General features: G+C 71.4%; 58 protein-coding genes and 1 pseudogene (2 of these 59 running past the window's edge). 22 read left to right on the top strand and 37 right to left on the bottom strand.

All coding sequences use genetic code 11. The features are described 5' to 3' along the window. The 3 genes in view from AWC30_RS06665 to AWC30_RS06655 are tightly spaced (at most 59 nt apart) and all read left to right on the top strand, a layout consistent with a single transcriptional unit that may run on beyond the window. Positions 1–1,440 carry the 3' portion of a flavin-containing monooxygenase gene (locus tag AWC30_RS06665; RefSeq protein WP_085109410.1) on the top strand. It extends 72 nt beyond the left edge of the window, so the window shows 1,440 of its 1,512 coding nt (coding positions 73–1,512); its start codon lies off the left edge, out of view; its stop codon occupies positions 1,438–1,440. A 4-nt stretch (positions 1,441–1,444) separates the two neighbouring features. After that, complete coding sequence (locus AWC30_RS06660) at positions 1,445–2,977, top strand: acyl-CoA carboxylase subunit beta (RefSeq protein WP_109561953.1); 1,533 nt, start codon at positions 1,445–1,447, stop codon at positions 2,975–2,977. A 59-nt stretch (positions 2,978–3,036) separates the two neighbouring features. Then, positions 3,037–4,062, top strand: a complete 1,026-nt coding sequence (locus AWC30_RS06655; protein ID WP_085109409.1) for an NAD(P)H-dependent glycerol-3-phosphate dehydrogenase — start codon at positions 3,037–3,039, stop codon at positions 4,060–4,062. Positions 4,063–4,064: 2 nt separating this feature from the next. Here AWC30_RS06655 and AWC30_RS06650 read toward each other — a convergent pair whose 3' ends face one another. Beyond that, complete coding sequence (locus AWC30_RS06650) at positions 4,065–5,510, bottom strand: sensor histidine kinase (protein WP_085109408.1); 1,446 nt, start codon at positions 5,508–5,510, stop codon at positions 4,065–4,067. Next, the gene (locus AWC30_RS06645) at positions 5,507–6,277 is read right to left on the bottom strand and encodes a response regulator transcription factor (RefSeq protein WP_085109407.1); all 771 of its coding nucleotides are present in this window, start codon (positions 6,275–6,277) and stop codon (positions 5,507–5,509) included. Before AWC30_RS06645 ends, AWC30_RS06650 begins: the two co-directional genes overlap by 4 nt. 221 nt (positions 6,278–6,498) lie before the next feature. Here AWC30_RS06645 and AWC30_RS06640 point away from each other — a divergent pair, with 221 nt between their 5' ends. Beyond that, the gene (locus tag AWC30_RS06640) at positions 6,499–8,010 is read left to right on the top strand and encodes a SulP family inorganic anion transporter (RefSeq protein WP_372507121.1); all 1,512 of its coding nucleotides are present in this window, start codon (positions 6,499–6,501) and stop codon (positions 8,008–8,010) included. On the opposite strand, the gene AWC30_RS06635 is transcribed toward AWC30_RS06640, so the two are convergent. The 3 genes from AWC30_RS06635 to grcC1 form a co-directional block, all read right to left on the bottom strand. Continuing rightward, positions 7,991–8,245: a type II toxin-antitoxin system RelB family anti-toxin gene (locus tag AWC30_RS06635; protein ID WP_085109405.1), complete on the bottom strand. Its 255-nt coding sequence runs from the start codon at positions 8,243–8,245 to the stop codon at positions 7,991–7,993. The two genes, AWC30_RS06640 and AWC30_RS06635, sit on opposite strands and share 20 nt — an antisense overlap. Before the next feature lie 346 nt (positions 8,246–8,591). Further along, complete coding sequence (gene htpX, locus AWC30_RS06630; RefSeq protein ID WP_085109404.1) at positions 8,592–9,452, bottom strand: zinc metalloprotease HtpX; 861 nt, start codon at positions 9,450–9,452, stop codon at positions 8,592–8,594. A gap of 63 nt (positions 9,453–9,515) precedes the next feature. Further along, positions 9,516–10,526 carry a nonaprenyl/(2E,6E)-farnesyl/geranylgeranyl diphosphat synthase gene (gene grcC1 / locus AWC30_RS06625; RefSeq protein ID WP_085109403.1) on the bottom strand — a complete coding sequence of 337 codons (1,011 nt, stop codon included), beginning with the start codon at positions 10,524–10,526 and terminating at the stop codon, positions 9,516–9,518. 21 nt (positions 10,527–10,547) lie between these two features. Between grcC1 and menJ the strand changes: the two genes are divergently transcribed. Continuing rightward, the gene (gene menJ / locus AWC30_RS06620; RefSeq protein ID WP_085109402.1) at positions 10,548–11,786 is read left to right on the top strand and encodes a menaquinone reductase MenJ; all 1,239 of its coding nucleotides are present in this window, start codon (positions 10,548–10,550) and stop codon (positions 11,784–11,786) included. Here the strand turns inward: menJ and AWC30_RS06615 are convergent. Both AWC30_RS06615 and AWC30_RS06610 read right to left on the bottom strand, forming a co-directional pair. Continuing rightward, positions 11,779–12,483: a demethylmenaquinone methyltransferase gene (locus tag AWC30_RS06615; protein WP_085109401.1), complete on the bottom strand. Its 705-nt coding sequence runs from the start codon at positions 12,481–12,483 to the stop codon at positions 11,779–11,781. The genes menJ and AWC30_RS06615 overlap by 8 nt on opposite strands. Before the next feature lie 107 nt (positions 12,484–12,590). Next, positions 12,591–13,082 (bottom strand): annotated as a pseudogene (locus AWC30_RS06610) (glycosyltransferase); the annotation flags it as partial. A gap of 136 nt (positions 13,083–13,218) precedes the next feature. On the opposite strand from AWC30_RS06610, the gene AWC30_RS06605 reads away from it, so the two are divergent. Then, positions 13,219–13,863 (top strand): thioredoxin domain-containing protein, encoded by a 645-nt coding sequence (locus AWC30_RS06605; protein WP_085109399.1) that lies wholly within the window; start codon positions 13,219–13,221, stop codon positions 13,861–13,863. On the opposite strand, the gene AWC30_RS06600 is transcribed toward AWC30_RS06605, so the two are convergent. From AWC30_RS06600 to AWC30_RS06585, 4 genes are all read right to left on the bottom strand, one after another. After that, on the bottom strand, positions 13,824–14,330 hold the full coding sequence (locus tag AWC30_RS06600; RefSeq protein WP_085109398.1) for a DUF3592 domain-containing protein: 507 nt from the start codon (positions 14,328–14,330) through the stop codon (positions 13,824–13,826). The two genes, AWC30_RS06605 and AWC30_RS06600, sit on opposite strands and share 40 nt — an antisense overlap. Positions 14,331–14,374: 44 nt before the next feature. Then, on the bottom strand, positions 14,375–16,009 hold the full coding sequence (menD, locus tag AWC30_RS06595) for a 2-succinyl-5-enolpyruvyl-6-hydroxy-3-cyclohexene-1-carboxylic-acid synthase (RefSeq protein ID WP_085109397.1): 1,635 nt from the start codon (positions 16,007–16,009) through the stop codon (positions 14,375–14,377). A gap of 93 nt (positions 16,010–16,102) precedes the next feature. Beyond that, positions 16,103–16,885, bottom strand: a complete 783-nt coding sequence (locus AWC30_RS06590) for an alpha/beta fold hydrolase (RefSeq protein WP_085109491.1) — start codon at positions 16,883–16,885, stop codon at positions 16,103–16,105. A gap of 142 nt (positions 16,886–17,027) precedes the next feature. After that, positions 17,028–17,993 (bottom strand): o-succinylbenzoate synthase, encoded by a 966-nt coding sequence (locus AWC30_RS06585; RefSeq protein WP_085109396.1) that lies wholly within the window; start codon positions 17,991–17,993, stop codon positions 17,028–17,030. Positions 17,994–18,069: 76 nt separating this feature from the next. On the opposite strand from AWC30_RS06585, the gene fadD8 reads away from it, so the two are divergent. Continuing rightward, positions 18,070–19,671, top strand: a complete 1,602-nt coding sequence (gene fadD8, locus AWC30_RS06580) for a fatty-acid--CoA ligase FadD8 (protein ID WP_085109395.1) — start codon at positions 18,070–18,072, stop codon at positions 19,669–19,671. A gap of 136 nt (positions 19,672–19,807) precedes the next feature. Here fadD8 and AWC30_RS06575 read toward each other — a convergent pair whose 3' ends face one another. The 3 genes from AWC30_RS06575 to AWC30_RS17760 are packed head-to-tail and all read right to left on the bottom strand — an operon-like array spanning position 19,808 to position 21,375. Then, on the bottom strand, positions 19,808–20,011 hold the full coding sequence (locus AWC30_RS06575) for a hypothetical protein (protein WP_133053665.1): 204 nt from the start codon (positions 20,009–20,011) through the stop codon (positions 19,808–19,810). After that, complete coding sequence (locus AWC30_RS06570) at positions 20,001–20,435, bottom strand: hypothetical protein (RefSeq protein ID WP_109561952.1); 435 nt, start codon at positions 20,433–20,435, stop codon at positions 20,001–20,003. The genes AWC30_RS06575 and AWC30_RS06570 overlap by 11 nt, the downstream gene beginning before the upstream one ends. 7 nt (positions 20,436–20,442) lie before the next feature. After that, entirely contained in the window at positions 20,443–21,375 is a 933-nt protein-coding gene (locus AWC30_RS17760) for a hypothetical protein (RefSeq protein ID WP_165756451.1), read from the bottom strand. Positions 21,376–21,557: 182 nt separating this feature from the next. On the opposite strand from AWC30_RS17760, the gene AWC30_RS06560 reads away from it, so the two are divergent. Then, positions 21,558–22,472 carry a 1,4-dihydroxy-2-naphthoyl-CoA synthase gene (locus AWC30_RS06560; RefSeq protein ID WP_085109391.1) on the top strand — a complete coding sequence of 305 codons (915 nt, stop codon included), beginning with the start codon at positions 21,558–21,560 and terminating at the stop codon, positions 22,470–22,472. Here AWC30_RS06560 and AWC30_RS06555 read toward each other — a convergent pair. After that, the gene (locus AWC30_RS06555; RefSeq protein ID WP_085109390.1) at positions 22,463–23,017 is read right to left on the bottom strand and encodes a coiled-coil domain-containing protein; all 555 of its coding nucleotides are present in this window, start codon (positions 23,015–23,017) and stop codon (positions 22,463–22,465) included. The genes AWC30_RS06560 and AWC30_RS06555 overlap by 10 nt on opposite strands. Next, on the bottom strand, positions 23,014–23,670 hold the full coding sequence (locus AWC30_RS06550; protein ID WP_085109389.1) for a sensor domain-containing protein: 657 nt from the start codon (positions 23,668–23,670) through the stop codon (positions 23,014–23,016). The genes AWC30_RS06555 and AWC30_RS06550 overlap by 4 nt, the downstream gene beginning before the upstream one ends. A gap of 67 nt (positions 23,671–23,737) precedes the next feature. Here AWC30_RS06550 and AWC30_RS06545 point away from each other — a divergent pair, with 67 nt between their 5' ends. From AWC30_RS06545 to menE, 8 genes are all read left to right on the top strand, one after another. After that, entirely contained in the window at positions 23,738–24,304 is a 567-nt protein-coding gene (locus tag AWC30_RS06545; protein ID WP_085109388.1) for a TetR/AcrR family transcriptional regulator, read from the top strand. An 88-nt stretch (positions 24,305–24,392) separates the two neighbouring features. Further along, complete coding sequence (locus tag AWC30_RS06540) at positions 24,393–25,049, top strand: biliverdin-producing heme oxygenase (RefSeq protein WP_085109387.1); 657 nt, start codon at positions 24,393–24,395, stop codon at positions 25,047–25,049. 43 nt (positions 25,050–25,092) lie between these two features. Further along, a complete protein-coding gene (locus AWC30_RS06535) occupies positions 25,093–25,983 on the top strand; it encodes an SDR family oxidoreductase (RefSeq protein WP_085109386.1) in 891 nt (296 codons plus the stop codon). 13 nt (positions 25,984–25,996) lie between these two features. Continuing rightward, on the top strand, positions 25,997–26,392 hold the full coding sequence (locus tag AWC30_RS06530; protein ID WP_085109385.1) for a VOC family protein: 396 nt from the start codon (positions 25,997–25,999) through the stop codon (positions 26,390–26,392). Positions 26,393–26,474: 82 nt separating this feature from the next. Continuing rightward, positions 26,475–27,713, top strand: a complete 1,239-nt coding sequence (locus tag AWC30_RS06525) for an inorganic phosphate transporter (protein ID WP_085109384.1) — start codon at positions 26,475–26,477, stop codon at positions 27,711–27,713. Further along, positions 27,710–28,006, top strand: coding sequence for a hypothetical protein (locus AWC30_RS06520; RefSeq protein WP_085109383.1), 297 nt, complete (start codon positions 27,710–27,712; stop codon positions 28,004–28,006). The genes AWC30_RS06525 and AWC30_RS06520 overlap by 4 nt, the downstream gene beginning before the upstream one ends. Positions 28,007–28,062: 56 nt before the next feature. Further along, positions 28,063–28,392 carry a DUF3349 domain-containing protein gene (locus tag AWC30_RS06515; protein ID WP_085109490.1) on the top strand — a complete coding sequence of 110 codons (330 nt, stop codon included), beginning with the start codon at positions 28,063–28,065 and terminating at the stop codon, positions 28,390–28,392. A gap of 14 nt (positions 28,393–28,406) precedes the next feature. Beyond that, entirely contained in the window at positions 28,407–29,528 is a 1,122-nt protein-coding gene (gene menE, locus AWC30_RS06510) for an o-succinylbenzoate--CoA ligase (RefSeq protein ID WP_272937746.1), read from the top strand. Between the two features lie 6 nt (positions 29,529–29,534). On the opposite strand, the gene AWC30_RS06505 is transcribed toward menE, so the two are convergent. Together AWC30_RS06505 and AWC30_RS06500 are read right to left on the bottom strand one after the other, a co-directional pair. Beyond that, the gene (locus AWC30_RS06505; RefSeq protein WP_109561961.1) at positions 29,535–30,311 is read right to left on the bottom strand and encodes an S-methyl-5'-thioadenosine phosphorylase; all 777 of its coding nucleotides are present in this window, start codon (positions 30,309–30,311) and stop codon (positions 29,535–29,537) included. A 26-nt stretch (positions 30,312–30,337) separates the two neighbouring features. Continuing rightward, positions 30,338–33,385 carry an MMPL family transporter gene (locus tag AWC30_RS06500; protein WP_085109382.1) on the bottom strand — a complete coding sequence of 1,016 codons (3,048 nt, stop codon included), beginning with the start codon at positions 33,383–33,385 and terminating at the stop codon, positions 30,338–30,340. A gap of 125 nt (positions 33,386–33,510) precedes the next feature. On the opposite strand from AWC30_RS06500, the gene AWC30_RS06495 reads away from it, so the two are divergent. Together AWC30_RS06495 and AWC30_RS06490 are read left to right on the top strand one after the other, a co-directional pair. Further along, positions 33,511–34,062: a TetR/AcrR family transcriptional regulator gene (locus AWC30_RS06495; RefSeq protein ID WP_165756450.1), complete on the top strand. Its 552-nt coding sequence runs from the start codon at positions 33,511–33,513 to the stop codon at positions 34,060–34,062. Between the two features lie 25 nt (positions 34,063–34,087). Continuing rightward, complete coding sequence (locus AWC30_RS06490; protein WP_085109380.1) at positions 34,088–34,960, top strand: 1,4-dihydroxy-2-naphthoate polyprenyltransferase; 873 nt, start codon at positions 34,088–34,090, stop codon at positions 34,958–34,960. 9 nt (positions 34,961–34,969) lie between these two features. Here AWC30_RS06490 and AWC30_RS06485 read toward each other — a convergent pair whose 3' ends face one another. Continuing rightward, entirely contained in the window at positions 34,970–35,290 is a 321-nt protein-coding gene (locus tag AWC30_RS06485; RefSeq protein WP_085109379.1) for a DUF4229 domain-containing protein, read from the bottom strand. 46 nt (positions 35,291–35,336) lie between these two features. On the opposite strand from AWC30_RS06485, the gene AWC30_RS17355 reads away from it, so the two are divergent. Next, a complete protein-coding gene (locus tag AWC30_RS17355; protein WP_109561951.1) occupies positions 35,337–35,495 on the top strand; it encodes a hypothetical protein in 159 nt (52 codons plus the stop codon). Between the two features lie 27 nt (positions 35,496–35,522). Here AWC30_RS17355 and AWC30_RS06480 read toward each other — a convergent pair whose 3' ends face one another. From AWC30_RS06480 to hemL, 7 genes are all read right to left on the bottom strand, one after another. After that, the gene (locus AWC30_RS06480; RefSeq protein WP_372507103.1) at positions 35,523–36,746 is read right to left on the bottom strand and encodes a MinD/ParA family ATP-binding protein; all 1,224 of its coding nucleotides are present in this window, start codon (positions 36,744–36,746) and stop codon (positions 35,523–35,525) included. A gap of 163 nt (positions 36,747–36,909) precedes the next feature. Next, on the bottom strand, positions 36,910–37,887 hold the full coding sequence (gene ccsB, locus AWC30_RS06475) for a c-type cytochrome biogenesis protein CcsB (RefSeq protein WP_085109377.1): 978 nt from the start codon (positions 37,885–37,887) through the stop codon (positions 36,910–36,912). Then, a complete protein-coding gene (gene resB, locus AWC30_RS06470; RefSeq protein WP_085109376.1) occupies positions 37,887–39,494 on the bottom strand; it encodes a cytochrome c biogenesis protein ResB in 1,608 nt (535 codons plus the stop codon). Before resB ends, ccsB begins: the two co-directional genes overlap by 1 nt. Further along, on the bottom strand, positions 39,494–40,294 hold the full coding sequence (locus AWC30_RS06465) for a cytochrome c biogenesis CcdA family protein (protein WP_085109375.1): 801 nt from the start codon (positions 40,292–40,294) through the stop codon (positions 39,494–39,496). The genes resB and AWC30_RS06465 overlap by 1 nt, the downstream gene beginning before the upstream one ends. Beyond that, positions 40,291–40,908 (bottom strand): TlpA disulfide reductase family protein, encoded by a 618-nt coding sequence (locus AWC30_RS06460; RefSeq protein WP_085109374.1) that lies wholly within the window; start codon positions 40,906–40,908, stop codon positions 40,291–40,293. The genes AWC30_RS06465 and AWC30_RS06460 overlap by 4 nt, the downstream gene beginning before the upstream one ends. Before the next feature lie 2 nt (positions 40,909–40,910). After that, on the bottom strand, positions 40,911–41,519 hold the full coding sequence (locus tag AWC30_RS06455) for a histidine phosphatase family protein (protein ID WP_085109373.1): 609 nt from the start codon (positions 41,517–41,519) through the stop codon (positions 40,911–40,913). After that, positions 41,519–42,829: a glutamate-1-semialdehyde 2,1-aminomutase gene (gene hemL, locus AWC30_RS06450; protein ID WP_085109487.1), complete on the bottom strand. Its 1,311-nt coding sequence runs from the start codon at positions 42,827–42,829 to the stop codon at positions 41,519–41,521. The genes AWC30_RS06455 and hemL overlap by 1 nt, the downstream gene beginning before the upstream one ends. Before the next feature lie 108 nt (positions 42,830–42,937). Between hemL and AWC30_RS06445 the strand changes: the two genes are divergently transcribed. After that, complete coding sequence (locus AWC30_RS06445; RefSeq protein WP_085109372.1) at positions 42,938–43,321, top strand: nitroreductase family deazaflavin-dependent oxidoreductase; 384 nt, start codon at positions 42,938–42,940, stop codon at positions 43,319–43,321. A 4-nt stretch (positions 43,322–43,325) separates the two neighbouring features. Next, complete coding sequence (locus AWC30_RS06440) at positions 43,326–43,709, top strand: nitroreductase family deazaflavin-dependent oxidoreductase (RefSeq protein WP_085109371.1); 384 nt, start codon at positions 43,326–43,328, stop codon at positions 43,707–43,709. A 6-nt stretch (positions 43,710–43,715) separates the two neighbouring features. On the opposite strand, the gene AWC30_RS18185 is transcribed toward AWC30_RS06440, so the two are convergent. The 3 genes from AWC30_RS18185 to AWC30_RS06425 form a co-directional block, all read right to left on the bottom strand. Beyond that, the gene (locus tag AWC30_RS18185) at positions 43,716–45,107 is read right to left on the bottom strand and encodes a PPE family protein, SVP subgroup (protein WP_085109370.1); all 1,392 of its coding nucleotides are present in this window, start codon (positions 45,105–45,107) and stop codon (positions 43,716–43,718) included. Between the two features lie 142 nt (positions 45,108–45,249). Continuing rightward, positions 45,250–45,852, bottom strand: coding sequence for a TetR/AcrR family transcriptional regulator (locus AWC30_RS06430; protein WP_085109369.1), 603 nt, complete (start codon positions 45,850–45,852; stop codon positions 45,250–45,252). Next, a complete protein-coding gene (locus AWC30_RS06425) occupies positions 45,830–46,708 on the bottom strand; it encodes an oxygenase MpaB family protein (RefSeq protein WP_085109368.1) in 879 nt (292 codons plus the stop codon). Before AWC30_RS06425 ends, AWC30_RS06430 begins: the two co-directional genes overlap by 23 nt. 94 nt (positions 46,709–46,802) lie before the next feature. On the opposite strand from AWC30_RS06425, the gene AWC30_RS06420 reads away from it, so the two are divergent. Further along, a complete protein-coding gene (locus tag AWC30_RS06420; RefSeq protein WP_234807965.1) occupies positions 46,803–47,645 on the top strand; it encodes an alpha/beta hydrolase in 843 nt (280 codons plus the stop codon). 16 nt (positions 47,646–47,661) lie between these two features. Here AWC30_RS06420 and AWC30_RS18025 read toward each other — a convergent pair whose 3' ends face one another. From AWC30_RS18025 to AWC30_RS06380, 8 genes are all read right to left on the bottom strand, one after another. Then, the gene (locus AWC30_RS18025) at positions 47,662–48,015 is read right to left on the bottom strand and encodes a hypothetical protein (protein WP_133053664.1); all 354 of its coding nucleotides are present in this window, start codon (positions 48,013–48,015) and stop codon (positions 47,662–47,664) included. 80 nt (positions 48,016–48,095) lie between these two features. Next, complete coding sequence (locus tag AWC30_RS06410; protein WP_109561959.1) at positions 48,096–50,222, bottom strand: heavy metal translocating P-type ATPase; 2,127 nt, start codon at positions 50,220–50,222, stop codon at positions 48,096–48,098. 24 nt (positions 50,223–50,246) lie between these two features. Then, positions 50,247–50,507: a hypothetical protein gene (locus AWC30_RS06405; protein ID WP_085109364.1), complete on the bottom strand. Its 261-nt coding sequence runs from the start codon at positions 50,505–50,507 to the stop codon at positions 50,247–50,249. Continuing rightward, positions 50,504–51,070: a transport-regulating membrane protein Mce1N gene (locus tag AWC30_RS06400; RefSeq protein WP_085109363.1), complete on the bottom strand. Its 567-nt coding sequence runs from the start codon at positions 51,068–51,070 to the stop codon at positions 50,504–50,506. The genes AWC30_RS06405 and AWC30_RS06400 overlap by 4 nt, the downstream gene beginning before the upstream one ends. Positions 51,071–51,076: 6 nt before the next feature. Then, positions 51,077–52,057, bottom strand: coding sequence for a porphobilinogen synthase (gene hemB / locus AWC30_RS06395; protein WP_085109362.1), 981 nt, complete (start codon positions 52,055–52,057; stop codon positions 51,077–51,079). Positions 52,058–52,166: 109 nt separating this feature from the next. Further along, positions 52,167–53,801: a bifunctional uroporphyrinogen-III C-methyltransferase/uroporphyrinogen-III synthase gene (locus AWC30_RS06390; protein ID WP_085109361.1), complete on the bottom strand. Its 1,635-nt coding sequence runs from the start codon at positions 53,799–53,801 to the stop codon at positions 52,167–52,169. Between the two features lie 46 nt (positions 53,802–53,847). Next, entirely contained in the window at positions 53,848–54,774 is a 927-nt protein-coding gene (gene hemC, locus AWC30_RS06385) for a hydroxymethylbilane synthase (RefSeq protein ID WP_085109360.1), read from the bottom strand. A gap of 14 nt (positions 54,775–54,788) precedes the next feature. Next, a protein-coding gene (locus tag AWC30_RS06380) for a glutamyl-tRNA reductase (RefSeq protein WP_085109359.1) crosses the window boundary here: on the bottom strand, positions 54,789–55,394 show its end. Its footprint extends 759 nt past the window's final position; only the last 606 of its 1,365 coding nucleotides appear in the window; its start codon lies off the right edge, out of view; it ends in the stop codon at positions 54,789–54,791.

Genomic DNA, 55,394 nt, shown 5'->3' with positions numbered 1-55,394 from the left:
ATCGGTGCCGGCATCTCCGGCATCGGCGCGGCCTACCGGCTGACCGAACGCAACCCCGACCTGCGCTACGTCATCCTGGAGCGCCGCGAGCAGCTCGGCGGCACCTGGGACCTGTTCCGCTACCCGGGGGTTCGCTCCGACAGCAGCATCTTCACGCTGTGCTTCCCGTACGAGCCGTGGACACGCAAGGAGGGCGTCGCCGACGGCGACAAGATCCGCGAATACCTCGGCGACACCGCCCGCAAATACGGCATCGACCGGCACATCCGCTACAACAGCCACGTCCGCGCCGCGGACTGGGACTCCGACACCGACACCTGGACCGTCACCGTCGAGCGTGACGGCACGCCGGTCAGCTACCAGGCGCGGTTCGTGTTCTTCGGGTCCGGCTACTACAACTACGACGAGGGCTACACCCCCGAGTTCCCCGGCATCGAAAGCTTCCGCGGCTCCGTGATCCACCCCCAGCACTGGCCGGAGGACCTCGACTACACCGGCCGCTCGGTGGTGGTGATCGGCAGCGGCGCGACCGCGATCTCGCTGATCCCGGCGATGGCGGAGAAGGCCGCGTCGGTGACCATGCTGCAGCGCTCCCCCACCTATCTGATCTCCGCGTCGAAGTTCAGTGCGTTCGCCGACTGGCTGCGGAAGTTGTTGCCGCGCAAGTTCGCCCACCTGATCATCCGGCTGCGCAATGCCGTGTTCGAGGGCATCATCTGGCTGTTGGCTCGCAAGACGCCCGCGCTGATGAAATGGATCCTGCGCCGCCAGGCGGTGACCAGCCTGCCCGAGGGCTATCCGGTCGACGTGCACTTCAAGCCGCGCTACAACCCCTGGGACCAGCGGCTGTGCCTGATCCCCGACGGGGACCTCTACGAGGCGATCAGCACCGGACGGGCCGAGGTGGTCACCGACCGCATCGACCACTTCGACGCCGACGGGATCGTGTTGCAGTCCGGCCGGCGCCTCGACGCCGACGTCGTCGTCACCGCCACCGGCCTGCAGTTGCAGGCCCTCGGCGGGGTGACGCTGAGCCTGGACGGCACCGAGATCAAGCCGCAGGACCGGTTCGTCTACAAGGCACACATGCTCGAAGACGTCCCCAACCTGTTCTGGTGCGTCGGCTACACCAACGCGTCCTGGACGCTGCGCGCCGACATGACCGCCCGGGCCACCGCGAAGCTGATCGACTACATGACCTCCCGCGGCTACACCCACGCCTACCCGCACCTCGGTGACGAGCCGATGCCGGAGAAACCGGCGTGGGACATCCAGGCCGGCTATGTGCTGCGCGCCCTGCACGCACTGCCCAAATCCGGCACCAAACGCCCGTGGAACGTCCGGCAGAACTACTTCGCCGACGCCGTCGACTACCGGTTCGACACGCTGGGCGAATCGATGGTGTTCGGCCGCCGCGCCGAACCGGCCCTCACCGGCTGACCCGATGGACAACGATGCGCTGGCGGAGCTGCGGCGCCGTCGCGGGCTGACCGAGGACGGCGCACGCGCCGACAAGGTCGCCCGCCGCCACGCCGCCGGCGGTAACACCGCCCGGGAGAACATCGCCGCCCTGGTCGACCCCGGCTCGTTCGTCGAATACGGCCGGCTGGCCACCGCCGCCCAGGAGAAGCGGCTCTCCGCCGAGGACCTCATGGCCCAGACCCCTGCCGACGGGCTGATCGGCGGGCTGGCCCGCGTCGGGGGCCGGCCCTGCGCGGTGCTGACCTACGACTACCTGGTGATGGCCGGCACCCAGGGACTGCGCGGGCACCACAAGTCCGACCGGCTGCTGGCCACCATCGCGCGGCTGGGCTGTCCGGCGGTGTTCTTCACCGAAGGTGGCGGCGGACGACCGAACGACACCGACTATCCGGCGGTGTCCTCGCTGGACGTGCGCACGTTCGCGCTGTGGGCGCAGCTGTCCGGGGTGGCGCCACGGATCGCGGTCGTGGCCGGGCACTGCTTCGCGGGCAACGCGGTGCTGGCCGGCTCGGCCGACCTGCTGATCGCCACCGAGAACGCCACCCTCGGGGTCGCCGGGCCGGTGATGCTGGCCGCCGGCGGCCTCGGCGAACACCGTCCCGACGAGCTCGGCCCGGTCTCGGTGATGGCCGCCAACGGCGTCATCGACGCCGTCGTGCCCGACGAGCCGGCCGCGGTGGCGCTGGCCCGCACCCTGCTGGGCTACTTCGGCGGGGATGTCGCCCCGGGAGTCGCCCCCGATCAGGACGCGTTGCGGTCGGTGATCCCGCAACGCGAACGCACCCCGTTCGATGTGCGCCCGGTGATCACCACGCTGTGCGACGAGGGCACCGTCACCGTGCTGCGCGAGCGGTTCGCCCCCGAACTGGTCACCGCGTTCGGCCGGATCGAGGGCCGCGCGGTGGGGTTTATGGCCAACCAGACGCTGCACATGGCCGGGGCGCTGACCTCAGACGCCTCGGACAAGGCGGCCCGGTTCCTGCAGCTGTGCGACGCTTTCGGCGTCCCGGTGGTCTCGCTGGTCGACACCCCCGGGATCATGGGCGGCCCGGACGCGGAGCGCTCCGCGGTGCTGCGCCACGCCTCCCGGGTGCTGGTGGCCGCCGCCCGGCTGCAGGTACCGCTGATCGGGGTGGTGCTGCGGCGCGGCTACGGGTTGGGCGCGCAGGCGATGCTGGGCGGCTCCACCCATGAGCCGCTGCTCACCGTGGCGTGGCCGGGCGCGCACATGGGTCCGATGGGCCTGGAGGGCGCGGTGCGGCTGTCCCTGCGCAAACAGCTCGCCACCCTGGAGGACCCGGCCGAACGCGACCGGGTGGTGGGCGAGGCCACCGCCGCCTACCGCGAGCACGTCACCGCGTTCAACGTCGCGCGCGCCTTCGAGATCGACGACGTGATCGATCCTGCCGAGACCCGCGCGGTGCTCGCCGCGACGCTGGCCGCGGCCGGACCGGACGGCTTCCGCGGCAGCGGGCGCGTCGTCGACACCTGGTAGCGCGCAACCTGATCGCGCAACCGCCGGTAAACGCGCGGCGGCGGCAATACGCTAGCGGCATGTCAGCCGCTCTGCGTAGTCCGAAGGTCGTCGTCCTCGGCGGTGGATCCTGGGGCACCACCGTCGCCTCCATCTGCGCGCGGCGCGGGCCAACCCTGCAGTGGGTCCGGTCGGCCGAGACCGCCGCGGACATCAACACCAACCACCGCAACTCCCGCTACCTGGGTGACGACGTGGTGCTGTCGGAGTCGCTGCGCGCCACCACCGACTTCTCCGAGGCCGCCCAGTGCGCCGACGTGATCGTGATGGGGGTGCCCTCGCACGGCTTCCGCGGCGTGCTCACCGAACTCGCCGCCGAGTTGCGCCCGTGGGTGCCGGTGGTGTCGCTGGTCAAAGGCCTCGAGCAGGGCACCAACCTGCGGATGTCGCAGATCGTCGAGGAGGTGCTGCCCGGGCACCCGGCCGGCATCCTGGCCGGGCCCAACATCGCCCGCGAGGTGGCCGAGGGGTTCGCCGCGGCTGCCGTGCTGGCGATGCCCGACCAACACCTGGCCGCCAACCTGGCGAACCTGTTCCGCACCAAGCGGTTCCGCACCTACACCACCGATGACGTGATCGGGGTGGAGATGGCCGGTGCACTCAAGAACGTCTACGCGATCGCGGTGGGGATGGGCTATTCGCTGGGGATCGGAGAGAACACCCGGGCGATGGTGATGGCGCGCGCGGTGCGGGAGATGTCCAAGCTCGGCGAGGCGATGGGTGGGCAGCGCGACTCCTTCGCCGGGCTGGCCGGGATGGGCGATCTCATCGTCACCTGCACCAGCAAGCGCAGCCGCAACCGGCACGTCGGTGAGCAGCTCGGCTCCGGTAAGACCGTCGAGGAGATCATCGCCGCGATGAACCAGGTCGCCGAGGGGGTGAAGGCGGCCAGCGTGATCATGGAGTTCGCCAACGAGTACGGGCTGAACATGCCGATCGCCCGCGAGGTCGACGGCGTGGTCAACCACGGATCGACGGTCGAGCAGGCCTACCGCGGCCTGATCGCCGAAACCCCCGGCCATGAGGTGCACGGCAGCGGGTTCTGACCTCACCCGCCCCGCATCGGAAGCCGCACCCGGAACACGGTGCGCCCGCCGCCGGATTCGGCGGTCACCGCACCGTGATGCGCCTCGACGATGGCGGCCACGATCGGCAACCCCAGCCCGCTGCCCTTGGCGACCCGGGAGCGGGACACGTCGGCCTGGACGAATCGGTCGAACAGGTGCGGCAGCAACGCGGGGTCGATGTCGGGCCCGTCGTCGGTGACGGTGAGTTCGGCCCACGGGCCGTCGACGACGACGGCGGTGTGGACCCGCACTCCGGCGGGGGTGTGCACCCGGGCGTTGGACAGCAGGTTGGAGACCGACTGGTGGATCCGGTGGCGGTCACCGCGGATCCACACCGGCTCGTCCGGCAGGCCGGTGGTCCAGGTGTGCTCGGGGCCGGTCACGCCGGCATCGTGGACTGCGTCGATCACCAGGTCGCCCAGGTCGATGTCCTCGGTGCGCAGGTCCTGCTTCTCGTCGAGCCGGGACAGCAGCAGCAGGTCCTCCACCAGCATCACCATCCGGTGGGCTTCGGCCTCGATGCGCGCCAACGCGTATTCGCTGTTGGGTGGCAGCTCTGCGCTGTCCTGGCGGGTCAGTTCGGCATACCCCTGGATCACCGCCAACGGGGTGCGCAGTTCGTGGCTGACATCGGCCAGGAAGCGACGCATCCGCCGGTCGGCGGCGGCCAGGTCGGTCAATGCCGCGTCGACGTTGTCCAGCAGCCGGTTCAGCGTGTAGCCGACGATGGCGACCTCCTCGGGGTCGGCGTTCTCCGTCGGCACCCGGGCGGTGATCGGCTGGACCGGGTCGGCCAGCGGGAGCGCGGCGACCTCGGCGGCGGTGGCCGCGACCCGGCGCAACGGCCGCAGCGCGACGCCGACGACCAGGACCGCGCCCAACGCAGTGGCGGCCAGCGCCGTCAGGAAGGTCACGACGGTGACCACGATTTTCACGGCGAGGAGTTGGTTGGAGGCCGTCAGCGCCACCGCCGAGACCAGGCGATGGTCGTCGACGGTGCGGCTCTGCGCCCGGTAGGGGGTGCCCGAGTCCAGGTGCACGGTGCGTGGCGGCCCGTCCACCCAGTGCTGGCCCTCCAGCGCGGCGACGAGTTCCGCTCCGGCCGGTTGGGCCTCCCCGTCGGAGAAGACGGCCGACCCGACCACCTCACCGCCGTCGAGCACCGCGATCAGGTTGCCCGGCGCCTGTCCGAGGAAATGGGTCAGCTGCTCGGGTGTGGTCTGCTCGCGGCTCTGCGTGTAGGCATGGCTGAAGGCGGCCGACGATCGGGCGAGCTCCGCGTCGATGATCGCGGTGACACCGCTGCGCAGGCTCAGCACCGAGAACAGGCCCACCGCAGCCAGCGCGGCGCTGACCACCGCGCACACCCCGATGACCAGTTGCGCGCGCAGGGAGCGGGGCCGCCACCGGAGCGCGGCGCCGGTCATCGCGGCGGCCGCAGCAGATAGCCGACTCCGCGGACGGTGTGGATCATCGGCTCGTGGTCAGCGTCGATCTTCTTGCGCAGGTAGGAGATGTATAGGTCAACGATGCCGGTCCGGCCGTTGAAACCGTAATTCCACACCTGGTCGAGGATCTCGGCACGGCTCAATGCTCGGTTCGGGTTGCGCATCAAGAACCGCAGGAGGTCGAACTCTGTTGCGGTAAGGGATATCTCGTCCCCGTTTCGGCTCACCTCGCGGCTGGATCCGTCGAGTACCAGCTCGCCGACCGCGAGCACCTCCCCGGCCGGCGCCGTCATCCGGTCCGACCGGCGAAGCAGCCCGCGCAGCCGGGCCACCAACTCTTCGAGGCTGAACGGCTTGGTCATGTAGTCGTCGGCGCCCGCGGTCAGGCCCGCAACCCGGTCCATCACCGAATCGCGTGCCGTGAGAAACAGGATCGGCGTGTAGGTTTCAGCTTCCCTGACCCGCTCCAATACCTTGAGCCCGTCGATGTCGGGCAGCATGATGTCGAGGACCAGCACGTCCGGGCCGAAGTCGGCGATCTTGCGGATGGCCTCCTGCCCGTCGTGGGCGACCTCGATCTGCCACCCCTCGTAGCGCAGCGCGCGTTCGACCAGATTGGTCAACTCCGCTTCGTCATCGACGAGCAAGACCCGGATCGGCGAGCCGTCCGCACGCCGCATCGGAGGCAACTTACCCAGGATCGCCTGCCGCGGGCTTTGAAGCTGCCCGCCCGGTGTCGTCGCCATGACCACATTCTGCGGTGACGAAACCGGCAACTCCTATTCCGTTCACGAAGAATTCACGTTGGAGCCACGAAATGTGGTCACCGTCACCGCATTGATGTGAATTTTCTATGCATCCCGTTTCCGCGTTTGCGACCGCCGATTTGCGCTGTCTAACGTCGCATACGGCGGTCAGGCTAAACGTTTGGCTTGCAATCGAATTCATAACTTCTCGGGAGAATCTCATTCAGACCGTCAACGCACCGGCGACGCCCGTCGGCCGACTCAACGCACCGTCGCCGCCCGAGCGGCTCCGTGCGATCCTGCGCTACGACCTGCCCGCCTCCCTGGTCGTCTTCCTGGTGGCTTTGCCCCTGTCGCTGGGAATCGCCATCGCCTCCGACGCCCCGGTGCTCGCGGGCCTGATCTCCGCCATCATCGGCGGCGTGGTGGCCGGCGCCCTGGGCGGATCTGTCGTGCAGGTCAGCGGCCCGGCCGCCGGCCTGACCGTGATCGTCGCCGGGTTGGTGGCCGAGTTCGGCTGGGCGGTCACCTGCGCGATCACCGCCGCAGCCGGCGTGGTCCAGGTCCTGTTCGGGTTGAGCCGGATCGCGCGGTTCGCGCTGGCCATCTCCCCCGTCGTGGTGCAGGCGATGCTCGCCGGCATCGGGATCACGATCGCCCTGCAGCAGTCCCACGTCCTGCTGGGCGGGCAGTCCCGCAGCTCGGCGTGGGAGAACCTCACCGCGCTGCCCGACCGACTCGCCTCGGTCAGCGTCGCCAGCCTGGTACTGGGCGCACTGGTGATCGCCGCCATGCTGGGGTGGCGCTGGGTTCCCGGGCGAATCGGGCAGCTGCCCAGCCCGCTGGTCGCCGTCGTCGGCGTGACCGTGCTGTCGGTGCTGGCGCCCTTCGACGTCGCGCGTATCCGCCTGGACGGCTCCCTGCTGGACGCCGTACAGCTGCCCAGCCTGCCCGACGGGCAGTGGGGGGCGGTCGCGGTCGGGGTGATGACGGTGGCCCTGATCGCCAGCGTCGAGAGCCTGCTGTCGGCGGTCGCCGTCGACCGGATGCACACCGGCCCGCGCACTGACGTCAATCGTGAGCTGGTGGGTCAGGGCTCGGCGAACATCGCGGCCGGGATGCTCGGTGGGCTGCCGATCACCGGCGTGATCGTGCGCAGCGCGACCAACGTGAGCGCCGGCGCCCGGTCGCGCGCCTCGACGATCCTGCACGGCTGCTGGGTCCTGCTGTTCGCGCTTCCGTTCTGTGCACTGATCGAGCAGGTCCCGACCGCGGCGCTGGCGGGACTGCTGATCGTCATCGGGTTGCGGCTGGTCAAGCCCGCCGACATCCGCTCGGCGGAGCGGACCGGCAACCTCTGGGTCTATCTGGTCACCGTGTTCGGCGTGGTGTTCGTCAACCTGCTCGCGGGTGTGGTGATCGGCCTGGCGCTGGCGATAGCGCTGACCGGGTGGCGGGTGGTCCGCGCCCGAGTCACCGCCGAGCCGGTCGGCGACGACGACTGGCTGGTGCGTATCGAGGGTGTCTGCACCTTCTTGTCGCTGCCGCGACTGACCGCGGTGCTCGCCTCGCTCCCTGCCGGCTGCACGGTGACGCTGGAACTGTCGGTCATCGTCATCGACCACGCCGCGCAGGAGGCGATCACCGACTGGGAGCGTCAGCATGTCGCGGTGGGCGGCGCCGTCCTCCGCGCCGACCGGGCCGGAGTAGCGGTCAGTCGGTCTCGATGCTGATGTGCAGCTTCTTGCCGCACGCTTCGGCGAGACGCTTGAGGGTGTCGATGCCCGGCATACGCGACCCGCTCTCGTAGGAGGCGATCGCCGACTGGCTGGTCCCCATCGCGTCGGCCAGGTCCGATTGGGTCAGGCCGGCACCGGCACGGGTGACATACACCAGCTGGCCCAGGTTGGTCGACCAGCCGGCGTCGCGATACGCCGAGTCGTAGAATTCCGGTTCTGGCTGGGTCATGACGACCCCCTTTAGCTTCGGCGGCACATGATTCCCCAGCATATCTAGCTAGATATATTTTGGCTAGGCTTTCTCCGTTAAATCCCCAGTTCAGCGCGGGGCCGAGGGGGAACGTCCCGGCCCGCCTCGGTCACCCATGATTCCCGCGTCGAGCCACCCATGATTCCCGCGTCGAGCCACCCACGATTCCCGCGTCGAATGAAGCTCCAGGGCGAAAAAACGCACTATTTTCCGCCCTGGAGCTTCATTCGCGACGAATTCTTCGCTGTTGCGGAGATTCTGCGGCGGAGATTCTGCGGCGGAGGTCCTGCTGCGGGCATTCTGCTGCGGACATTCTGCGGCGGAATTATGAACGGGCCATTTCCTCGAGCCGACGGATCCGGTCGGCGACCGGCGGGTGGGTGGAGAACATGGCGCCGAGGCGCTCACCCGTCCGGAACGGGTTGGCGATCATCAGGTGCGACTGGTTGGCGAACTCCGGTTCCGGCGGCAGCGGCGCGGCCTGCACGCCCGCGGAGATCTTGCGCAGCGCCGACGCGAGCGCCAGCGGATCGCCGGTGAGCTGCGCGCCGGACTGGTCGGCCTGGTACTCCCGGGACCGCGAGACGGCCATCTTGATGACGGTGGCCGCGATGGGCCCCAGCAGCGACACCAGCAGCAGCCCGAACGGGTTGGAGCCTTCGCGGTTGCCGCCGAACATGCCGGCGAACATCGCCATGTTGGCCAGACCGGTGATGATCGAGGCCAGCGCGCCCGCCACGGAGGAGATCAGGATGTCGCGGTTGTAGACGTGGGAGAGCTCGTGGCCGAGCACCGCCCGCAGCTCACGCTCGTCGAGGATGTTCAGGATCCCGGTGGTGCAGCACACCGCGGCGTTGCGGGGGTTGCGGCCGGTGGCGAACGCGTTGGGCGCGTTGGTGTCGCTGATGTACAGCCGCGGCATGGGCTGGTGGGCCACGGTGGCCAGCTCCCGCACGATCTTGTACATGACCGGGGCCTGCACCTCGGTGACCGGCTGGGCGCGCATCGCGCGCAGCGCCAGCTTGTCGCTGTTGAAGTAGGAGTAGAAGTTCATGCCGACGGCGAGGAGAACCGCGATCCACATCGCCGTCTGGCCGAACAGCGAGCCGACGGCGACGATCAGCCCGGACATCACCACCAGCAGAGCGAACGTTTTGGCCGTGTTGTGGTGCGGATGCCAGGTCATCGGCTGCCTCCTTGCGAACCTCTCGCTGATCTAACGCCACCGGGCGCGCGGAGGTTCCGTGGTTCAGCCGTGCCGGGTCACCGTGTAGTCGACCAGAGTGCTCAGTGCGTCGCGGCCGGCGCCGGCCGGCAGCAGCGCCAACTCGTCGCGGGCCCGCTGGGCATAGCCGGCCACCGCCTGTTTCGCGCGGTCCATGCCCGGCGACCGGCGCAGCAGGGTCAAGGCCTCCTCGACGCGGGCGTCGTCGTCGTCCAGCGGGCGGACCAGCAGCTCCCGCAGCCGGTCGGCGTCGGGTCCGGACTCGTCGAGGGCGTAGAGCACCGGCAGGGTGTGCACGCCTTCGCGCAGGTCGGTGCCGGGCAGCTTGCCGGACTCGTCGGGGTCGCTGGCGATGTCGATAATGTCGTCGGAGATCTGGAAGGCGGTGCCGACGATCCCGCCGAGCCGCGACAGCCGTTCGATCTGCTGCTCGTCGGCGCCGGAGAACGTGGCCCCGAACCGGCCCGACGCCGCGATCAGGCAGGCGGTCTTCTCGTAGACCACCTTCAGGTAGTGCTCGACCGGGTCGGCGTCGTCGGCCGGGCCGCGGGTCTCGCGCATCTGGCCGGTGACCAGTTCGGCGAAGGTCTCGGCGATGACCCGCACCGCGTCCGGACCCAGCCGCGACACCAGCCGCGAGGCGGTGGCGAACAGGTAGTCGCCGGCCAGGATCGCGATGCTGTTGCTCCAGCGGGCGTTGGCGCTCTGCGCGCCGCGGCGCAGCTCGGCGTCGTCCATCACGTCGTCGTGGTAGAGCGTCGCCAGGTGGACCAGCTCGATCACCGCGCCGGCCACGGTCACCTGCCAGGCGTCGGGCTCGGGTCCCAGCTGCGCGGCGAGCACGGTGAACAGCGGGCGGAACCGTTTGCCGCCGGCCTCGAACAGGTGCAGCACCGCTTCGGCCATCAACGCGTCGGCGCCGCGCAGTTCGGTGTCCATCAGCTCTTCGATGCGCTCCACCCCGTCGCGCACGCCGGCGGCGAAAGCGGGGTCGCCCAGGTCGACGCCCGCCACCACGTTCACCGGTGTGTTCACGGCTCCAACATACTGGGGACCATGAGCACCCCCCAGCCCGGAGCCGCCGACACCGACGTCCTGGTGGTCGGCGCCGGACCGGCCGGGTCGGCGGCGGCGGCGTGGGCCGCCCGCGCCGGCCGTGACGTCCTGGTGGTCGACTCCGCGACCTTCCCCCGCGACAAGGCATGCGGCGACGGGTTGACCCCGCGCGCCGTCATCGAGTTGGAGCGCCTCGGGCTGACCGGGTGGCTCGACGAGCACGTGCGCCACCGCGGGCTGCGTCTGCACGGCTACGGCGGTTCGGTGCAGGTGGATTGGCCGGGCCCGTCCTTCCCGTCAACCGGTAGCGCCGCGCCGCGCACCGAACTCGACGACCGGATCCGGCGCTGCGCCGAGGAGTCCGGCGCCCGAATGCTGTTGGGCACCAAGGTGTCCGACGTACACCATGACGTCGACGGGCGGGTGCGTTCGGTGACGCTGGCCGACGGGACCGAAGTGCGCTGCCGCACCGTGATCGTCGCCGACGGCGCCCGCTCGCCGTTGGGCCGCAAGCTCGGTCGCCAGTGGCACCAGCAGACCGTCTACGGAACCGCGGCGCGCGGCTACCTGGCCTCCCCCCGCCACGACGAGCCGTGGCTGACCTCGCACCTCGAGCTGCGCTCCCCGGAGGGGGCGGTGCTGCCCGGCTACGGCTGGATCTTCCCGCTGGGCAACGGTGAGGTGAACATCGGCGTGGGCGCACTGTCGACCACCAAACGTCCAGCCGAGCTGGCGCTGCGACCGTTGATGTCCTACTACGCCGACCTGCGCCGCGCGGAGTGGGGGTTCGTCGGGGAGCCGCAGAAGATGCTGTCGGCGCTGCTCCCGATGGGTGGTGCGGCCTCCGGGGTCGCCGGGCCTAACTGGATGCTCATCGGTGACGCGGCCGCCTGCGTCAACCCGCTCAACGGGGAGGGCATCGATTCCGGGTTGGAGAGCGGACGGCTGGCCGTCGACCTGCTCGACGAGGCCGACCTCACCGAGATCTGGCCGCAGGTGCTGCGGCAGCGCTACGGGCGCAGCTTCTCCATCGCACGCCGGCTGGCACTGCTGTTGACGTTCAAGCGGTTCCTGCCGGTCACCGGCCCGGTGGCGATGCGCTCGTCGGCGCTGATGGAGCTCGCGGTGCGGGTGATGGCCAACCTGGTGACCGACGAGGACGCCGACCTCGTGGCCCGGGCCTGGCGCGGCAGCGGCGCGGTGTCGCGGCTGATCGACCGCAGGCCGCCGTTCAGCTGAGCCCGTCGGCAGCCGGCTTGGTGGCGGCATGCAGGGCGACGATGCCGCCGGTGAGGTTGCGCCAGCGCACATCGGTCCAGCCGGCCGCGGCGATGGCGCGGGCCAGCGCCGGCTGGTCGGGCCAGGCCCGGATCGATTCGGCGAGATAGCGGTAGGCGTCGGGATTGCTGGAGACCACGTCGGCCATCGCCGGCAGCGCCCGCATCAGGTACTCCTTGTAGACGGTGGCGAAAGCCCGGTTGGTCGGGGTGGAGAACTCGCAGACCACCAGCCGGCCACCCGGGCGGGTGACCCGCGCCAGCTCCGCCAGCCCCTGCGGGTGATCGGCGACGTTGCGCAACCCGAAGCTGATCGTGACCGCGTCGAAAACCCCGTCGGCGAACGGCAGCGCGGTGGCGTCGGCGGCGATCTTGGGCACGTCGCGCCCGGCGCCCGCGGCGAGCATGCCGACCGAGAAGTCCGCCGCGACACAGCACGCCCCGGAGCGCGCCAGCTCCACCGTCGAGACGGCGGTGCCCGCCGCCAGGTCCAGCACGGTGTCGCCGGGGCCGATGCGCAGTGCCGCGCGGGTGGCCCGCCGCCACGACCGGTCCAGCCCGAGTGACATGACGGTGTTGGTCAGGTCGTAGCGTCGCGCGACCGCGTCGAACATCGACGCCACCTCGCGGGGGTCCTTCTGCAACGTCGCACGGCTCACCGTGCTGACGCTACCGGGTCGGACCTCCAGCGCTACCGGGTCGGACCTCCAGCCACGGCCCGGTAGTGATCGAGGAGCTCGGCGTAGCCGGTGGGCCGCTCCGGTGGCCAGAAGTAGACCCGCGGCACCTTGTGGGCGGCCAGACGCTCCAGCGCCGGGGCCGACGGGGCCAGGGTGCGGTCGGCGCGGCCGTGCAGGTGGCGCAGCCAGGCCCGGCCGGCCCGCGAGCCGGACGCGCCGGATCGGCACACCGCCACCGTGGGCACACCGAGCCGCCGCGCGGCGCGCAGACCGCCGTAACCGAGCAGGCCGGGTGCGGCCAGGTGCACCACGTCGGGGCGGAATCCGCGCAGCACACCGAGCAGGCGGGGCCGCGGCAGTCCGTGCAGTGCGCCGTCACGGCCGCGCAGCACCGGCACCCGGTGCACCCGGATGCCGTCGTGGACGCGTTCGGCGCGGCCCTGCCCGCGCGGGTTGTCCGGCGCGATGACCAGAACCTCGTGGTCGTCGCCGCGCAGCCGGCCGATGAGGTGCAGCACCGAATCGGTGTCGGCGGCCCGGCGGGGTGGGAAACTCTCGGTGATGATCGCCACACGCATAATGCCGATGTTCGATGGCGGGTATGTCGATAGGGTTGCCGGACGGCATACGGGATACGACCGGTTGCGGAGCAACCCGTGTCCGGCGAGGGACGGGTCAGCGGACCGGTCAGCGGCGAAGAGAGGTAAAGGGCACATGCGGTACCTGTGGGCGGCGGTCGTGGTGGCACTGGGCTGCCTGGTGACCGGGCCGGCGCACGCCGACGTCGCACCGGCCACCACGGTGGCGGCCGACGGCTTCAGCGTGCTGCTGGGCTCCCCCGATGCGCCGGTACAGCTGGAGATCTTCTGCGAACCGCAGTGCCCGGTCTGCGCGCAGTTCGAGGACGCCTCCGGCGGGGCACTCGCGCACCGGATCGGCAACGGCGAGCTGGCGGTGACCTACCGGTGGCTGACGTTCCTGGATCAGAAGCGCGGCACCGACAAATCCGACCGGATCGCCAACGCGCTCATCCTGGCGGCCGACCCGGCGACACCGCCGGTGGCCTACCAGGGCTTCGTCAACGAGATCTACCGCCAGCAGGATGCGCACAGCCCCAGCCCCAGCGCGGCCGAGTTGGCCACGATGGCCGCGCGCAGCGGGGTGGGCGGGATGGCGATCGCCCGCATCGCCATCGACCTGCCCGCGGTCGACACCGCCGCGATGAGCAGCGCCAACATGGACCGGCTCAAGCAGGTCAATCCGGACAATCCGGGCACGCCGACCGTGTATGACCTCGGCAGCCACACCGTGGTCGACGTTCAGGACGGCGGCTGGCTGGACGCCCTGTTCGCCTCGTAACGCTCCACCCAGGTCTCGGCGAGCGCCAGTAACCCCAGCAGGGCGGCGGCGAGAAGCCACCCCACCACCGCGACCGAGCCGGCCGGGATGATCGCCAGCCGCGCGTCCCGGCCCTGGACGCGCACCAGGTCGGGATTGGACTTGGCGTACTCGACGTAGATCCGCATCCCGGTGGCCAACTCCGACGGGTAGAGCACGCCGAGCTCGGGGCGGTAGGTGATGCGGTCGGGGGTGACGAATTCGATCGTCGACCGGCGCGGCCCGGCGTTGAGCACCTCCGCCTGCGCCACCCCCTTGTCGTGTTCGATGGTCAGGTCGTTGCGCCAGGCGCCTGCCACCAGCAGCACCGACTGCAAGGTGACCACGCCGGCCAGGATCAGCACCGCGATCCGTGACCAGCGCAGCGTCCGTCGGCCCCAGGTGTTGGGTCCGGCCACCGACCGGCCGTGAATCAGGATGTGGCCCACCTTTTTTCCACGGACGACGAGTCGGGCCAGCCGCGGGTCGAGGCTCACAGCGCCGCCTTGATGGCGGCGTGCAGGGCGCGCAGCGAGGACCGGTCGGCTTTGACCTCCAGCACCCGTAGTCCGGCCGCGGGCTCGTCGAGCGCCGCGGGCAGGTCGGCGAGTTCGAGCTGGCGGGAGTCCACGTGGTAGGCGCGACACAGGGCGCCGACGTCGACGTCGTGCGGGGTGCCGAAAATCCTTGCGGAGACATCGTGGAACCGCGGGTCGCCCTGCTCGAGCAGTTCGAAGATGCCGCCGCCGTTGTCGTTGGAGACCACGATGGTCAGCTGCTGCGGGGTCGGCTCGGTGGGCCCGATGAGCAACCCGGAACTGTCGTGGACGAACGTCAGATCGCCGATGAGCGCGAGAGTGCGTCCGGCGGTGGCACGTTCGTGGGCCAGCGCGGCGCCGATGGCAGTGGACACCGTCCCGTCGATGCCGGCGACGCCGCGGTTGGAGCGCACCGTGATCCCGGTGGCGTCCAGGCCGACCAGGGCGGCGTCGCGCACCGGGTTGGACGCGCCGAGCACCAACTGGTCCCCGGGCCGCAGCGCGTCGGCCACCGCCGCGGCCACATGCAGGCCGGTGGTCAGCGGGTGTTCGGCGAGTTGGCTGCGCACCGCCCGGACCGCGTCGGCGTGCAGCGCGGCGCACCGGCGCAGCCAGGCCGGGTCCGGTTCGCCGGTGAGGACGGCCCGGGTGCCGGTGGCCCGCGAGTTGCCCGACACGTCCGGCCAGCGCGGACCGGTGGTCAGCGCGTACACCGCGACGGTCGGGTCGGCCAGCAGCGCCGAGACCGGCCGGTGCAGGGTCGGCCGGCCCAACATGATGACCTGCTGCGGTCGCAGCAGCGGCAGGGCGAGCGGGTGCAGCGGGGTGGCCGGCGGCGGGGCGGTGGGCTCGGCGACCGTGGGCAGCGCCGCCAGGTCGGGGTGCACTCCAGCGCCGTGGCCGGCGATGACCACGGTGTCCGGGGTGACGTCGATCGGCAACGGCTGGTCGAAGCTGACCGGTGGGGATTCGGTCCAGGGTCGGCCGCCGGGCCGGCCCGTCGGGTAGTCGCCGTGGTCGTCGGTGTCGGGCACCAGCGGCTCGCGCAGCGGGATGTCGAAGTGCACCGGGCCGGCGTTGGCGGTGCGGGTGCCGGTGGCCGCGGCCAGCACCCGGCAGGTCGCCGAGCGCCAGGTGGCGTTGTGCGCGTCGAGCCGCTCGGGGGCGTCCTCGGCCAGCCCGAGGCTGATCGTTGCGCGCAGCTGGGTGCCGAAGTAGCCGAGCTGTTCCATGGTCTGGTTGGCGCCGGTGCCGAGCAGTTCGTAGGGCCGGTTGGCGCTCAACACGATCAGTGGCACCCGCGCGTAGTTGGCCTCCACCACCGCCGGTCCCAGGTTTGCCACCGCGGTGCCCGATGTCATCGCCACGCACACCGGCGCCCCGGCGGCGACCGCCAGGCCCACGGCGAGGTAGCCGGCGGTGCGCTCGTCGATGCGCACGTGCAGCCGCAGCCGCCCGGCCCGATCGGCGTCGGCCAGTGCGAACGCCAGCGGCGCGTTGCGCGAGCCCGGGCAGAGCACGACGTCGCGCACTCCGCCGCGGATCAGTTCGTCGACGACGACGCGCGCCTGGGCCGTCGAGGGATTCACCACCGGTACAGCCTAAGGCGTGGCGGAAAACGCTGGTCAGGACACGGCGTCGGGGGTACGCGCGGCGCGGGCCGGCACTTCACCGGAGTTCGGTCACTTCGTGGCGGCGAAGAACTCCAGCGCGGCGGCGTTGACCGCCTCGGGCGCCTCGATGAAGCCGAGGTGTCCGGTGTCGGGGATCTCCTGGAAGCGCCCGTTGGGGAGGGCGTCGGCGACTTCGCGGCTCAGGTGGGGCGGCAGTACGACGTCGTCGGCGAAGCCGAGCACCAGGACCGGGTGGCGGATCGCGGCGTAGGCGGGCAGCCGGTTGGTCTCCGGGGCGATGCCGAGCTGGCAGGCCGAACCGGGTGTGGGGGTGTTGGGCCACAGGGTGAACATCGCGATCCAGTCGGCGACGGCGGCGTCGTCGTTCAGGGTTTTCGGTGAAAAGCTTTCCAGCAGGCGCGATTTTGCGTCGTATTCAGCTGGGAGCTGGATGCCGGCGGCCGCCAGTTTGGCTTCGGCGGAACGGAAGAACTTGCGGGTGGCGTCTTCTCGGCCCCGGGTGGCCATCAGTACCGCGGAGTGCACCAGTTCGGGACGGGCCAGCATCAACTCCTGCGCGATGTAGGCACCCATCGACACCGCCACGATGCGCACCGGGCCCTCGCCGACGGTTTCGATGAGGGCCGCGGTGTCGGCGACCATCGTCTCGATCGTGAAGCCGTCGGCGTCGGATGTGGCACCGACACCGCGGTTGTCGAAGGTGATGACGCGGTAGCCGGCGAACATGAACGCCTTGGCTTGGAACAGGTGCCAGCCGCGACCGGCACCACCACGACCGGCGATGAACAGCACCGGGTCGCCGGCCCCGCGGACGTCGTAGGCCAGATTGATCACGGTGGTGACGCTACGCGAAGCGTCGCGCCCGCTCGCCACGGCTCGCGCCGCCCGCCCAGGCCCGCCAGGCGTCGCACCCGCCCGCGACGCCTCGACCGTGCGCATAGGTTCACGTTGGGCACCGAACGTGAACCTATGCTCACGTTGGGCGGGTGAGCGCATGGCAGCGGGCGATCCGCTCCAGCCACCAATCGCGTCGCACGGCCGGCGCCGCCAACCCGGCCAACCGCGCCGGATCCGGGGCGACCGCGCCCACGCGCAGCTGCCCGTCAACCGGGCCGGGCGTCTCGGCCACGTCCTCGATGAACAGCCCGCCGGTGCCCAGCCCGCAGGCGTGCTCCAGGCGGGGCAGCGCCGCCGCGGCGGCCAGCCCGATGCCGATGCCCACCGCCGAGTCCAGCGCACTGGAGACGACGACCGGGATGTCGATCTGCGCGGCGATGTTCAGCAGAGCGCGGACGCCACCGAGTGGGGCGACCTTGAGCACCGCGACGTCGGCGGCGCGGGCGCGGACCACCGTCAGCGGGTCGGCTGCCTTGCGGATGGCTTCGTCGGCGGCGACCGGAACCGTGATGTGCTCACGCAGCTCGGCCAGTTCGGCGACGGTCGCGCAGGGTTGTTCGAGGTACTCCAGGTCGCCGGTGGCGGTCAGCGCGGCCGCGGCGGTCACGGCCTGCTCGACGGTCCATCCGCCGTTGGCGTCGACCCGCACGGTCGGGATCAGGGCCCGCACCGCCTCCACCCGGGCGACGTCGTCGTCCAGCGTCTGCCCCGGTTCGGCGACCTTGACCTTCGCGGTGCGCGCGCCGGGGAAGCGGGCCAGCACGTCGGGCACCTGGGCCGCCGGGACCGCCGGGACGGTGGCGTTGATCGCGATCGCGTCCCGCAGCGCCGGCGGCGGCGGCCGGTAGGCCGCGTCGACCGCGGCGGCCAGCCAGGTCGCCGCTTCGGTGTCGTCGTACTCGACGAAGGCACCGAACTCGCCCCAGCCCGCCGGGCCCTCGATCAGCGCCACCTCGCGGGTGGTCAGGCCGCGGAACCGCACCCGCATCGGCAGCGCGACGACGTGGGTGCGGTCCAGCAGGTCGTCGAGGGCGGGTGGCATTGCCCCATCGTGCCTCGTGCCGACCGACCGCGAGGCGGGGCTGCCGCAATATTGCAACACGTTCTAGTGTGGGTTCATGAGCGACGATCTGCTGCGTCACCCCAACCACACCGGACACCTGCTCGCCGGCGCGCTGCGGCGCCACCGGGACAAGCCGCTGCTGTTCCTGGGCGAGACCATGCTGACCGGCGGCCAGCTGGCCGACCGGATCAGCCAGTACGTGCAGGCGTTCGAGGAGCTCGGCGCGGGCACCGGCGCGGCGGTCGGCTTGCTGTCGCTCAACCGGCCCGAGGTGCTGATGATCATCGGCGCCGGCCAGACCCAGGGGTACCGGCGCACCTCGCTGCACCCGCTGGGCTCCCTCGACGATCACGCCTACGTGTTAGCCGACGCGGGGATCAGCGCGCTGATCATCGATCCGACGCCGGCGTTCGTCGAGCGGGCGGTCGCGTTGCTGGAGCGGGTCGACTCGCTGCGGCAGATCCTCACCCTCGGCCCGGTGCCCGCCGAACTGGCCGAGGTCGGCGTCGACCTGACCGCCGCCGCGGCGCGCCAGCAGGCGAGCCCGCTGACCGTGGCCGACCTGCCACCCGACCACATCGGCGGGCTGACCTACACCGGCGGCACCACCGGCAAGCCCAAAGGGGTGATCGGCACGGCCGCGTCGATCACCGCGATGACCACCATTCAGCTCGCCGAATGGGAATGGCCGGAGAACCCGACGTTCCTGATGTGCACCCCGCTGTCGCACGCCGGCGCCGCGTTCTTCACCCCGACCGTGGTCAAGGGCGGACAGATGGTGGTGGTGCCCAAGTTCGACCCGGGCGAGATCCTGCGGATCATCGAGGAGCAGAAGATCACCGCGACCATGCTGGTGCCCTCGATGCTGTACGCGCTGATGGATCACCCCGACTCGCACACCCGCGACCTGTCGTCGCTGGAGACGGTGTACTACGGCGCCTCCGCGATCAACCCGGTGCGCCTCGCCGAGGCCATCGAGCGGTTCGGGCCGATCTTCGCCCAGTACTACGGGCAGTCCGAGGCGCCGATGGTGATCAGCTACCTCGCGAAGGGCGATCACGACGAGAAGCGGCTCACCTCCTGCGGGCGACCCACCCTGTTCGCGCGCACCGCGCTGCTCGGCGAGGACGGCAAGCCGGTGCCTCAGGGCGAGCCGGGCGAGATCTGCGTGGCCGGGCCGCTGCTGGCCGGCGGCTACTGGCAGTTGCCCGACGCCACCGCCGAGACGTTCCGGGACGGCTGGCTGCACACCGGCGACATGGCCCGCGAGGACGAGGACGGCTTCTGGTACATCGTCGACCGGGTCAAGGACATGATCGTCACCGGCGGCTTCAACGTCTTCCCGCGCGAGGTCGAGGACGTCATCGCCGAGCATCCAGCGATCGCGCAGGTCTGCGTGGTCGGTGCCCCCGACGACAAATGGGGTGAGGCGGTGACCGCGGTGGTGGTGTTGCGCGAGGACGCCGCGCGTGACGAGGCGGCGATCGCGACGATGACCGCCGAGATCCAGGCCGCGGTCAAGGACCGCAAGGGTTCGGTGCAATCCCCCAAGCAGGTGGTGGTGGTCGACGCCCTGCCGCTGACCGGGTTGGGCAAGCCCGACAAGAAGGCGGTCCGTGCCCGGTTCTGGGAGGGCGCCGGGCGCGCCGTCGGCTAGGGCGCTGCGGCGACGGGCCGGATGCCCATACCGCCCACACCGCCCAGCGTGAACGTAGGTTCACGTTCGAGCCCGAGCGTGAACCTGTGCGCACGCTCGGCGCGGGGGCGAGGCGGCTCGGGCGCGACGAGGCCGGTCAGCGCCAGACCGTGGGCTGCGGCCAGGGCGCGGCGCCCGCCACGGGTGCGGCGGCCGGCCGCGGCGCCGGGGCCAGGTACTGCCAGGCCGTGATCGCCAGCACCACCAGCACACACACCAGCGCGACGATCAGGCCCGGGCCGTAGCTGACCGGCACGCCCATCGAGTCGGGGCCGAACCGCTGTAGGTCGTCAGGGCTCATCTCGCGCGCCAACTCCCCGGTGATCACGGTTTTCGGGGTTGGCCGCAGCGCCACCGTCCCGGCCAGCACGACGGTGATCGTCATCAATGCCGCCGTCGCCCCCCCACAGGCCGCGGTCGACGCCGCGGACCAGTTGGGTGGCCGCCACCGCCACCGCCGCAGCCAGCGCCAGCGGGATCAGCCCGAACACCGGCACCGCCGAAGCCACCCAGCTGTAGAAGTCGAGTGTCACGACCACGGTGCCGCCGAGCCCCTCCTCGCCGGGGCCGAGCAGGTAGTCCTCGCCGACGTCGACCACCCACACCGGAAACAGGGTGGCGAGCAGGCCGACCAGTGCGACCGAGCCGACCAGCGCCCCCGGCAGCCAAATCGGCAACCGGCGGACGGGCGGACCGAAGCCGGGGTAAGGGTAGGGACCGGTCATCGCCGGCTCACCACCGCGGCGGGAGCGGCGAACCCGGCGGGAGCGGCGAACCCGGCGGCAGCGGCGCGCCCGGCGGGCCCGGTAGCGGAAGCGCGCCCGGCGGCGCAGGCGAGGCAGGCGGGCCCGGCAGCGGCGGCGCGCCCGGCAGCGGCGGCACCGGCGCAGCCAGCGCACCCGGCTCGGCCGGTGCCCGCTTGAACGCCAGCGCCAGCGCCGCGCCCCACCCGAGCAGGGCGCACACCAGCACCATGATCAGCCCGGCGCCCGGCCCGACCGAGCCGACCGTCTCGACCAGGGCGTCGATGTTCTTGGCGCCGGTCTCCTGCTGGAACTCGGTCAGCAGTTGGCCGGTCAACTCCACCGTCGGCAGCGGGCTGCTGATCGTCAACGCCAGGGCCAGCAGGGCGCCGGTGCCGGCGAAGACGGCGGCCAACGGCGCGGTCCGGGGCTCGCGGCCGGCGATCACCGGCACCGCACACAGCGCCGCCAGCACCAGCAGCAGCGGGATCGCCTGGGCGACGACCGGCGGCGTCAGCACCGGCACCGCGTCGTAGAAGCCGATGCCGACACGGATATCCCCGGTCGGCGCGTCGTTGCCGGGCACCTGCGCCCCCGACGGCGTGACCGTGATGGTGTACAGCGAGAACAGCGAACCGAGGAGCGCCAGCAGACCGGCCGCCGCCACGACGATCGCCGAGATCCGGGCCAACCCGAACGTTGCCCCGCCGAACCGCGGGCCGACGGGCGGACCGAAACCCGGCGGCGGCCACGGCGCCCCGACCGGCGGTTGCGGCCCGGGCCAGCCGGGCGTATGGGCACCGGGGTGGCCGAAGGCCGGCGGGGCCGCCTGATACATCCCGGGCGGCGGGCCGGGCGGTGTGGCTGCACCGAACTGCTGAGTGGGGTCGGCCCCGTGCTGCTGTTGGGGATTGTCGTCCACGCCGGAACCCTTCTCGCGTCGATGAACTGCGACCGCGTCGCGCCGGCGTCGCCGGCGGCGTCGTGGAGGGTCCCCGGCGCCGGGAAAACCATAACCGAGAAACCGCTGGCCGGACCGCACGAATTCACCGTCCAGCTCCGGCCGCCTCGCGGCGCGGCGGCCGGCGACTCTACAGTCGGGGCGTGACCGCCAACCCCTTCAACCCCGACGTGTGGCAGCCGGTAGCCGGCTTCACCGACCTGACCGACATCACCTACCACCGCCACGTCGTCGACGGCACTCCCACGCCGACGGTCCGGGTGGCCTTCGACCGCCCGGAGGTCCGCAACGCGTTCCGGCCGCACACCGTCGACGAACTCTTCCGGGTGCTCGACCACGCCCGGATGTCGCCGGATGTCGGCGTGGTGCTGCTGACCGGCAACGGCCCCTCGCCCAAGGACGGCGGCTGGGCGTTCTGCTCCGGCGGGGATCAGCGGATCCGCGGGCGCACCGGCTACCAGTACGCCAGCGGGGAGACCGCTGACACCGTCGACGTCGCGCGGGCCGGACGGCTGCACATCCTGGAGGTGCAGCGACTGATCCGGTTCATGCCCAAGCCGGTGATCTGCCTGGTCAACGGGTGGGCCGCCGGCGGCGGTCACAGCCTGCACGTGGTGTGCGACCTGACCCTGGCCAGCCGCGAGCACGCGAGGTTCAAGCAGACCGACGCCGACGTGGGCAGCTTCGACGGCGGCTACGGCAGCGCCTACCTGGCCCGCCAGGTAGGCCAGAAGTTCGCCCGGGAGATCTTCTTTCTCGGCCGCTCCTACACTGCCGAGCAGATGCACGCGATGGGCGCGGTCAACGAGGTCGTCGACCACGCCGACCTGGAAAAGGTCGCTCTGGAGTGGGCCGCGGAGATCAATGCCAAATCCCCGCAGGCGCAACGGATGCTGAAGTTCGCGTTCAACCTGCTCGACGACGGCCTGGTGGGCCAGCAGCTCTTCGCCGGAGAGGCCACCCGGCTGGCCTACATGACTGACGAAGCCGTCGAAGGTCGCGACGCCTTCCTGCAGAAACGCGACCCGGACTGGAGTCCCTTCCCCCGCTACTTCTGAGCCGGGTTCCCACCATCGCGGGCCTGCGGCTGCACCGGCGGCGGCGGACCGGGCCGGCGCTGATACTGGTTGCCGGGTTGCGGCGCGGTGTGCGGCGGTGGATTGGTCTGGATGATCGCGTTGAGTTCGGCCGCGACGGCCGCCTTGATCGCGGTCTGCTCGCCCTCGAGACGATCGGCTTCGGCCTTCAGGGTGTCGAGCTCGGCGTTGAGTTGACCCTGCTCGGCGCGCAACGCCTCGCCCTCGGAGTTGATCCGGTCGGCCACCGCGGGCGGGGCGACGTGGCCGGGGTAGGAGTCGACCTCGTTGTTGTGCTCGCGCACCCGCCGGGACAGGTCGTCGGTGCGGCCCTTGAGGTCGTCGATCTTCATGCTGAGCTCGGTGAGGGCGGTGTTGTATTTGACGATGCGGGAATTCAGCTGCGGTGAATAGCGCGGATCGGTCTTGATCGGCTCGGGGTCGCCGTAGGCCGACGGCGCCGCCGCCAGCGCGACCACGGCGACCAGCGCGGCCAGCAGCCAGCGCCGGACCCGTCCGGCGGTCATGTGCCGGCCACGTTCTCGGCCAACCGGTCGAGGAGATCGGTGGCCGCGGGGGCGCCGTTGCCGACCTGGCAGACGGCGGTCTGCACCACCCAGGATCCGGTGCGCCGGGCCTCCCGGAAGCACGCCCAGTCGTCGGCGTCGACCTGGGTGGCGGTCCAGCGGGTGGTGTCGGGGTCGGGGGTCTCGACGGTGAAAGTCCACTCGGCGGTGGAGTCGTCGAGCGCGTCGGTGGCGGTCGCGCGCGTGCAGGCCCGCAACCCGGCGGTGAGCGCGCTGAACACCCCGGACGCGGCGGCGTCGTCGGGGTATTTGCCGGCCGTCTGGGTCACCGAGTGATCCCACCGATCCGCGGCTTCCTGCATGGTGACCAGGTGGTACTGGCTCCATCCCGGCGTGTAGACGGCGGTGGTAGACGGGCCGGCGGCGACCGCGCAGTCGGCCGGGTCGACCGTCACCGGCCCGGGCGGCACCCGGTCGGCGGTGGTGTTGGCCAGTTGCGCGCCGACGACGCCTTCGACGTCGGCGACGCCGACCACCAGCGGCGGGGTCTCGGTGACCGCCCGCCCGTCGACGACCTGGGTGCACCCGGCCCCCAGCACTGCCCATACCGCGATCACGCTGGCTGCCCGCAGGCGGCCCCGGCTCCTCACCATCTGGCCGATGGTATCGGCGCCGGCGCTGTTCGCCCCGGTGAACGGCGGTCCGGGCTAGAGTCGCGGCGTGCCCCGGATCATTGGCGACTCGGTCGAAGAACACCGCGAGCGCATCCAACAGCGCATCTTCGACGCGTTCGCCACGCTGATGGCCGAGCAGAGTTTCGACGCGATCACCATGGCCAAACTGGCCGCCGGGGCCGGACTGGGCCGCACCGCGATCTACCACCACTTCCCCAGCAAGGAAGCGGTGGTGGTGGCGTTCGCGTCGCAGGAGACCAGCCGCTACATCGCCGGGCTGCGGGCCCGGCTCGCCGAGGTCGACAGCCCGGTGGACCGGTTGCGGGTCTACATCCGGCACCAGGTCGACGCGGGCGAGAAATTTCACATGGGCCTGGGCCGTCAGCTCTACGGCGCCCTGTCGGCCGAGACGATGGGCGCCATCCGCGAGCACGTCGCCGCCATCGAGGCGGTGTTGCGGGAGATCCTCGACGCCGGCATCGCTGAGCAGCAGTTCGTGGTCGACGACATGACCGCCACCCTGTCGCTGATCCACGCCTGCCTCGGGCCGCGCGACCTGCCCGCCGACGCGATCGAACGGTTCGTGCTGCGGGCGCTCGGCGCCACGCCGTAACACCCCCTCTTCCCCCGTCGACAACTTGTCAGTATCGTGTTGACAAGTTGTCATTGAGTCGATCGCACAATCGTTGGGAGTCCATCCGATGCTGACCCTCGAGGCAGTCCGCCCGCTCTCCGTCGCGCTGCGGGAGGGCACGACCGCCGAGCACGAGGCGGCCGAGCATTCGTCGTTCATGTCCGAACTGCTGGCCGGTCGGATCAACGCCGACGGTTACACCGACTACCTGCTGCGGCTTCGGATGATCTACACCGCGCTGGAGGACGCCGTGCGCGCCCACCGCGCCGACCCGCTGCTGGCCGCCGTCTACGACCCCGAGTTGGAGCGGCTGGCCACCCTGGAGGCCGACCTGGCGCACTGGGCCGCGGCGTGCGGCCGGGAGACCACCGAGGTGCCCGACTCCCCCGCCGCCCGCGCCTACCGCGACCGGCTCACCGATGCCGACTGGCCAGGGGCCCTGGTCGCCCACCACTACACCCGCTACCTCGGCGACCTGTCCGGCGGGCAGGCCATCGGGGCGCTGCTGAACCGCGCGTTCGACCTCGACGGCGCCGGGCTGAGTTTCTACCGTTTCCCGATGCGCCCCAAGCCGTACAAGGACGGCTACCGCGCCCGCCTCGACGCCCTGCCCCTCGACGCCGACGCGATCGACACCATGGTCGAGGAGGTCAAGGTGGCCTTCCACCTAAACCGCGCGCTCTTCGACGAACTGGCCGCCAACCTGACGTCCTACCGACGCTGACCGGCCGCGGGGCGCCCGCCGCGGCGCCCCCTAGACTTCGGGTGTGACGAAGAACCCGCTGCGCCGCCTGACCGAACAGTTCACCCTGGCCGCGATGCGGCCTCCGCTCGCGCCGCAGTTGCGGCTCTACAGCCCGGCTGCGCACGCGGTCGAGCTGTCCGGCAAACGGGTGCTGCTCACCGGCGCGTCCTCGGGCATCGGGGAGGCCGCCGCCGAGCGCTTCGCCCGTCACGGCGCCACCGTGATCGCGGTGGCCCGCCGCGAGGACCTGCTCAACGAGGTGGTCGCCCGGATCACCGCGGCCGGCGGCAACGCGACCGCGCTGCCGACCGACCTGTCCGACATGGACGCCATCGACAAGCTCGTCGCCGAGGTGACCGACCGGTTCGGCGGGGTGGACATCCTGGTCAACAACGCCGGCCGGTCCATCCGGCGCCCGCTCGAGGAGTCCCTGGAGCGCTGGCACGACGTAGAGCGCACGATCTCGCTCAACTACTACGCGCCGCTGCGGCTGGTGCGCGGCCTGGCGCCCGGCATGATCGAACGCGGCGACGGCCACATCATCAACGTCGCCACCTGGGGCGTGATGACCGAGGCCTCCCCGCTGTTCGGGGTGTACAACGCCTCCAAGGCGGCGCTGGCGGCGGTCAGCCGGGTGATGGAGACCGAGTGGGGTGGGCGCGGGGTGCACTCCACCGCGCTGTACTACCCGCTGGTGGCGACGCCGATGATCGCGCCGACCAAAGCCTTCGCCGACCGCCCCGCGCTCAGCGCCGGCGAGGCCGCCGACTGGATGGTGACCGCCGCCCGCACCCGCCCGGTGCGCATCGCGCCGCGCCTGGCGGTCGGGGTGCGCGCACTCGACGTCGTCGGCCCCGGCTGGGTCAACACCTTGCTCAAAGGACAACCGGAGAGCCGCCGCCACGGCAACTGACGAGAGGACGCCGATGGAGATCCTGTCCAGCCGGGTGCTGTTCCGCCCGGTCGACTACCGCCGGTCGGTGGAGTTCTACCGCGATCGCCTCGGCCTGGCCATCGCCCGCGAGTACGGCGCGGGCACGGTCTTGTTCGCCGGCCAATCCCTGATCGAACTGGCCGGTCACGGCACCGCCCACACCGGGACCCCGCCGTTTCCCGGGGCGCTGTGGCTGCAGGTGCGCGACGTGCGCGCCACCCAGGCCGAACTGGAGTCGCGCGGGGTGCCGATCGCCCGGGAGGCGCGGCGCGAACCGTGGGGGCTGCATGAGATGCACGTCACCGATCCCGACGGGATCACCCTGATCTTCGTCGAAGTGCCCGGCGACCACCCACTTCGGCGCGATCCGAGGTTAACTGCGGGGTAACATCTGGCAACGAATCGCGACACTCGCGGTTTTTTCCCCCGATGCATTCGACAACACCGCCCCCGACCTTGAGAATGAGCCCGTGAGCCTCGAGCTGTTCCTGTTGATCATCGTCGTGATCACAGCTCTCGCCTTCGATTTCACCAACGGCTTCCACGACACCGGCAACGCGATGGCGACCTCGATCGCCAGCGGCGCCCTCTCGCCCAAGGCGGCGGTGTCGATGTCGGCGGTGCTCAACCTGATCGGGGCGTTCCTGTCCACCGCGGTCGCCGCCACCATCGCCAAGGGCCTGGTCGACGCGCACCTGGTCACCCTGGAGTTGCTGTTCGCCGGCCTGGTCGGCGGCATCGTGTGGAACCTGCTCACCTGGCTGCTGGGCATCCCGTCGAGTTCCTCGCACGCACTCATCGGCGGCATCGTCGGTGCCATGATCGCCGCCGTGGGCGGCCACGGCGTGCTGTGGACCGGCGTCGTCTCGCTGGTGCTGGTGCCGGCCGTCCTCGCCGCCGGGCTGGCCATCCTGGTCGCCGCGGTCGGTACGGCGCTGGTGCACCGCATCATCCGGGGCCTCGACGAGAAACGCACCGAACGCGGCTTCCGCCGCGGCCAGATCGGTTCGGCGGCGCTGGTGTCCCTGGCGCACGGCACCAACGACGCCCAGAAGACGATGGGCGTGATCTTCCTGGCTCTGATGTCCTACGGCGCAGTGTCGACGTCGGCGACCGTGCCGCCGCTGTGGGTGATCGTGGCCTGCGCGTTGGCCATGGCGGCCGGCACCTACATGGGCGGCTGGCGGATCATCCGCACCCTGGGCAAGGGGCTCGTCGAGATCAAGCCGCCGCAGGGCATGGCCGCCGAGTCGGCCGCCGCGGCGGTGATCCTGCTCTCCAGCCACTTCGGCTACTCGCTGTCGACCACCCAGGTCGCCACCGGTTCGGTGCTGGGCAGCGGGGTGGGCAAGCCCGGCGCCCAGGTGCGCTGGGGGGTGGCCCGCCGGATGGTGACCGCCTGGCTGGTCACCCTGCCGCTGGCCGGGGTCGTCGGCGCCCTGACCTACCTGCTGGTCAACGCGATCGGCGGCTACCTCGGCGTGGTGCTGGGCTTCGCGCTGCTGGCGTCGGCGTCGCTGGTGATCTGGTTGCGGTCGCGGCGGGGGCGCATCGACCCGACCAACGTCAACGACGACTGGCAGGGCAGCCTCACCGGCGGGATCGGCGCCGACAAGACGACGACGCCGGACTACGCCGAACTGGCGCCGGTGCCGGTTCCCGACTCGGCCGCCGACCTCACCGCACCGCGGGAGGTCGCCGCGCGGTGAGCGCCTGGATCAACCTGTCGGCGACGCTCAAAATCTTGGTCTTCGGTCTGCTGGTCGGCGGCGCCCTGCCCGCGCTGTTCGCGGTCGGAGTCCGGATGGGCGCGCCCGCCACCCCCGACGTCGACGGCACCGTCCCCCGTCGCAACCCGATGCTGGTCGCGCTGAGTTGGCTGATCTTCGCGATCGTGGTGGCCGCCGTGGTGATCGGGGTGCTCTACATCGCCCGCGACTTCCTGGCCCACCGCTTCGGCTGGCATGTGCTGGGGGCGCAGGCTGTCGGGCTCGACACGTAACATCGGAGACGTCGTGTACCAGGGTGACCGCGTGCCGTGGAGCGGGAGTTGAAGCTGTGAACCGATTCCTCGACGCCATCGTCGCGTGGCTGCGCGCCGGGTACCCCGACGGGGTGCCGCAGAACGACTACATCCCACTGCTGGCGCTGTTGTCGCGCCGGCTGACCAGCGACGAGGTCAAAGAGGTCGCGCGGGAACTGATGCGCCGCGGCGACTTCGACCACGTCGACATCGGGGTGACGATCACCCAATTCACCGACGAACTGCCCTCCCCCGAGGACGTGGCGCGGGTCCGGGATCGACTGGCCGCCAAAGGCTGGCCGCTCGACGACCGTGGCGACACCGCACCGGATTACCCGCGGGAGAACCCGGGAGCGGACCGATAGCCGTCCTGCGCCCGGTGCCGGTCGGATCCGGCCGGGCGGCGTTGGACCTGCTGCCGGCGCTGACCGCGGTCCTCGAGGGCCGTGCCTCGGCGCTGTTGCCGCTGGCTCCGACCGAACCGCCCGACCCGGCGTTGCGGGCCGGGGAACCGATCGACGACGACATCGCGCTGGTGGTGCCCACCTCGGGGACCACCGGAACCCCCAAGGGTGCACTGCTGAGCGCGGCCGCGCTCTCCGCCAGTGCCACCGCCACCCACGCCCGCCTCGGCGGGCCGGGCCGCTGGCTGCTGGCGTTACCGGCCCACCACATCGCCGGACTGCAGGTGCTGGTGCGCAGTGTGCTGGCCGGCACGACCCCGATCGCTCTGGACGTCGCGGCCGGCTTCGATGTGGACGCGCTGGTCGCCGCGATCGCCGAGATGGGCTCGAGCCGCCGGTATATCGCACTGGTGGCCGCGCAACTGGCCAAGGCCCTGGCCGATCCGGCGGCCACCGCGGCACTGGCCGGCCTCGACGCGGTGCTCGTCGGCGGCGGCCCGCTGCCCGCCCCGGTGCGGGCGGCCGCCGAGACGGCGGGCGTGCCGGTGGTGCGCAGCTACGGCATGAGCGAGACCGCAGGCGGTTGCGTCTACGACGGTGTCCCGCTCGACGGGGTACGGCTGCGACTGGGCGCCGACGGGCGCATCGCGATCGGCGGGCCCACCCTGGCGCGGGGTTACCGCAACCCGCCGAGCCCGGACCCGTTCGCCGAGGCAGGCTGGTTTCGCACCGACGACGTTGGCGCCCTGGATGGTTCGGGCCTGCTGCAGGTGCTGGGCCGCGCCGACGAGGCGATCAGCACCGGCGGGCTCACCGTGCTGCCGCAACCGGTCGAAGCCGTGCTGGCCGGCCATCCGGGTGTCGCCGACGCCGCGGTGTTCGGGCTGCCCGACGACCGACTGGGCCAGCGGGTGGTCGCGGCGGTGGTGCCGGCCGCCGGGCGGCCGGAACCGACGCTGGCGATGTTGCGCGAACACGTCGCCGCCGCCCTGGATCCGACCGCCGCGCCGCGCGAGGTGCATCTGCTCGACGAGTTGCCCCGTCGCGGGATCGGCAAGGTGGACCGGGCGGCGCTGGTCCGGCGGTTCGGGGGCTGAGCGGCCTCAGGGCAGTTCGAACGGCAACTCGACCCCGTCGTGGGCCAGGCAGTGCGTGCAGGTGCGTTCGTCGCTCACCGCGTCGAGTGCGTTGCGCACCAACGCTTTCAACGGCCCGATGTTCTTGGCGAACTCGGCGAACACGTCGACGGTGCGCACCCCGCTGCCCACTTCAATCCCGGCATCCAAATCTGTCACCAAAGCGACTGCGGCATAGCATATCTCCAGCTCGCGGGCCAGCACAGCCTCCGGGTAACCGGTCATGTTGATCAGCCCGAAGCCGGCGTCAGCGAACCAGCGGCTCTCCGCACGGGTGGAGAACCGCGGCCCCTGGATCACCACCATCGTCGCACCGTCGACCACCCCGTCCTGATCGGTGACCGCCGACCGCAACGTCGGGCAGTAGGGATCAGCGAATTCGACGTGCACACCGCCGGATTCGAAGTAGGTGTCAGCTCTCCCGCGGGTTCGGTCCACCAGCTGGTCGGGGACCACCACGGTGCCCGGCCCCCACTTCGGGGTGAGGCTGCCGACCGCGCACGGCGCCAGGATGCGCCGCACCCCGACGCTGCGCAGCGCCCACATGTTGGCCCGGTACGGCACGGTGTGCGCGGAGTACTCGTGGGCCGCGCCGTGGCGAGGAAGGAACGCCACCTCACGCTCGCCGACGGTGCCGAGGGTGATCGGTGCGCTGGGTGCGCCGTACGGGGTGTCGACGGCGACCGTGCGCGCGTCGGTGTCGAAGAACGAGTAGAAGCCGCTGCCGCCGATCACTCCGAGCATGCCGTCCATTGTGCGCATGGCAGGTTTCAGCGGCGCGCCGGCCACCACATCCGCTCACCCAGCAGGCTCATCGCCGCGGGCAGCAGGTAGGTGCGCACCACCGTGATGTCGAGCAGCAGCCCGATCCCGATGGTGGAGCCGATCTGCACCAGGTTGAGCACGGTGCCGCTGGTCAGCGCGAACATGGTCAGGGCGAACACCGCGCCGGCGGTGGTGATGATCTGTCCGGTGCTGCCGAACCCGCGGATGATGCCGCTGAGAACGCCGCTGTGCGACTCCTCGCGGATGCGGGCGGCGAACAGCATGCTGTAGTCCGCGCCAACGGCCACCAGCGCCATGAACGCCACCGGCAGCACCGACCAGTCGACGTCGATGCCGATGATGTGCTGCCAGATCAAGGTGGTGACACCGGCAGCCGAGCCGAACGACAACACCACCGCACCGATCATCAACAGCGGCGCCACCAGGCTGCGCAGCATCACGATGAGCACCAGGGTCACCGCGATCACCGCGACCACCCCGAACAGCGCGAAGTCACGCCAGGTCTGGTCGAGGTGGCTCTGCGAGAGCGACGCCAGCCCGGTCGACTCGATCTCGGCGTGTTCCAGCACGGTGTCGGTGACGGCCTGGCGGGCAGCAGCGACCACCGCCGGAACCGCGGCCAGCGCGTCGTGGCCGTACGGGTTGACCGCCCAGACCGCCATCATGCGTGCGGTCCGCCCGTCCCGCGAGATCAACAACCGTTCCCCGGCGGCAAACCGTGGATCGTTCTCCGCTTCCTCGGGGAGGTAGAAGCCGCGCCCGGCGCCGTCGCGGGTGTGCTCGGAGAGCCCACGTAGGTAGCCGGTGGCCCGGTCGAGGCCGGCGTTGAGTTCGGCGGTCAGCGCCACCATGGTGTCGGTGCCCGCCTTGACCTGTTCGAGTCCGTCGTGCAGTCGGGTCATCCCGCCGGTGAGCTCGGCGACCCCGGCGGTCAGCGAATCGAGTTGGGCTCGGGCCTGTTCCGGGGAGCGTCCGTCGAGGCGATCGAGCAGCTCACGCATGCCGGTGAGGGTGGCGCGCAGGTCCGGCAGGGCGGCCACCGCAGGGGCGACGGTCTCGTCGGGGGCGAGCGGGGCGAGCAGTTGCGCTCCGGTGATCGCCGCGAGCGCCTTTCCGCCGGTCGCGTCGTTGAGGTCGGCGAAGGCGCGCCGGGCGCGCAGGCAATCCGCGTCGGTGGCGCAGCCCGCCGGGGCCTCGGCGGCGGCGAGCGGATCGAACACCGCGTGCAACGCGGTGGCCGCGTCGACGGCCGCGGCCCGGTCGGCGGTGATGTCGCCGACGGTCGACTCCAGCGCCGCGGTCGCGCTGCTCAGCGTGGCGACCGTCGCGGCGACGTCGAACGAGCCGTCAGACAGGGTGCCGATGAGCCGGTCGGCGGAGTCGAGGGTGGCCAGCAGGGTTCGGGCCAGGCCGGTGATGTCCTGGACCCCGTCGGTGAGGGCAGGCAGCCGGTCGGCGGCTCCGGCGGCGCCATCGCGCAGCTCGGTGACCCCGGCGGCCAGCCGGCGCAGCGCCGGGAGCTGATCGTCGATGCGGTGCCCGGCCTCGGCGAGCCCGTCGGCGACCTGGCCGGTTTGGTAGCCGATCGCGGTCTCGGCCAGGGGGCGGCCGTCGGGCCGGGTCAGCGAGCGTACGTAGGCGATCTGCGGCAGGTTGCCGACCGCGCGGGCGATGAGGTCGAGGGCGGCCAGGTCGGCGGTGTTGCGCATGTCGTGGTCGGCGCGGATCACCAGGAACTCCGGGGCCACCTCGTTGACGCCCCAATGCTGATAGACCGCCTGGTAGCCCCGTTTGCTGTCGGTGGCGTGCAGTTGCATCGCGTTCTCGTCGATGTTGGGCCGGAACGTCAGCAGCACCGCGCTGGTGGCGATGAGGAAGGCCAGTGTGGCGGCCGCCAGCGCCGGGGCATGCCGCACGATGTTGGCGCCGCGGTGCCGCCAGGCCCGCTCGTTCAGCGGGCGGGGTTCAGCCCAGCCGCGGCGGCCCCACAGCGCCATCAGCGCGGGGGTGAGGGTGAGGCTGACCGCGGTGGTGATCGCGAGTGCCAGCGCGATCGGGGGACCGGCGGTGCGGAACATCCCGATCTTGGTGAACGTCATCGCCAACCCGGCGCCGGCGATCGTCAGCGCGGAGGCGAGCACGATGCCCGCGGTGCGCGCCCCGGAGCGGGCGACCGCGTCCTCGACGGCCGCGCCGCCGCGTCGCCCCTCGTGGTAGCTGGCCAGCAGGAAGATGCCGTAGTCGGTGCCGGCGCCCAGCACCATCGCGGTGGTCAGCGCGATGGTGAAGTTGGAGACCGGGAGCAGATCGTGGGCGCCGAGCAGGGAGATGATCGGTCGGGCCACGCCCAGCGAGACGCCGACGGTCAGCAGCGGGATGAGCGCGGTCAGCAACGAGCGGTAGACCACCAGCAACAACAGGGTGATCAGCGCGACCGAGACCGCGGTGATGATCAGCAGTGAGGTGTCGATCGCCGAGAACAGGTCCGACAGGGTCGGCGACGGGCCGGTGAAATTGACCTGTAGGCCGTCGGGCCGGGGCAGGTCGGCGATGAGGGCGCGGACCTCCTCAGTGGAGCGATGCGCCCGCGTCGATCCGACGTCGCCGGTGGTGGCCAGCATCAGCTGGATCGCTTCGCCGTCGGGGCTGCGGCCCAGGTCCTCCAACCCGGGGGTGCCGAACATGTCGAGTACGTAGGCGATGTTGTCGTGGTCGTCGTTCAGGCGCTGCACCAGCCGGTGGTAGTAGTCGCTGTCGGCGGGCCCGAGTTCACGGTCCGCGGACAGGACGATCGCGCCGACCGCGGTGGAATCCGGGACCCCGAAGTCGCGGGACATCGCCCGCAACGTGTCGGTGGTGGCGCTTTCCGGGGTGAACGGCGCGGAGTGTTCTTCCACCGTGCGTTCCAGCTGCGGGATCGCCAGGTTCAGCGTGCCCGCGGCGACCAGCCAGAGCAGCATCACCCAGGGCGCGTGGCGTGCGCAGCGGCGGGCCAGGCGGCCGGCGGACTCCAGGTGGTGGGTGCCGCTCATCGGGTTCCCCTCGGACAGGTGTGTCGTTCTGGACAAATTATGCTCTGCAACATAGCATAATTTCACGGCAATGCTCGAGCGGCGAAGGGACCGACGTGGGGACGCGCACCGGGACGCGGACGAAGATGCTGGCTAGTGCCATCGCCCTGCTGCGCGAGCGCGGCGCCGCCGCCGTCACCGTCGACGCGGTCCTCACCCACAGCCGCTGCCCGCGCGGGTCGGTGTATCACCACTTCCCCGGCGGGCGCGCCGAGCTGATGGCCGCGGCGCTGGGTATGGCCGGCGATGGGCTCAGCGGGGTCGTCGAGCAACTCGCCGCCGGTGACCCGCGCACCGCGCTGCACCGGTTCGGCGACCTGTGGGCGTCGGCGCTGCGCGACTCCGATTTCCAGGCCGGCTGCCCGATCGTCTCGGCCGCGGTCGGCGGATCCCCCGACGACGAACCACTGCGCAGCGCGACGGCCGCGATCTTCGACCGTTGGCACGATGCGCTGTGCTCGACGCTCGTCGACGCCGGGGCCGACGCCGACCGGGCCGCCCGGCTGGCCACCATGACCGTCGCCGCCGTCGAAGGGGCGGTGGTGCTGTGCCGCAGTCAGCGCTCCACCGCACCCCTCGACGACGTCGTCGCCGAACTCGACGTGCTGCTAGCCACCGCGGTGCCCGCCGGGCCCTGACCCGCGGTCATGACAGGATCGTGCGGTGGCCAGTCTCGCGCAGTGGATCGCCGGTGCCCGGCCCCGCACCCTGCCCAACGCCGTCGCGCCCGTCATCGCCGGCAGCGGGGCGGCAGCCTGGGCGGGCGGCGCCGACCTCCTGCGCGCCGGGCTGGCGCTGCTGGTGGCCGTCGCCCTGATCGTCGGGGTCAACTACGCCAACGACTATTCCGACGGCATCCGCGGCACCGACGACGACCGCACCGGACCGGTGCGCCTCGTCGGCGCGAAGCTGGCCACGCCGCAGGCCGTTCGCGCGGTCGCGGTCGGCGCGCTGCTACTCGGCGGGGCCGCCGGGTTGACGCTGGCATTGCTGAGCGCGCCGTGGCTGATCGCAGTCGGTGCGGTGTGCATCGCCGGCGCGTGGCTCTACACCGGCGGTAGCCGACCCTACGGTTATGCCGGGCTCGGCGAGGTCGCGGTGTTCGTGTTCTTCGGGCTGGTCGCGGTGCTGGGCACCCAGTACACCCAGGCGCTGCGCATCGACTGGGTGGGGGTGGCGGCAGCGGTGGCGGCCGGGGCGCTGTCGTCGGCGGTGCTGGTCGCCAACAATCTGCGCGACATCCCCACCGATGCGGCCTCCGGCAAGATCACCCTCGCGGTGCGCCTCGGCGACAGCCGCACCCGAACACTGTTCCTGAGCCTGCTTGCGGTGGCCGCCCTCGCCACGCTCGCGATGACCGCGGCGACTCCCTGGTGTGCTCTGGGGTTCCTCGCCACACCGCTGGCGGTGCGGGCCGCGGCCCCGGTGCGCGGCGGGCGGCACGGCGCAGAGCTGATCCCCGTGTTGCGCGACACCGGCCTGACGCTGCTGGTGTGGGCGGTCGCCGTCGCCGGTGCGCTGGCTCTGGCGAGGTGAGCGCGGCGCCTAGTCCGCGGGCTTCTCGTCGGGTTCTTCGCCGCGCAGCCGGGCGTGCAGCTGCTCGCGGTCGCGGCGGCGTCGCTCCCCCGCCGCGGCCAGATCCGCGGTGGCGCGGCGACGCTGCGGTGCGAACAGCCAGATCCCCAGCGGCAGCCCGACGATGAAGGCGAACCCCAGCGCCACCACCAGCGGCAGATCGTCGATGCCGAGCAGGCGCGCTACCCCGAAGATCACCGCGGTGAGCACCGCGACCAGTCCCAGCCGCAGCAGGGAGTACAGGAAGATGTCGAAAACCGCTCGCAGACCGGATTGCTGACGTTCACTCACAGCTGCAGCCTACGTCGCAGGTATATTCGAGCCCAGGAGGTGTTCCGTGATCTACCTGCTCCTCATGCTGGCGTTGGGGACGCTGGTTTACCTTGGCTGGCGGGCGACCCAGGTCCAGCATCGGCCGAAGACCCGGGTGATCGGGCCGGACGACGATCCGGAGTTCCTCGCCCGGCTCAGCCGCGACGACAACAAACCGCGCTGAGCGCCCCGGGCCGCTCAAGCCCGCTGATCAGACGAAGTGTTCGTTGGACCGGTCGATGTCGGGGAACCCGCCGGCGACGACGGCTGCCAGCTCGAGCAGCGCCTCGCGGGTCTCGCGCTTGAGGCGGGCCAGGTCGATCTCCGCGCCCTCCTCCAGGTGCGGGTCGAACGGCACCAGCCGCACCGCCCGGCACCGCCGCGAGAAGTGGTCGACCACCTTGTGCATGTCGACCTTCCCGGACCGCGGGCGTACCGCGTTGATCACCGCGATCGAGTTGCGCACCAGGTCCTGGTGGCCGTGCGCGTCCAGCCAGTCCAGCGTCGCCGAGGCGCTGCGCGCGCCGTCCACCGAGCCGGAGCTGACGATGATCAGCGCGTCGGCCTTGTCCAGCACGCCGTCCATCGCCGAGTGCATCAGCCCGGTCCCGCAGTCGGTGAGCACCAGGCTGTAGAAGCGTTCCAGCACCTCCAGGGTGCGCCGGTAGTCGTCGGCGGAGAACGCCTCGGAGACCGCCGGGTCGCTTTCGGAGGCCAGCACCTCCAGCCGGCTGGGCCCCTGGTTGGTGTAGCTGCGCACATCGCTGTAGCGGGCGATGCCGTCGGCGTCACGCAGCAGGTGCCGCACGGTGGCCGGGGTCTCCATCGGCACCTTCTGGCTCAGCGTCCCGCGGTCGGGGTTGGCGTCGACGGCCACCACCCGGTCCCCGCGGATCGAGGCGAACGTCGCCCCCAGCGTGGCGGTCATCGTGGTCTTGCCGACCCCGCCCTTCAGCGACAGCAGCGCGATGCGGTAGCAGCCCTGCAACGGCTTGTTGGCCTGCACCATCAGGTTGTTGTTGCGGATGGTGCGCGGGCTCTCCCCGACATTGATCAGATGCCCCGACAGGGTGTAGAGCAGCTTGCGCCACCCACCCGACGGCGGCGGCTTGACCTGCCGCAACAGCGTGGTGGTCGACAGGTCGGAGTAGCCGGCCGGGGTCTCCTGGTGCGGCGGCTGCGCCGGCGGCATCAACGGCTGCGGCGCCAACGTGTGCTGCTGGGTGACCGGCGACGGCGGATCGGTCGGCCCCTGGAAGCTGGGTGCGGCGGCCGGGCCGTGGTAGACCGGCGGGGCCTGCTCCATCGGCCGCGGGATCCCCATCGCCGGGGTGGGCCAGGGCCGGGTCCCGCCGGGTTCGGCGAACCGCTGTTCGGTGCGGAAGCCACCGAAGCTGTGCTCGTCGGTGTCGTCACGCAGCGGCTTGCCCAGGATGCGGGTGTGCTCCTCCTCGCCCTGCCGGTGCCGTTGCGGCTGACCTGCCGGATCGTGGAACGTGTCGTCGCCGGACGAATGCTCGGACAAGTGAGGCTCCCCCTGGATCTACCCGAAATAGGCTGACACCGCACGATAACGCAGCCTGCGGGATGCTGCAGGTTCAGCCCACCCCGGCGTAGGAGTGCAGGCCGACGGTGACCAGGTTGATGAAGAACAGGTTGAACACCATCGCGACGAAGCCGACGACGTTGATCCAGGCGGCGCGCCGGTCCCGCCAGCCGGCTGTGGACCGGGCGTGCAGGTAGGCGGCGTAGACCACCCACGCGATGAACGACACCGTCTCCTTGGGGTCCCAGCCCCAGTAGCGGCCCCAGGCCTCCTCGGCCCAGATGGCGCCGAAGATGACCCCGAAGCCGAACACCGGGAACCCGAAGATCGTGGTCCGGTAGGCGATGCGGTCGAGGGTCTGGGCGTCGGGCAACCGTTGGACCAGCCGGGCCAGTGCGCCGGGGGTCTGCGGGTCGCCGAGTCGGGAGGTGCGCGCCAGGAACAGGATGCTGGCCACCCCGGCGACGACGAACACCCCCGACCCCAGGCTGACCACCGAGACGTGGATCGGCAGCCAGTAGGACTGCAGCGCCGGCATCACCGGGGCGGCGTTGCTGTAGAGCCAGTGCCCGGAGATCGCCAGCAGGATCAGCACCGGCACCAGCACGAACACCCACAGCGAGCGGAACCGTGGCCGGCGCAACACCACCGCGGCGGCCACCAGCCCGCAGAAGCAGGTCAGGTTGATGAACTCGTACATGTTGCCCCAGGGCACCCGGTGGGTGGCGAGGCCACGCAACACGATGCACGCGGCCAGCAGGGCCATGCCCAGGTAGGCCAGCGCCAGCCCGGCGCCGCCGACGCGTTCGTCCAGCGGCCGGGTCGGTGCCGCGGTCACCACGCCGGGGGTCGCGCTGTCGGCGCTGACCGAGCCGGCGGCGACCAGTTCACGTTCGGCGACGCGGCGGCTGCCGGTGTAGGCCAGTTCGACGGCCAGCAGCAGCAGCGCCAGCACCAGCACGATCAGCGAGGAGGTGAACGCCCAGTCGGAGTAGCGGGCGAGCCCGACGTCGATGTGGGTGGTGTTCATCAGCGCGACTCCTTCGTTCCGGCGCCGGCCGTCGCCGCGGTGTCCTGCTCGGGGGCGAACCCGGCGAGCAGCCGACCGGTGAGGCGTTCGAATTCATCGCCCCAGCCGGCGTTGTCGGTGCGTGCCAGCCCGCCCAGCTCGACGTTCACCGTACCCGGACCGGCCGGTGTGACCCGAATCCAGATCCGGCGTCTGCGCACGATCAACGAGCAGACCAACCCGGCCATCATCGCCATCGCGAACACCAGCACCCACACCTGGCCGGGGTCGTGGGAGACCTGCAGGTTGACGAACGGGACGGCGCCGTCGAAGCGCACCACGGTGCCGTCGTCCAGGTCCAACGCTTTCCCGGGACGCAGGTTGGCGCGGCCCACCTTGCTCAGCCGGCCCTGCTCCATCAGCCGGTGGTCGAGGGTGAACAGCGACTGCGGGCGACCGCTGTCCAGGCCGGTGTCGCCGCGGAACACGTCGATGGCCACCGCCGGGTTCTCCATGGCCGGGAACGACGACGACAGCAGCGTGCCGTCGAGTTCCTCGGTCGGGGCGAACAGGCCCTGGATGGCGATCTGGTTCTTGCGACGCACGTCGGGGTCGCGGTAGGTGCCCGCGGGCGGGTCGAACCGCAGCGCGCCCGACGACAGCAGCGTCTTCTGGTCGTCGGGCCGGAACTGGATGGTCTGGGTGCGCTGTTGGCCGTCCGGGAAGATGACGGTGAAGGTCGGGGCGTAGCCGTGGCCCTGCAGGTAGATGCGGTTGCCGCCGATGCGCAGCGGGTGGTTGACCCGCAGGTGGTAGGGCTGCCAGATGTCCTGGGCGACCTTGTCACCGGCCTGATAGTCGATGTCGGCGCTGTAGGAGGTGGCCTGCCCGGTCGGCAGATAGTCGGCGCGGAAGTCGTTGACCCGGAAGCACATCGGGTCCAGGTCGGTGCCGTCGACGGTGAGCCCGGCGTGGAAGGAGTCGAAGGCGGCCGGCGACGCCGAGCAGAATCCGGGGCCGCCGTCGGCGACGACGATGACGCTGCCCTCGTAGCCGAAGAGTTTGCCGACCGCGACCGCGGCCAGCAGGCCCAGCAGCGCGAAGTGGAAGGCGAGGTTGCCGAACTCGCGCAGATAGCCCTTCTCGGCGGAGACCTCCACCGCGGTGTCGGTGGTGCGGGTGGTGCGCCGCCAGCCCCGCAGTCGCCCGCCCATGGCGGCCGCGACGTCGGCCGGCTCGCCGGTCACCGCGGCGGTGGCGTGTTTGGGCAGCCGGGCCAGTTTGCGGGGCGCGGCCACCGGCACCGCGCGCAGGCTGCGCAGATGCTCGAGGGTGCGCGGGGTCAAACACCCGATCAGCGAGATGAACAGCAGCACATAGACCGCGGTGAACCAGAAGCTGCTGAAGACGTCGAACATCTGCAGCCGGTCCAGCCACGGCCCCAACCGTGGATGGTCGAGCAGGTACTCGTCGACCTTGCTGGCGTTGAGGCTGCGCTGCGGCACCAGGGCGCCGGGGATGGCGCCCAGCGCCAGCAGGAACAGCAGCACCAGGGCGGTGCCCATCGAGGTCAGGGTGCGCCAGGTGTTGCGGGCTCGTTGGCCGGCGCGGGGGAGCAGTCGCGGCATCAGATCGGCAGCCTGACGTTGGAGACCAGAGCGTCGCGCACCCAGGAGACGAACTCGTTCCACACGCCGGTGACCAGTGCGGCACCGACGGCGATGAGCAGCAGCCCACCGATGACCTGGATGGTGCGGGTGTGCCGACGCAGCCAGCCCAGCCCGGCCATCGCGCGCGCCGAGCCCAGGGCGAGCAGCACGAACGGGATGCCGAGGCCCAGGCAGTAGGCGATCACCAGCGCCACCCCGCGGGCCACCGATGCGCCGTCGGTGGCCGATGCCACGGTCACCACCCCGGCCAGCGTCGGCCCCAGGCAGGGGGTCCAGCCCAGCGCGAACACCGCACCCAGCAGGGGCGCGCCGGCCAGCGTGGAGACCTGCCGGGGGCTGAACCGGACCTGGTGTTGCAGGGCGGGGATGTAGCCGATGAACACCAAACCCATCACGATCGTGAGCACGCCGCCGATGCGCTGCAGCAGCAACTGGTTGCTCACCAGCGTGGTGGTCAAGCCGAGCACCGCGACGGTGCCCGCCACGAACACGACGGTGAACCCGGCGACGAACAGTGCGGCAGACCCGGCGACCCGCCAGCGGTGGCGCGGTGGAGCGCTCACCGTGCCGGGGGCGTCGTCGTCGGCGCCGACCGCCGCGGCCAGATACGACAGGTAGCCGGGTACCAGCGGCACCACGCACGGTGAGGCGAAGGACACCAGCCCGGCCAGCACCGAGACCGCCAGCGCCAGCAGGACGGGTCCGCTGGCGGCGGTCTCGGTGAAATCGATCGTCGCGGTCGGGATCGTCGCGATCATGCCGGCCCCGGGGTCGCGGACTCGGCGGGTTCGGCGGCCAGCCGCTCGACCACCGGCTGCAGGTCCTCGGCGAGCAGTTCGCGCAGGAACACCGCCGCGACCCGGTGTTGGCGGTCGAGCACCAGCGTCGAGGGCACCACCGCGGTCGGGTACTTGCCGCCGAAGGCGATCAGGGTGCGCAGGGCCGGGTCGTAGATCGACGGGAAGGTCACCTGCCGGTCGGTGATGAAGTCCTGCGCGGCAGCCCGGTTGTAGTCGCGGACGTCGATGCCCAGGAACGTCACCCCGGAAGCGCGGGTGGCGTCGTAGACCCGCTGCAGCTCACCGATCTCGGTGCGGCACGGCCCGCACCACTGGCCCCAGACGTTGACCACGACGACCTGGCCGGCGAAGTCGCTGAGCGACAGGGTGGCATCGGGGTCCATCAGGTCGGGTCCGGAGAACGGTCCGGGCTTGCCGCGGTCTTCCGGCGGGTCGTAGAAGATGTCGGTCTTGCCGCCCGGGGAGACGAACTCGAAGGTGCCGTTCTGGGCGACGGCGTCGTCACCGGTGGCGCAGCCGGCGCAGACGACCAGGAGGGCGAGCACCGCCCACCCGACCAGCCGCCGCGCCACGCTCACTGGCCCGCCGGCTCGCTGTAGACCACGTCGACGAGCCGATCACCGTCGTAGACCAGGCTGGTCACCGACGCCACCGCGCATTCCCGGCTGCGCGGGTCGTGCCAGAGTCGGCTGCCGGTCAGGTGCATGCGGGCGGTCCAGACCGGGAGCTGGTGGGAGACGCAGACCGCCTCGTGGCCGGCGGCGCGGGCGCGGGCCTTGTCCACCGCGGCGCTCATCCGGGCGGCGATCTTCTTGTACGGCTCCCCCCAGGACGGGGTGAACGGGTTGCGCAACCGCCACCACACCCGCGGGTCGCGCCACGCCCCGTCGCCGGGCGAGACGCGGCGGCCCTCGAAGAAGTTGGCCGATTCGATCAGGTCGGGGTCGGTGTCGACCGGCAGATCGTGCGCGGCGGCGATCGGTGCGGCGGTCTCCTGGGCGCGTTGCAGCGGGGAGGCGATCACCGCGACGATGTCGCGGTCGGCCAACGCCGCGGCCACCGCGGCGGCCTGGGCGCGCCCCTTGTCGGAGAGCCGGAAGCCGGGCAGCCGCCCGTAGAGGATGCCGTCGGGGTTGTAGACCTCGCCGTGGCGGATCAGGTGGATGCGGGTCTGCTCGGCCATCAGGGTTGCTCCACCCGGGCGGCGGCGGCCGCGGCGGCGGGCAGCGCCTCGGCGATCTGGTCGAACGCGGCGTCGTCGAGGGCAGCGGAGACGAACCACGCCTCGAAGGCGCTGCACGGCGGGTAAACACCGGCCTGCAGCAGCGCGTGGAAGAACGGCGCGTACCGGAAGGTCTGGCTGGCGCGGGCCGCGGCGAAGTCGGTGACCGGTTCCTCGGTGAAGAACACGCTGAGCATGTTGCCCGCGCGTGGGATCTGATGGGCCACACCGGCGGTGGTGAACGCGTCGGAAAGCAGCCCGGCGAGGCGGTCGGCGTTGGCGTCGAGGGCGGTGTAGACGTCGGCGTCGGCGGCGCGCAGGGTGGCCAGCCCGGCGGCGACGGCCACCGGGTTCCCGGACAGGGTGCCGGCCTGATACACCGGGCCCAGCGGGGCGAGGCGCTCCATCACCTCGGCGCTGCCGCCGAACGCGGCGGCGGGCAGCCCGCCGCTCATCACCTTGCCGAAGGTGAACAGGTCGGCCTCGACCGGGTCCAGGCCGTACCAGCCGGCCCGGCTGACCCGGAATCCGGTCATCACCTCATCGAGGATGAGCAGCGCGCCGTGCTCGGCGGTGAGGCGACGCAGCCCGGCGTTGAAACCGGGCGCGGGCGGGACGACGCCCATGTTGCCCGGGCTGGCCTCGGTGATCACCGCGGCGATCTCGTCGCCGTAGCGAGCGAAGGCGTCGGCGACCGCGTCGAGGTCGTTGTAGGGCAGCACCAGGGTGTCGGCGGCGCTGGCCCCGGTCACCCCCGGCGAGGCGGGCAGGCCCAGGGTGGCCACCCCGGAGCCGGCGTCGGCCAGCAGGGCGTCGACGTGGCCGTGGTAGCAGCCGGCGAATTTGATGATCTTGGCGCGGCCGGTGGCGCCGCGGGCCAGCCGGATCGCGGTCATGGTCGCCTCGGTGCCGGAGTTGACCAGGCGCAGCTTCTGCACCGGCGCGACGCGGTCGATGATTTCGGCGGCCAGGTGGGTCTCGGCCTCGGTCGGGGCGCCGAAGGACAGTCCCCCGGCTGCGGCGGCGCTGACCGCCTCGACGACCGCGGGGTGGGCGTGGCCGAGGATCATCGGCCCCCAGGAGCAGACCAGGTCGATGTAGCGGTTGCCGTCGGCGTCGGTGAGCCGGCAGCCGTCGGCCGAGGCGATGAAACGCGGGGTGCCGCCGACGGCGGCGAAGGCTCGCACCGGGGAGTTCACTCCGCCGGGGGTGACCGCGCAGGCGCGGGCGAACAGCTCCGCCGACGCGGTCGTGACCTGCTCAGTGGGCATGGCCACCAGTGTCCCAGCCCGTGAAACCGACTCGACTACAGGGTGTAGTTTCGGCTGCCGGGCGGCGGGGGCCTTGAGGTGGCGCCGGTTCGCCGGTTGGATGGGGTCATGCAACTACCCCAGCGCCTGGCCCGGTTCAACCGGCATGTCACCAACCCGATCCAGCGACTGTGGGCGGGGCGAGCGCCGACGTTCGGGATCCTCGAGCACGTGGGGCGTCGTTCCGGCACCGTCTACCGCACCCCGCTGAGCGTGTTCAGCACCGACGACGGGGTGGCAATTCTGCTGACCTACGGTCCGGACCGGGATTGGCTGAAGAACATCCTGGCCGCCGGGGGTGGGCGGATGGAGCGCCACGGAACAACGTTCGCGGTCACCGATCCGCGGGTGGTGAGTAAGGCCGAGGCCGCGGCCAAGGTCAGCGGCAGGGCGCGCGCCGTGTTCGCCCGACTGCCTTTCGACAACGCCGTGCTGCTGACCAGGGAGAAGTGAGCCGGTGAAGTTCTCGCAGCGACGCGCCGAGTTCAACCGGGTGGTGACCAACCCGCTGTTCCGCCCGATCTCGGGCTGGGTGCCGCTGTGGTCGATCATCGAGCACACCGGGCGGCGGTCCGGGAAGACCTACCGCACGCCGGTGTCGATGTTCGCCACCCCGGACGGGGTGGCGGTGGCGCTGGTGTACGGCCCGGAGCGGGACTGGTTGAAGAACCTGCAGGCCGCCGGTGGCGGGCGGGCGAAGATGTACGGCAAGACCTTCGCGGTCACCAACCCGCGGGTGCTGCCCACCAGCGAGGCCGCACCGCTGCTCAAGTCGCCGTGGCGGCAGATCCTCGAGCGCGCCAACGTCGACTACACGCTGTTGTTGACCCGCTCCGACTGAGTCGGGTCACTCCAGCAGACGGCGCTTCTGCGCCCGGAATTCCTCACCGGTCAGCACGCCTTCGTCGCGCAGCTGGGCGAGCTGGCGCAGTTCCTCGGCGATACCGGTGCGCGCCGCGGGGCTGGCGGCCGCCTCGGCCACCGCGGTTTTGGCGGCCTCGTTGGCGACCTTGGTGACCGTGCCGCCTTTGATGCCGCCCATTCCCGAGCCGGGGCTGACGCCGCCGGCCAGGGCGCGACCGAGCATGCTGGCCAGCGCCAGTTCGCGGAACGCCGTCCCGGAGGCGCCGGCCACCGGGGCGGCCGGGGCGCCGGAGAGCGGCAGGGCGCGGGCCAGCGGTTCGATCTCACGGATGTTGGCCGACCAGGACGGCGGGACGGTGAGGCCGTCGATCTTGGGACCGTTGCCCATATCACCGTCGGTCCAGGGCCACAGCGGGTCGCCTTCCACCCACCGCGGCCACATGCCCGGACGCCAGCCGTCGGGCGAGGGCCGGCCCATGATCTCCAGCATCTCGTGGTGCTCGTCGTGCAGGTGGGCCAACCGGCGTTTGTTGTCCTCGACGTCGGGGATGGCGTCGACCCAGGCGGCCAGGGAGACCGCCACCCCGATGGCCGACGCGACACCGCCGAGCACCCCGGCGATGAAACCGGCGAGGCCCGCGAGGTCGGGGATGAACCAGTCGAGTATCGACGCCGGATCGGCCGGATTCGGCGCAGCCGCGGGTTGAATGCCGACGTCGAACAGCGCCGCCGGGCGGGCCAGTTGCTCACCCGGTCCGACACCGCCGGCGTCACCCACCCGAGCCATCACCTGCTGGACTCCCGCGTTCCCGGTGGTCCGGGCCGCGTCGGCGCCCTGAGCCACCTGGCCGAGTTCGTTGGTCGTCTTCGGCGGCGGGTCGAACGGCTTCATCTGGATCGCCGACAGCGACGACACCGTGTAGGCGGCGAACATCGCCACGTCCTGCGCCCACATCGCCGCGTACTCGGCTTCGTTGGCCGCGATGGCCGCGGTGTTCTGGCCCAGAATGTTGGTGGCGACCAGCACCATCAACTGGGCGCGGTTGGCGGCGATGACCGGCGGTGGCACCGTCGCCGCGAACGCGGTGTCGAAAGCCGACGCCGCGGCTTTGGCCTGCATCGCGACCATCTCGGCCTGGGTGGCGCTGGCGTGCAGCCAGGCCACATACGGCGCGGCCGCCGACGACATCGCCAGCGCCGACGGACCGAGCCAGGTTCCGGTGAGCGCCGAGACCGCCGACTGGAAGCCCAGCGCGGTGGTGTGCAGTTCGCCGGCCAGTCCGTCCCAGGCAGCGGCCGCGGCCAGCATCGGCCCCGAGCCGGGCCCGGTGTACATCAGACCGGAGATGACTTCCGGCGGCAGCCCCGCACCCATGTCCCCCTCCAACGGTTAGCTGTAGTCCGGCGACCACTCGACGGCTGTCGATGAAAACGGCGCCAACATACGGCGTGACCACCGACTATAGCGTGAGCGCTGCCAGACCGGTAATAAGAATCGTGATTGCTGGCGACCCGGTTTACACAGGTGCCGTCCGCAAAGCCGCAGGTAGGCTGGGAAAAAACTGTGTAGAAGCAAACGTGCGGATGTCCTCGGCGGTCTCCATCGGCTGAAGACCGGGCAGCAACAACACCACCATCGCGTACCGGGCGATGGTGTCGGCCAACTCGGTGACCGTCTGCTCGCCGATCCGCTCAACGAACCCGTCGGGGAAGATGACCCGCAGCGCCCCGGCGACCCGCTCGACGAACGCGCCGTAGTGCCGGTGCGCCATCTCCAGAGCCAACGCCGGGTCGTCGACGATCATCTGGTTGAGCACCCGGTGGCGCCGGAACCGCAGGATCGCTGCGGTGAAGGCCTCGACGTAGTAGTTCGCCTGGGGACCGGCGTTCTTCAGTTCCTCGGCGATCTCGGTGAACAGCACCGCGTTCTCCCGGTCGATCACCGCGGCCACCAACTCGTCGCGGTTCGGGAAACGACGGTAAATGGTGGTCCGGCTGACACCGGCTCGGCGCGCGACGTCATCGAGGGCGACCCGGCGCAGGCCGTGATGTTCGAATTCGATGACGGCGGCATCCAGGATGAGGTTCCTGGTGCGGTCAGCTGCGGGCGAACCCGGCACGGGCGAACTTGTTGTAGCGCACCTTCATGGGGAGATGGTCCCATACCCAGTTGACCGGGCGGGACCGCCAGAGTGCGGCGAAGCGCTGGTAGCGGCGTTCCTGGCGATCCGTCCACGGCAGCCCCAGCAGCACCCGGGCGCGCGGCGGCAACCCGCCGGTGGTCAGGAAGGCCGCCACCGGGTTGAACACCACCGCGATGACCCGCCACAGCGCCGGGGAGACCCCTTTGGGGCGGGGGAAGCCCTTGGTCACGTAACCGACGCCGTAGCGGGCGGTCTTGTGGGCCACCAGGACGTCGTCGAGCATGTGGTCCCAGTACTCCTCGAACGCGGCGTAGTCGGCCGGCATCACCCGGTCACTGACCCCGTAGCGGCGGTACCAGGTTTTGGATTCGAGGTAGATCTGCTCCTTCTCGGCGCGGGTCAGGCGTTTGACGAAGGTGTCGGCGAAATACAGCACCTGGTCGACGAAGGTGGCGTGCGCCCAGAAGTAGGTCTCGGGGTCCAGCGCGTGATATCTGCTGCCGTCGGGCATCTCCCCTTTGATGCCGACGTGGAAGTCCCGGACCTGCAGACCCGGATTGTCGTCATCGGTGCCGTAGACGGTGGTGAAGATCGGCGGGAGCGAACGCCGGATCCGGGCGGCGGTGTCGGAGAAGAACACCGAGTGATCGAGCACGCCCTGGCCGAGCTCGGCGAGCATGTTCTCCATCACCCCGGGGCGCGGCCCGATCAGGAACATCCGGTTGTCCCCGAAGTAGCGCCAGACCAGGGAATCCGGCCCCAGCGGCAACCCGTCGAGCACCGGTTCTGTAGCCACCGACTCCGCGGCGGGCCGGTGCGTGATCTCAGTCATGCGGAACAATGTTACACAACTTGTTTTTTGTACCGGTATCGAGCCGTTGTGCGACCGATGCGTGGACGTTGTCGACCGTTGGGACGATGCCGGGGTGGATCCGCTCAGCCGTCGTGCCGCGCTGCGCCTGGGCGTCCGAGCCACCGCGAGCGCGGCCGGGCTCTGGACGCTGGGCGCGCTGCTCGGCCCCGCTCGCCCGCAGGCGGCGCCGGTGGAGCCGGCGGCCGCCGGCAGCACCCTGCCCACCCGCGAAGCCGGTTCGTTCGTCTCCGCGGCGCGCGGCGGCAAGGAGACCAACTGGATCATCGCCCGCCCGCCCGGTCAGACCGGCCCACTGCGCGCCGTGGTCGCGCTGCACGGCATGGACAGCGACGCTGCCGGGGTGATGGGGCTGGGGGTGGAAGACGCGCTGGCCAAAGTGGTCTCCGACGGCGGGTCGCCGTTCGCGGTCGTCGCCGCCGACGGCGGCAACACCTTCTGGCACCGGCGGGCCTCCGGCGAGGACTCCGGTGCGATGATCCTCGACGAACTGCTGCCGATGCTGGCCGCCAAGGGCATCGACACCGCCCGGGTCGCGTTCATGGGCTGGTCGATGGGCGGTTACGGGTCGCTGCTGCTGGGCTCCCGCCTGGGCCCCGAGCGCACCGCCGGCATCTGCGCGATCAGCCCGGCGCTGTACATGACCTACTGGGGTGCGCCCGCGGTCGCGTTCGACAGCATCGACGACTGGCGGGACAACACCGTGTTCGGCCGCCCCGAGTTGTCCTCGATCCCGCTGCGGGTGGACTGCGGTATCGGCGACGGCTTCTACGTCGCCAGCCGCCAGTTCGTCAACCACCTCGCCACCCCGCCCGCGGGTGGGTTCTATCCCGGCGGGCACGACGCGACCTTCTGGCGTGCCCATCTGGCCGACGAATTGGCCTGGCTGGGTTCGTGATCCCGGCGCGCGGCGCTTAGTGCTGGTTGGCCGGGTTGAGCGGGCTGGCCGGATTCGCCGGATTGTTCGGGTTCAGCGGGCTGGCCGGATTCGCCGGATTGTTCGGGTTCAGCGGGCTGGCCGGATTCGCCGGATTGTTCGGGTTGAGCGGGCTGGCCGGATTGGCGGGGTTGGCCGGGTTCAGCGGGCTGTTGATGTTGGCCGGGTTCGTCGGACTGTTCGGCCCGTAAGGTCCGAGATTGCAGATCGCGTTCGCGTTGGCCATGCAATCGCCGGGGTTGAACGGGTCCGGGTTCGCCGGGTCGGCACCGGCGGCGCCCGCCCATGCGATGGCCGACCCACACGCCAAGGCCGCCGCGACGGCTTTCATGATGCCGCGTCCGATGCTGCCCATCCGTTGCTCCCGCCGTTGGTCCGTTGGAACCACAGGTTACGCGCGGCGCGCCCGGGTCAGGAGAACCGGCGCAGCCGAAGGCTGTTGAGCACCACCAGCACCGACGAGCAGGCCATGGCGGCCCCGGCGATCATCGGGTTGAGCAGGCCGGCCGCCGCGAGCGGGATCGCGGCCACGTTGTAGCCGAACGCCCACACCAGGTTCTGTTTGATGACGCGCAGGGTGCGCGCCGAGAGCCGCAGCGCAGTCGGGACGGTGGCCAGATCACCGCGGACCAGGGTCAGGTCGCCGGCCTCGATGGCGGCGTCGGTGCCGGTGCCCATCGCCATCCCGATGTCGGCGGTGGCCAGCGCCACCGAGTCGTTGACGCCGTCGCCGACCATGGCCACCTTCGCACCACGCTCCTGCAGCGCGGTCACCGCGTCGGCCTTGCCGGTGGGCAGCACGCCGGCGATGACCTGCGCCGGGTCGATGCCCACCTCGGCGGCGACCTGCCGCGCCACCGCGGCGGTGTCCCCGGTGAGCAACACCGGGGTGATCCCCATCGCCTTGAGTTCGCCGATCGCCGCGGCGCTGCCCGGCTTGACGGTGTCGGCCAGGGAGATCGTCCCGCGCGCCCACCCGTCCCAGGACACCTCGACGGTGGTGCCCGGGGCGGCCGGGGTCAGCAGGTCCACCCCGGCCAGCGAGCCGGCCCGGGTGACGCTCACCCGGACCCCGTCCACGTCGGCGGCGACCCCGGTGCCCGGGTCGTTGACGAAACCCGCCGGGTCACTCAGCGCCAGACCGCGGTGGCGGGCGGCGGCCACGATCGCGGCGGCGACCGGGTGCTCCGAGGCGGTCTCGACCGCGGCGGCGCGGGCCAAGACCTCGTCGCGGTCGGCACCGGAGTGGGCGGTCACCTCGGTCACCGCCATCTGCCCGGTGGTGACGGTCCCGGTCTTGTCCAGCACGACGGTGTCGATGTGGCGGACGTTCTCCAACACCCGCGGATCCTTGATCAGGATGCCCAACTGCGCTCCGCGGCCGGTCCCGACCAGGATCGCGGTCGGGGTGGCCAAACCGAGCGCGCACGGGCAGGCGATGATCAGCACCGCCACGGCCGCGGTGAACGCCGCCGCCGCCGACGCCCCGGCCAACAGCCAACCCGCCAGCGTCGCGGCGGCGATCACCAGCACCACCGGCACGAACACCGCCGACACCTGGTCCGCCAGGCGCTGCACCGACGCCTTACCGCTCTGGGCGTCGGTGACCAGCTTGGCCATCCGGGCCAATTGGGTGTCGGCACCGACCCTGGTGGCGCGCACCAGCAGCCGGCCGTAGGTGTTGAGCGATCCGCCGAGTACATCGTCGCCCGGGCCGACGTCGGCGGGCATCGACTCGCCGGTCATCGCCGAGGTGTCCAGCGCCGAAGAACCGTCGGTGATGACCCCGTCGGCGGCCACCCGCTCGCCCGGGCGTACGACGACGACATCGTCGACGTGCAGCTGGTCGACCGGCACGCGCACTTCCCGGCGCCCATCGGGGCCCTCGCGAAGGACGGCGGCGTCCTTGGCGCCGAGGGTCAGCAGCGCGCGCAGGGCCGCACCGGCGGTGCGTTTGGCGCGCGATTCGGCGTAGCGACCGGCCAGCAGGAACACCGTGACCGCGGCGGCCACTTCGAAGTAGACGTGACCCTCGCCGCCGATGACGGCCACCGCGGACCAGAGGTAGGCCGCGACGGTGCCCAGCGACACCAGGGTGTCCATCGTGGACGCGCCGTGGCGGGCATTGACCAACGCGGCCTTGTGGAACGGGTAACCGCCCCAGAACACCACCGGGGTGGTCAGCGCGAACACCAGCCAGTCCCAGCCGGGGAACTGCCAGGCCATCACCATCGAGAGCACCACGACCGGGACACCCAGCAGCGCCGAGCCGATCAGCCGCGGCCGCAACTGGTCCTCGAGCACGTCCTGGTCGCCGGTTTCGTGGTCAGCACCGGCCACCGACGCCTGGTAGCCGGCGGATTCGACGGCCCGGATCAGCTCGGCCGGTGAGACGCTCGCGTCGTGGTCGATGTGGGCGCGTTCGATCGCGAGGTTGACCGTGGCGTGCACGCCCTCGAGCCTGTTGAGTCCGCGCTCGACCCGGGCGGCGCACGACGCGCACGTCATCCCCCGCAGTTCCAGATCGGTCGTTTGCATACCCGCCATTCTACCCGGCATACCCTACGGGGTATCCCCTGTCGGGGTGCGGCTACGCCACCAGCGGGCGGTTCCGATGACGGCGAGCACACCCGCCGCAGTCACCGCCAGCAGCGTCAGCAGCAACTGCGGCGGGTCGTAGACCACCGAGGTGGTGACCGGCTCACCGTCGAGGACCGGCGCCACCTCCACGGTGGAGCAGACCGCGCTGGCGGCGGCCCCCGCGGCCAGCAACAGCAGGGCCGCCGCGGCGAGTTCGATCAGCGCGCGCAGCCGCACGCTCACGGCCGCGGCCCACCGTCGTCGTTGGGCTCGTCGAGGGAGTGCGGGGGGGCGCCCGAGCCGGTGTACTCCTGCTTCAGCGCGACCAACGCCGCGCGCAGCCCGCGGTGGTTACGCGCCCAGGCCTGCACATTGCGTTGTTCGGTGAGCCGCAACCCGATGCCGGTGCGGCCGCGGGGCACGCCGGAGAGCTCCCCCAGTGCCCGCGCGGTCTGCCACTTCTCCAGTTTGCGGCCCGACCGCACCGAGTTCTCCGGCGGCGGGTACACGCCGACGATGTCGGCGACGCGCAGCGTCTCGGTGCCCTGCTGCAAGGTCTGCTCGGTGAGGACGACCGCGGTGTGGATGCGGGCCGCCTTGACCTGGATGGCCAGGAAGCCGGTGACCACGACCAGGAAGGTGACCGGCACCAGCGGGTTGTAGCCGTTGCCGCTGGAGACCTGGATCATCAGCATCGCGATCGCGGCGGCCGGTCCGGCCAGCACCCACAGCCAACTGGCGCCCTTCTCGACGAACAGCGGGGCGGGACCGGGTTCGGCGGGGTCACCCGCCTGCTGGAATGCCATCGCCGGTCAGACTAGCCAGTCGGCGGCCTCGGTGGCCCAGTAGGTCAGCACCACATCGGCGCCGGCCCGACGGATGCTGGTCAACGACTCCAGCACCGCGGCTTGCCGGTCGATCCAGCCGCGCTCGGCGGCCGCGCTGATCATCGCGTACTCGCCGGAGACCTGGTAGGCGGCCACCGGGACCGTCGAAAGCTCCGCGGCGGCGGCCACCACGTCCAGGTAGCCCAGCGCGGGTTTGACCATGACCAGGTCGGCGCCCTCGTCGATGTCGAGGGCGACCTCGCGCAGCGCCTCCCGCGCGTTGGCCGGGTCCTGTTGGTAACTGTGCCGGTCCCCGACCAGGCTGGAACCCACCGCGTCGCGGAACGGCCCGTAGAACGCCGAGGCGAACTTCGCGGCGTAGGCCAGGATCGCGGTGTCGGCGTGGCCGGCCGCATCCAGGCCGTCGCGGATGGCGCCGACCTGCCCGTCCATCATCCCGCTCGGGGAGACGACGTGGGCCCCGGCCTGCGCCTGGGCCACCGCCAGCCGCACGTAGTGCTCGACGGTGGCGTCGTTGTCGACCCGGCCGGCGGCGTCGAGCACCCCGCAGTGGCCGTGATCGGTGAACTCGTCCAGGCAGGTGTCGGCCATCAGCACGGTGGCGTCACCGAGGTCGGCGGCCAGATCGGCCAGCGCGACGTTGAGGATCCCGGCCGGATCGGCGCCGGCCGAGCCGTCGGCGTCCTTGTCCTCCTCGCGCGGCACCCCGAACAGCATCAGCCCGCCCACCCCGGCACGCACGGCGTCGGCGGCCGCGGCGCGCAGCGAGTCGCGGGTGTGCTGCACCACGCCGGGCATCGACGGGATCGGCCTGGGTTCGTCGATGCCGTCGGCGACGAACAGCGGCAGCACCAGTTGGCGCGGCTGCAGGGTGATCTCGCTGACCAGCCGGCGCAGCGCCGGCGAGGAGCGCAGGCGGCGGGGACGCTGGCGCGGGTAGCCCATCAGTCCGCGTCGACTCTGCGGTGAGCGCGCAGGTCACTCGCGCTTGTGCGTACTGAGCGCAGAGTCGACGCGCGATGAGTCACCGCTGCACCCGTCGCCGCGCCCTCGGTCACCGCCGGCGGCTCTTCTTACGCGGCGGCGGCAGTGCCCCCTCGGCGCGCAGCCGGGCGGCGTGCTCGGCGAGCGCGTCGACCAGCGGGCCGATCGCGGCCGTCTCGGGCCGCACGTCGACGCGCAGCCCGAACTCGGTGGCGGTCTCGGCGGTCTTGGGGCCGATGCAGCTGACGATCGTGCGGGCGTGCGGCTTGCCCGCGATGCCGACCAGGTTGCGCACGGTGGAACTGGAGGTGAAGCAGACCGCGTCGAACCCGCCGGTCTTGATCATCTCGCGGGTGGCCGCCGGCGGCGGTGCGGCCCGCACCGTGCGGTAGGCGGTCACGTCCTCGATCTCCCAGCCCCGCTCCCGCAGCCCCTCGGCGAGGGTCTCGGTGGCGATGTCGGCGCGCGGCAGCAGCACCCGGTTGACCGGGTCGAGCACGTCGTCGTAGGGCGGGAACTCCTCGAGCAGGCCCAGCGAGGACTGTTCGCCCGAGGGCACCAGTTCCGGGGTGATGCCGAAGGCTCGGACCCGGTCGGCGGTGGCCTCCCCGACGCAGGCGATGTTCACCCCGGAGAAGGCGCGGGCGTCGAGCCCGAACTCGCGGAATTTCTCCCAGACGGCGCGCACCGCGTTGGTGGAGGTGAACACCACCCACTGGTAGCGGCCGTCGACCAGTCCCTTGACGGCGCGTTCCATCTGCGCGGGGCTGCGCGGCGGTTCCACGGCGATGGTGGGGACCTCGATGGGCGTCGCGCCGTAGGTGATGAGTCGCTCGCTCATCTCTCCGGCCTGGTCCTTGGTGCGTGGCACCAGCACGGTCCAGCCGTAGAGGGCGCGGCTCTCCCACCAGTTCAGCTTGGAGCGGTTGTTGACGGTCTTGCCGATGGTGACCACCAGCGGTCCGCGCTGCGCCGCACCGTTGACACTCGGCTCGGTGAACTCGGGCCCGGTCAGCACCGTCTGTTCGGTCAGGCCGTGCAGGGTGGACTCCACCGACCGCTGCGCGCAGGTCGTGCCCGAGGTGGTGACCACGCACGGGGTGGAGTCGGTGAGCCCGTACTCGATCAGAGTGCTGGCCGCTTCCGGCAGGTGCGACGCGGTGGCCTGCAGGATCAGCGGGCCCGGGGCGGCGGCCAGCGCCGCCCAGTCCACGTCACCGCGCACGTCGGCGACGGTGTGCGAGGAGCCCAGCGGCAGCCCGGCGTAGGTGGGGACCGCGCTGGTCGGGTTGAGCCCGGGGATGATCTCGAAGACGAGGTTGGTCCGTGCGACCGCGCCGACCTCGGTGACCAGCGAGTCGACCGACAGCGGGTCACCGGCGACCAGCCGGACCACGTCGGCGCCCGTACGGGCCGCCGCGGTCAGCGTCTTGGCCACCTCGGCCGGACCGCCCAGCGCGGGGCGGATGTCCGGCCCGGCGTCCTGTTCGGTCTCGTCGCCCTCGGCCGTCGTCTCGATCGGGGCGGGCGGCAGTTCGGTGCCGACCAGCGCCAGCACCGGCTCGGGCACGTCGGGGTCGGTGAAGACCAGGGCGGCGCGTGCCAGCGCCGCTTTGGCGCGGATCGTCAGCAGACCCGGGTCGCCAGGACCCGAGCCGACGAACACGATCCGGCCCGGCTTCGGTTTACGGCCTCGCGTACTCACTTGGCGAGCCATCTCCTAACTCCAGTCACTCCCGCGGGCGGCGGCCTCACCGCGCGCCCGACATCACCTCACGCGCCCCGAGTTCGAACAACTCCGCGGCCACGGCGAGCCCCAGCTCCCGTGCCCGCTGTGGAGTGCCCACACCGGACGCGCGGATCACGTCGGATCCGTCCAGCGCCGCCACGCAGCTGCGTAGCGACAGCTCCTCGAAGACCCGGCCCTCCTCATCGATGGACTCGACCACCTCAGCGATCGCGCCCACCGGTGCGGAGCAACCCGCCTCCAGTTCGGCGAGCAGGGCCCGTTCCGCGGTGACCGCGGCGCGGGTGTCGGCGTCGTCCAATGTGCCCAACGCCGCCGTCAGCTCGGTGTCCTCGGCGCGACACTCCACCGCGAGCGCTCCCTGAGCCGGTGCTGGCAACAGCTGCACCGGTTCGAGCGTCTCGGTGACTTCGTCGAGGCGCCCGATCCGGGCCATACCCGCCCGGGCCACCACGATCGCGTCGAGTTCACCGCTGCTGACCCTGTTCAACCTGGTAACTAGGTTGCCTCGTAGGGGGTGGATTTCCAAACCGAGACCCAGTGCTCTAAGCTGTGCCGCCCGCCGGGGCGCCGACGTGCCCACCAGCGAGCCGGCCGGCAACTCGCCGAGCACCAGGCCGTCGCGGGCGACGAGCACGTCACGGGGGTCTTCGCGGCGCGGAATGGCCGCGATGGTGAAGCGCGGATCCTGCTCGGTGGGCAGGTCCTTGTGCGAGTGCACCGCCGCGTCGACGCGGCCATCGGCGATGGCCTCGCGCAGCTCGGCGGTGAACACCCCCACCCCGATGGTGCCGACCGGCGCCATCGACTGGTCGCCCTTGGTGTTGATGATCACCAACTCGACGTCGTGCCCATCAGCGATCAACACTTCCCGGACGCTCTCGGCCTGAGTGGTGGCCAGCAGGCTTCCCCGGGTACCTAACCGGATCATATTCCCCAAATCGGTTACTCGACGGTTCCGATGCCGCCTTCGGCATCGCTTGGCACCGTTGGCAATTCACCGGCACCGGCGAGCGCGTCCACGGCCCGCGGGTCGAGTTCGAACAACTCCCGCAAAGCTTCCGCGTAGGCGTCCCCGCCGGGGGTGTTGGCCAGTTGTTTGACGCGCACGGTCGGCGAATGCAGCAGCTTGTCGACCACGCGCCGGACGGTGCGCGAGACCTCGTCGCGGTGCGCGCTGTCGAGGCCGGGAAGCCGGCGCTCCAGCCGCAGCAGCTCCGCTTCGACCACGTCGGCGGCGCGCTGCCGCAGCGCGGTCACCGTCGGGGTGACCTCGGCCATCCGCTGGGAGGCCAGGTACGCGGCGACCTCCGCGACGACGATCTCGCGGGCGGCCGCGGCGTCGTCGGCGGCGGCCCGGGCGGACGGTTCGCGTTGCACACGCTCCATGTCGACCACGACCACACCGGGCAGCCCGGCCACCGTCGGGTCGACGTCGCGCGGCATGCCCAGGTCGCAGACGACCAGCGGGCCGCTGTCGTCGCGCCGGCCGGCGGCAAGCCCCTCGTGCACGTCGGCCAACGAGACCACCGCGCCGACCGCACCGGTGCA

The sequence above is a fragment of the Mycolicibacillus trivialis genome (assembly GCF_002102395.1).
Classification (GTDB): Bacteria; Actinomycetota; Actinomycetes; order Mycobacteriales; family Mycobacteriaceae; genus Mycobacterium; species Mycobacterium triviale.
Note: the sequence above shows the minus strand (reverse complement) of the source record. Positions and strands in the feature narration are given on the sequence as shown.

What these genes read in the sequence shown, in the direction of transcription:
- AWC30_RS06650 (WP_085109408.1), bottom strand. Translation starts at nt 5,510, where the DNA reads ATGACCGGCGCCGCGCTCCGGTGGCGGCCCCGCTCCCTGCGCGCGCAA.
- AWC30_RS18185 (WP_085109370.1), bottom strand. Translation starts at nt 45,107, where the DNA reads ATGGGTGCGGGGCTGCCGCCGGAAGTCATCTCCGGTCTGATGTACACC.
- AWC30_RS06605 (WP_085109399.1), top strand. Translation starts at nt 13,219, where the DNA reads ATGCGGTACCTGTGGGCGGCGGTCGTGGTGGCACTGGGCTGCCTGGTG.
- AWC30_RS06540 (WP_085109387.1), top strand. Translation starts at nt 24,393, where the DNA reads ATGCTGACCCTCGAGGCAGTCCGCCCGCTCTCCGTCGCGCTGCGGGAG.
- hemB (WP_085109362.1), bottom strand. Translation starts at nt 52,057, where the DNA reads ATGGGCTACCCGCGCCAGCGTCCCCGCCGCCTGCGCTCCTCGCCGGCG.
- htpX (WP_085109404.1), bottom strand. Translation starts at nt 9,452, where the DNA reads ATGACCTGGCATCCGCACCACAACACGGCCAAAACGTTCGCTCTGCTG.
- AWC30_RS06570 (WP_109561952.1), bottom strand. Translation starts at nt 20,435, where the DNA reads ATGACCGGTCCCTACCCTTACCCCGGCTTCGGTCCGCCCGTCCGCCGG.
- AWC30_RS06455 (WP_085109373.1), bottom strand. Translation starts at nt 41,519, where the DNA reads ATGGCCGAGCAGACCCGCATCCACCTGATCCGCCACGGCGAGGTCTAC.
- AWC30_RS06550 (WP_085109389.1), bottom strand. Translation starts at nt 23,670, where the DNA reads ATGGTGAGGAGCCGGGGCCGCCTGCGGGCAGCCAGCGTGATCGCGGTA.
- hemC (WP_085109360.1), bottom strand. Translation starts at nt 54,774, where the DNA reads ATGATCCGGTTAGGTACCCGGGGAAGCCTGCTGGCCACCACTCAGGCC.
- AWC30_RS06505 (WP_109561961.1), bottom strand. Translation starts at nt 30,311, where the DNA reads ATGCTCGGAGTGATCGGCGGCAGCGGCTTCTACTCGTTCTTCGACACC.
- ccsB (WP_085109377.1), bottom strand. Translation starts at nt 37,887, where the DNA reads ATGAACACCACCCACATCGACGTCGGGCTCGCCCGCTACTCCGACTGG.
- AWC30_RS06655 (WP_085109409.1), top strand. Translation starts at nt 3,037, where the DNA reads ATGTCAGCCGCTCTGCGTAGTCCGAAGGTCGTCGTCCTCGGCGGTGGA.
- AWC30_RS06530 (WP_085109385.1), top strand. Translation starts at nt 25,997, where the DNA reads ATGGAGATCCTGTCCAGCCGGGTGCTGTTCCGCCCGGTCGACTACCGC.
- menJ (WP_085109402.1), top strand. Translation starts at nt 10,548, where the DNA reads ATGAGCACCCCCCAGCCCGGAGCCGCCGACACCGACGTCCTGGTGGTC.
- AWC30_RS06400 (WP_085109363.1), bottom strand. Translation starts at nt 51,070, where the DNA reads ATGGCATTCCAGCAGGCGGGTGACCCCGCCGAACCCGGTCCCGCCCCG.
- AWC30_RS06445 (WP_085109372.1), top strand. Translation starts at nt 42,938, where the DNA reads ATGCAACTACCCCAGCGCCTGGCCCGGTTCAACCGGCATGTCACCAAC.
- AWC30_RS06425 (WP_085109368.1), bottom strand. Translation starts at nt 46,708, where the DNA reads ATGACTGAGATCACGCACCGGCCCGCCGCGGAGTCGGTGGCTACAGAA.
- AWC30_RS18025 (WP_133053664.1), bottom strand. Translation starts at nt 48,015, where the DNA reads ATGAAAGCCGTCGCGGCGGCCTTGGCGTGTGGGTCGGCCATCGCATGG.
- hemL (WP_085109487.1), bottom strand. Translation starts at nt 42,829, where the DNA reads ATGCCCACTGAGCAGGTCACGACCGCGTCGGCGGAGCTGTTCGCCCGC.
- AWC30_RS06410 (WP_109561959.1), bottom strand. Translation starts at nt 50,222, where the DNA reads ATGCAAACGACCGATCTGGAACTGCGGGGGATGACGTGCGCGTCGTGC.
- fadD8 (WP_085109395.1), top strand. Translation starts at nt 18,070, where the DNA reads ATGAGCGACGATCTGCTGCGTCACCCCAACCACACCGGACACCTGCTC.
- AWC30_RS06660 (WP_109561953.1), top strand. Translation starts at nt 1,445, where the DNA reads ATGGACAACGATGCGCTGGCGGAGCTGCGGCGCCGTCGCGGGCTGACC.
- AWC30_RS06585 (WP_085109396.1), bottom strand. Translation starts at nt 17,993, where the DNA reads ATGCCACCCGCCCTCGACGACCTGCTGGACCGCACCCACGTCGTCGCG.
- AWC30_RS06495 (WP_165756450.1), top strand. Translation starts at nt 33,511, where the DNA reads ATGCTGGCTAGTGCCATCGCCCTGCTGCGCGAGCGCGGCGCCGCCGCC.
- AWC30_RS06465 (WP_085109375.1), bottom strand. Translation starts at nt 40,294, where the DNA reads ATGATCGCGACGATCCCGACCGCGACGATCGATTTCACCGAGACCGCC.
- AWC30_RS06555 (WP_085109390.1), bottom strand. Translation starts at nt 23,017, where the DNA reads ATGACCGCCGGACGGGTCCGGCGCTGGCTGCTGGCCGCGCTGGTCGCC.
- AWC30_RS06575 (WP_133053665.1), bottom strand. Translation starts at nt 20,011, where the DNA reads ATGAGCCCTGACGACCTACAGCGGTTCGGCCCCGACTCGATGGGCGTG.
- AWC30_RS06500 (WP_085109382.1), bottom strand. Translation starts at nt 33,385, where the DNA reads ATGAGCGGCACCCACCACCTGGAGTCCGCCGGCCGCCTGGCCCGCCGC.
- AWC30_RS06645 (WP_085109407.1), bottom strand. Translation starts at nt 6,277, where the DNA reads ATGGCGACGACACCGGGCGGGCAGCTTCAAAGCCCGCGGCAGGCGATC.
- resB (WP_085109376.1), bottom strand. Translation starts at nt 39,494, where the DNA reads ATGCCGCGACTGCTCCCCCGCGCCGGCCAACGAGCCCGCAACACCTGG.
- AWC30_RS06635 (WP_085109405.1), bottom strand. Translation starts at nt 8,245, where the DNA reads ATGACCCAGCCAGAACCGGAATTCTACGACTCGGCGTATCGCGACGCC.